The sequence below is a fragment of the Ruegeria sp. K5 genome (assembly GCF_056531805.1).
Genome location: NZ_JBQFML010000011.1, coordinates 1 through 56175, shown reverse-complemented (window position 1 = coordinate 56175; position 56175 = coordinate 1). Strand labels below are relative to the sequence as shown.

Sequence of the window (56175 nt, the reverse complement as noted above, 5' to 3'; positions counted from 1 at the left end):
GCGCAAACTTCTTATGCTTCAACCGCTTGGGCTCCAGTGCGTCCGGCCCCAACCGCCGCTTTTTGTCCTCTTCGTAATCCTCGAAGTTGCCCTCGAACCATTCCACATGGGCATCACCCTCAAACGCCAGAATATGCGTGCAAATCCGGTCGAGGAAGAAGCGGTCGTGTGAGATCACAACGGCGCAGCCTGCGAAATCGACCAGCGCGTCTTCCAGCGCGCGCAGGGTTTCGACGTCGAGGTCGTTGGTCGGTTCGTCGAGCAAAAGCACGTTGCCGCCCTCTTTCAACAGGCGGGCCATGTGGACGCGGTTGCGCTCACCACCTGACAGCAGCGAGACCTTCTTCTGCTGGTCGCCGCCCTTGAAGTTGAAGGACGAGCAATAGGCGCGGGAATTGACCTGCGCGTCACCCAGTTGGATGATCTCGGCCCCGCCGGTGATCGCCTCCCACACGGTGTCGTTGTCTTTCAGGTCGTCGCGGGACTGGTCGACATAGGACAGCTCGACCGTGTCGCCCAGCGTAATGGTGCCGCTGTCGGGCTGTTCCTGCCCGGTGAGCATCTTGAACAGGGTCGATTTACCGGCACCGTTGGGGCCGATGACGCCGACAATGCCGCCGGGGGGCAGGGCAAAGTCCAGCCCTTCGATCAGTTGCTTGTCGCCCATGTGTTTCGACAGGCCCTCGACCTCGATCACCTTGCCGCCAAGGCGCTGGCCGTTGGGGATGACGATCTGCGCGCGGGTCAGTTTTTCGCGCTCGGACTGTTCGGCCAGTTCGTTATAGGCGTTGATCCGGGCCTTGGATTTGGCCTGACGGGCCTTCTGGCCCTGACGCATCCATTCCAACTCGCGCTGCAGGGTCTTCTGCTTGGACTTGTCCTCGCGCGCTTCCTGTTCCAGCCGTTTGGCTTTTTGTTCCAGCCATGCGGAATAGTTGCCCTCGTAAGGAATACCCCGGCCACGGTCGAGTTCCAGAATCCAGCCGGTGATGTCATCCAGGAAATAGCGGTCGTGGGTGACGATCAGGATGGTGCCTTTGTAATCGATCAGGTGCTGTTGCAGCCAGGCGATGGTCTCGGCGTCCAGGTGGTTGGTCGGTTCGTCGAGCAGCAGCATGTCGGGCGCTTCCAGCAGCAGCTTGCACAGCGCCACGCGGCGTTTCTCACCCCCCGAGAGGTTGGCGATGTTGGCATCGTCCGGCGGGCAGCGCAGCGCCTCCATCGAGACGTCGATCTGGCTGTCGAGGTCCCACAGGTTTTCGGCGTCGATAGCGTCCTGCAGGGTGGTCATTTCCTCCATCAACTCGTCCGAGTAATTCTCGGCGATCTCCATGGCGATTTCGTTGAACCGGTCGACCTTGGCCTTTTTAGCGGCCACGCCCAGCATGACGTTTTCGCGGACCGACAGGCTTTCGTCCAGTTGCGGTTCCTGCGGCAGATAGCCGACCTTGGCGCCCTCGGCTGCCCATGCCTCGCCGGTAAAGTCGGTATCCAGACCGGCCATGATCTTCATCAGCGTCGATTTACCCGCGCCGTTGACGCCGACAACACCGATTTTCACGCCGGGCAGAAAACTCAGGTGGATGTTTTCAAAGCACTTCTTGCCACCGGGATAGGTCTTTGAGACACCCTGCATGTGGTAGACATATTGATAGGCGGCCATGTCGCGTCCTCTGGGTCGGGGAAATTGGGTTGGGCGGTGTGATAGCGGATGCGTTGGGTGGGGGCAATGATGCCCGTCAATGATTGTTGAGTGGCTGAAACACCTCTAGGTAATCGTTGATGAGTGCGGAGAGAAGCTCTGTGCGCGGTACGTTCCGAAGATCGTCAGGAACAAAGTCGTTCTCAAAATTAAGTTCACTCTGACCGAGTACCGGTCTGTCACCAAAGGCAGGGTCCAAGTAATAGTGCCATATCAATATTAGCATATGTCGCTGGCTATTGCGGGGCTTGCTGTGTTCATCAAGTTCTACGCGCGCCAAGCCCAACTGTTCGAGCACTTCGTTTTTTGGAAGTTTTCCAGCTCTCAATGATGTGTAGAGCTCCGGCCTTTTGATTTTGATAAGCAGCAGACCCGGCACCAACCATGCCGCGTACTTCCCACCCCAGTCAGTGTCTATTGGAGCGGCAATGGAAGCCAAAGCACACACCCTTTCCGCTTCGCGAAGTGTCAATTCGCGAGTTGCTGAACCGTGCTTGGTGTAGAGGTTTAGTAGACCGACACCTTGAGTGTTCTTGCTCTTGGTATGTTCAGCGACGAGGGCTAAATACTTTGAAAGTGTTGTTGCTGATGCCTTGCCTGTTTCTAATGGCAGTTTGAACTGAACGTGAATGAATTTCTGTAGATAGGCATTTGCGTTTGTCTGTCTTCCATACCGAGCGCGAACTGAGTTCTGTAATTCCTCTAGATTTACGCCCAAAACGAACTGGACGCCTGCCACGTCGAAAAAGTGTTTGATCGTTTCCAGAACGGAGAGTGCAAAGTCGGGTCGACAACGATCCAGTTCGTCAATCACAACGATCAGTTTTCGGTTTGGCGCTCCGCTGGCATCTGGCTCGGTCAGATCGACCAGTGCCCGTCTGAAACCCTCCATTGCCGCGCGTTTACCATTTTCTAATTTCCAGAAATCAGTCACGGCTTCATCAAGCTCACCGGCAACGGTTTTGATCGCGGCCTCCGCCAATTCGTCTGCTTTGGTTACTAGACCCGCAGTCACGACGGACGCGCCGGTACGAACAAGTGCGCGCGCGAGGGCAGGGGCGACCTGCTTGGCTGTCTTCCAAGCCTTTTGAGCCGCTTCGTCGTTCGTTTCTTCGAACCGTTCGGCAATCGCTCCGGTCAACGCAATCAAAGGATCGTCCAGAAAGTCATGTTTGAACGCGTCGAAGTAAACGGTTTGGGTCGTGTTTCCTTCTCGCTTCAGATGCTCGCCCACCCAGCACTTTAGGAAGAATGACTTGCCGGAGCCCCATGCTCCGTCCAAAGCGATCACAAGTGGGTCGTCGATGCGCTCGACCAGTTCCGACAACTTGTCGCCGGTGGGTTTGCGTGAGAGTTTGTCGTGCTCGTCAAACCCATCTTTGTATAGCTTGATCTTGGGTTCGGGGATGGTCAGGCGCATGTTTGGTTCCAATTCACAAATCAATCAGCATTACTATTAGCGGCTGCCGCAGGAACGGCCAGACTGCTAGATGAGGGGAGGTGTGAAAATCTCGGAGCCTTTGATGTCCCTGAAAGATCTCATTGCTGGTTGGGCACAGTCGGGACGTGTTGAATGGATCGGCCTTCGGTCTGAGCGGCGGTCGGAGGTGATTATTGTGGACGAGGCCATGATCTCTGCCGATGGGTTGGACGGCGACCGCAGTCGCGCAGGCAAGCGGGCGGTGACTCTAATTCAGCAGGAGCATCTGGCGGCGATAGGCTCGTATCTCGGGCAGGGGCCGGTTTCGCCCGACATTCTACGGCGCAATCTGGTGGTTTCCGGGATCAATCTGGCGGCGCTCAAAGGGCGTGAGGTGCAGGTGGGCGAGGCCATCTTGCGCTTTACCGTGATCTGTGCGCCGTGCAGCCGGATGGAGGAGGCGCTGGGCAAAGGGGGTTATTCTGCCGTGCGGGGGCATGGTGGTTGGTGTGCGGAAGTCCTCCGGCCCGGGCGCGTCAAGCTGGGTGATGCGGTGCAGCCGGTTGATTGACAACGCCCGCCAGTTCTGAACATCAGCGTGGGATGGAGCGATACGACATTCCATATGCGCGGCCCGGGCAGGTGATCGGGCTGTTCGGCGGGTCCTTTGATCCGCCGCACAAGGGCCATGTGCATGTGACGCTTGAGGCGATGAAGGCGTTTGGGCTGGATCGGGTGTGGTGGCTGGTGTCTCCGGGCAATCCGTTGAAGGAGCGCGGACCGGCCCCTCTGGCGCAGCGGGTCAAGGCCGCGCGGGGGGTCATACAGCACCCGGATGTCGAGATCACGGATATCGAGGCGCTGACAGGAACGCGGGCGACGGCGGACACTCTGGCGGCGCTATGCCGGTTATATCCGCAGGTCAAATTTGTCTGGCTGATGGGGGCCGATAATCTGGCGCAGTTTCATCGCTGGAAAGACTGGCGGCAGATCATGGACAGCGTGCCGGTGGGTGTGGTGGCGCGTCCGGGGGATCGGATCAGTGCCCGGATGTCGCCTGCGGCGCGACTCTATGCCCGCTACCGGATCGACGGGCAGGCGCGGCATTTGCTGGGGCGGGCACAGGCTCCGGCCTGGTGTTTCGTGAATGTACCGATGGTCGATGTCAGCTCGACCGAGTTGCGCAATCGCGGCGATTGGCGCAACGGAGTGTTGCCGGAATAGCCACATCACCTGCATATTATCATGCGATGGTTGTCTGATTTTAATCTCTGGGATTTTAATTGCCCCATGGTTGATCGCATTTCACGACGGTTTTTTCTGGGGGGTATCGGGGCGTCCCTGATCCCGGCGACGGGATTGGCGCAGGCCCCTTTGGTCTCGCTTCGGCCGCAGGCGCGCGGGCCGCAGCTGACCGGCGCCGAACGTCTTGTCCGGGCGGCCGGTCTGAAAGGCGACGTCGTGTTCGCGGTGGCCGATGTTGGCACCGGTGCGCAGCTTGAGGCGTTTCAGGGCGAGATGGGATTGCCGCCCGCCAGTGTGGGCAAGGCGCTGACCGCGCTTTACGCGCTGGACGTGCTTGGACCCGATCATCGCTTTGAAACAAGCCTGATCGCGGCTGGGCCAATTGAAAACGGCATATTGCAGGGGGATCTGATCCTGGCCGGCGGAGGTGATCCGTTGCTGGACACCGACAATCTGGCCTCGATGGCGGCCAATCTGCGCGAGGCGGGCATTACCGAGGTGCGCGGCGCGTTCAAGGTTTATGACGGCGCGCTGCCTTTCGTGTTCAGCATCGACCCCGGACAGCCGGATCATCTGGGCTATAGCCCGGCCATCAGCGGTATTTCACTGAATTTCAACCGGGTTCACTTTGAATGGAAACGGGACGGCACCAATTACGACGTCACAATGGACGCCCGCACCGCCAAGTATCGCCCGGATGTTGACGTGGCGTCGATGCGGGTCGAAGGGCGCAGCCTGCCGATTTACACTTATCAACCCAGTGCGCGGCAGGACCGCTGGTCCGTCGCCAAAGGAGCCTTGGGCAACGGCGGTGCCCGTTGGTTGCCGGTGCGCAAACCTGCACTTTATGCGGGGGATGTGTTCAAAACTCTAGCCCGTGCCAACGGGATCGTTCTGGACCGGGTTGAAGTCACGCGCGAGGCGCCGCAAGGCACCACCCTCATTGTCCATCAAAGCGATCGTTTGGACAGTATCCTGCGCGGAATGCTGAAATACTCGACCAATCTGACAGCCGAGATGGTGGGAATGGCAGCGACCAAGGCGCGCGGAGTGATGCCGCAGGACCTTGCGGAATCGGCGGCAGAGATGAACCGCTGGGCGCTTGAGGTCTATGGGGTCGATCAGATTGCAATGGTGGATCATTCCGGGCTGGGCGACGCATCGCGCATGGCACCGGAGGCTTTGGTTGCGGCCTTTGTTCAGGCGCGCAAGGCCGGGGCGCTGCGCCCTTTGTTGAAGCCGTTTTCCCTGACCGACAAGAATGGCACGCCCGTAAAGGATCACCCGATCAAAGTGGATGCCAAAACGGGAACGCTGAACTTCGTTTCAGGTCTGGGCGGCTTTCTGACAACGGCGGATGGATCGGAGCTGGCCTTTGCGATCTTTACTGCAGATGTCGATCACCGCGCGACGATCCCTCGTGCCCTTCGCGAACGCCCCGAGGGCGCGCGCGCCTGGAACCGGCGGTCGCGCAAATTGCAACGGGCGCTGATTGAGCGCTGGGGCGCGCTTTACGGCAGTTGAAGCCGTCAGACCACGTGACGGGCGCGTGCCCCACGCTCGATGGCGGCGGCGTGCAGGCGGTCGATGCTCAGCTCATACCGGATTTCTTCCAGCAGGCGCAGCTCGGTCTCGGCCAGTGATCCGTCGGCGGCCGCCACGTCGCAGGCCAGCGCATAGGCGGTTTCATTCAGACGCTCGGGCAGGTTGTCCCGGATCAGGCCAAACAAGGCGTCCAGACCATCCTCTTGCTCGAACAGGTCGAACACGATTTGCGAGACATGCCGGGTGCGGTCCGCGTCATACCCGGCAAAGACCGGCAGCATGTTCACCGCGCCCTGGATCTTGACCAGCTCAGCCGTGCGGATGTTTTCGTCCGATGCGGAGACCGCGACCATGATCGCCACAAGGCAATCCTGCGGGGACATGGGATGAGGGGTTTGATCGGTCATGAGCTACGTCCTGATTGAAGGCCTTCAGAGGCGCACGATAGGCACCGGTGCGCGCGGGTTCAACAGCTTGTTTGGTCGCAGATCGCGCGCCGTTAAGAATTTGAGAGGACCTGAGCGGGTTGGGTCATCCCGGTCTCGCACGTCATTGTCAGTCGAACGTGGAGACTGATGAGAAGTCCGAGGCGATGCGGATCATACCCGACAACTTGCCCTCACCGATCTTGATGCCTTCGCACTGCTGTCCGATCAAGGCGGCAGGGACCGAGGTTGCAGCTTGCAAGGCGTCCTCCAACGGGATGCCGACTTTGTTGACCATCACGCCCAGAGCTGTGGTCAGATCCAGATCAGCGCCTGCCAAAGTGCCATCCGACAAGGTGAGTATCCCGTCACGACGCAGGATCGTACGCCCGTTCAGTTGGAACTCGGTCGTGTTGGTCCCGGCCACAGCCATGGCGTCGCTGACCAGATACAGCCGACCCGGCCCGCGCTTGGCCGCCCACGCGGCGCGGATTGTCTCCAGGTGAACGTGAACGGCATCGGCGATCAACCCGGACGACGCCGCACCATTGGCCAGAACCGCGCCCACCAGCCCCGGTTCGCGATTGCCCAGCTGGCTCATGGCGTTGAACAGATGCGTCGCACAGCGCGCACCAGCCGCGAAGTAGCGCATGCAGGTGTCGAAACCGGCGTCTGTGTGCCCCAGCGAAACCAGCACTTCGGCCTCGGTCAGCGTGCTGACCTGTTGCTCGGACACCGATTCCGGGGCGATTGTGACTTTGAGACACGGCAATTGGGCGGCGGCAGACAACAAGGCATCAAGATCGTGCTGCTCCATCGGTCGGATCAGGCTGGCGTCATGCGCGCCTTTTCGGGCAACCGACAAATGCGGCCCTTCCAGATGCAAACCCGCAATGCCGGGAATACCCGCGCGAACGGCTTGGATGGCTGCATCTATGGCAGCCTGAGTTTTGTCGGCGGTATCCGTAATCAGTGTCGGTAGCAGAGAGGTGACCCCCAAACGACGATGGGTGCGAGCCATTCGGCGCAGCGTGTCCACCGAGGGATCGTCATTGAACAACAGCCCATCGCCGCCATTGACCTGCAGATCGACATAACCGGGGCTCAGAATATCGCCGCCAAGGTCAACGACACGTCCCGCGTCGAAGATGTCCGTATCCGGTCCGAACTCTGCCACGTGCCCATCGACGACCCGCAACGCGTGGTTCTGCCACAGCTTTGATCCGTCAAAAACAAGCCCATTCCGGAATGTCGCCACATCCTGTGTCATACCGTTTCCGTTACCTTGTTCAGATGCCGCGGCGTGTCGGGGTTGATCCCGCGCTGGACCGCCACGGTTTCAACCATCCCGTAGAACGATACGATGGCTGCAATCGGGTCGGTCAGCCAGTGATCGGTTCGCACATAAGGCAGACGCGTCGCCGTGTTGACCTTGTCGGACAGGGCAAACACGCGCGCGCCTTTGGCGGCCATTGCGTCCGCCGTCTGCGCAACACTGTCCTCAGCCGCGTCTGCGGCAGCGAAGGCGATCACGGGAAAGTCCTGCTCGACGATCGAGACCGGGCCGTGCAGCACCTCGGCCGAAGAATAGCTTTCGGCGTGGATCAGGCAGGTTTCCTTGAACTTCAGCGCGGCCTCGTTCGAGATCGCCCAGCTAGGCCCCCGACCCAGCGTAAACAGCGACCGGCCGTCGACGGCCTCTGCCGCAGCGGACCAGTCGCATTGGGTCGCCGCCTCCAGCCTTTCCGGAAGGGTCTTGATCGCAGCGATCAGTGCGGCGTCCTTTTTGATTTCGGCAATCAGCCACAGCCCCGCGACCAGCGATGTGACGAAGGTTTTCGTTGCCGCGACGCTCAGCTCGAGGCCTGCATGGATCGGCAGCGTGGTGTCGGCAATTCCGGCCAGTCGGGAGGCCGAGTTATTGGTGATCGCAACCGTAAATCCGCCGGTCTTGCCCAGCACTTCGGTCATGCGCGCAATGTCGGGGCTTTGCCCGGATTGCGAGATCGAGATGCACAGGGCGCCCTTGGCTTCAAGCGCGACATCGTAGATCGAACTGACGGATGGGCCGACCGATGCCATGGGGCGTTTCAGGATCAACTCGCTGGCGTATTTCAGATAAGTGCAGGCGTGATCCGAAGACCCCCGCGCCACGGACAGCAAATAGCGCGGGTCGATCTGCCGCGCCGTATCGGCGGCTTGCGTGATCGCGTCATCGCCCTGGGTCAGAAGCCTGTCGACAGCGCCGGGGATTTCCAGAATCTCGCGGCGCATCTGCGTGGTTTGATGTGGCATTCAGATCGGCCTTTCCGGTCTACAAGCGCAATTCGGCGACGAAATCGTAGGCATCGCCGCGATAGATGGAGCGGGTGAGTTCCGCGACCCGCCCGCTGTCAAGGAATGAGGTGCGTTCGATCCTCAATCCGGCATCCCCTTCGGCAACATCCAGCAACTCGGCCTCGCGCGCTTCCAGATTGATGGCCGAGATTTTCTGCACCGCGCGCGTCGGGCGGTTGCCGGATTTGGCGAGCAGATCATACAGGGACGTGGACACCTCGGTCGGATTGGGTAGCAAATCCAGAGGCAGCGCGGCGCGTTCCAGCGCCAGCGGACGCCCATCCGCCTCGCGCAGACGATAGATGCGCGAGACCTGATCGCCTGCTGCAAGGTCCAGCGCCGCCACTTCCTCAGGCGTGGCCATGAACACGCCGCGTTCCAGCCAGCGAGAGGTCGTCTCCATCCCCCGCCGGGTCATGTCTTCGGTGAACGAGGTCAGTTGCTTCAGCGACTGTTCCATCCGTGTCACCGGTTCGCGGATGAACGAGCCCGAGCCTTGCCGCTGTTCGATCAGCCCTTCGCGCACAAGTTCCCGAATGGCTTTGCGCACGGTGACGCGGGACAGGTCGGTGATTTCGGCCAGTTCGCGTTCGGGCGGCAGGGACGAGTTCGGTGGTAGGATTCCCGAGGCGATGCCTTCTTCCAGACGCCGCCTGAGCTGCACATAGCGTGGCCCGCCGGTTTCGCCGAGCCAGGTTTTCGACCGCAGGAATTCGATGGCGCTCATGCGATGACCTCCTCAGCGAAATCGCGGGCCAGTGACAGAGCGCCGTCCAGAGGCGACTTGAGCGGTTGGGTCACGCCGTCCTGCATCACGGTCGGTAAATAGGCGCGGAATTCCGGGCCGATCCCGCCGGTCAGACAGACGGGAAGTCCGGGTGCCCAGCCAATCTGTTTCAGGCTGCGTTCAATCTCACCCGCGCCGGCCTGCATGGTGGATTGGGCAAGGTGATCGCCATTTGCCGCGAGTTCGGTGACGGTTTTCGCCAATTCGCCAAACTCATGCGGGCGGGCGGTTGCGGCGAAGCGAACAAGCCCTGCAGGGGATTGGAATTGGGTCAGAAAACGTTGGGCCATGGGGGCGTCGGGAATGCGGCCATCCACGCTTTCCAACGTCAGGCGCAGGGCGTTTCGGCCGATCCATTGTGCCGAGGCTTCATCCCCAAGAACAGGGCCCCAACCGCCTGCGAATTTCGCGGTTGCACCAAACTGCGCGGCGTAAAACGACCCTGTCCCGCAATGGGCCAGAACGCCGTCTTGCCGCCCCAATGCACCGCGCAAAGCGGCGCGCCGGTCGTCTTCGATGCGCAGGTGCGACAAGGGCAGGGCCTGTCGCAACCGATCCGCGATGGCTGGCCCGGTCACGCCTGCCAGCCCGACAAAGGCCGGTGTGTTGTGGATCACGTCTTGGGGCAGGCCGGATTTGGCTGCCAGCAAGTCCAGACCTTGCACAATCGACCGGACGGTGCCGTCAAAATCGCTGGATACGTTGGCCGATCCGGTCTCGACCGAGGTCACGGTTTGCCCCTGCGCCAGCGCGATCCGGCACCGGGTGCCTCCGCCATCGATGGCGAGAATTGGGGTTTGAGATTCGGCAGCCATAGGAGACTCCATTAAGATACCTGTGCGGGTAAGTAAATACCTTTTAAATACCAAAATCGCAAAAACCGCCTGTTTTTTATCGCCAAGAAGGTCTCAAAAAGATTCTTGTGGACAAAAGGTATTATAAAGGTATTATTTCCGGAGTTGGAGGGGGGGAATCAGGTGCATTCCACACAGACAGAAGCGTTGCACGGATCGGCAAAGGGGCTGGATGCACGCCCGTTGGCCGATGTTGCGGCTGTGCTGGCGGATGCACAGATCGAGGCCGCGACGGCGGTCCGGGCTGCTGTTCCCGAAATTGCTGCCGCAGCGGCGCAGATGGCGGCGACCCTTCGTGGCGGTGGCGTCCTGCACTATGCGGCGGCGGGGTCTTCCGGGTTGATGGCGGCTGCTGATGCGCAAGAGTTGGGCGGAACCTTTTCGATTCCGCCTGCGCAGTTGCAGATACATTTTGCGGGCGGTTTGCCAACGGGCGTCGAAATGCCGGGCGAAACCGAGGATGATACCGCCGGGCTGGACCGTGACCTTGAGGCCCTGACGGCGCGTGACCTGCTGATCGGCGTTTCGGCCAGCGGCACGACGCCTTTTACCGTCGAAGCCGCCCGGATCGCCCGATCCCGAGGGGCCGCCGTTGTGGGGATCGCCAATAATGCGAGCTCTGCCTTGCTGGATCTCGCGGATCACGCGATTTGCCTGAGTACCCCGCCCGAGGTGCTGTCCGGCTCGACCCGAATGGGCGCGGGGACGGCGCAGAAAATTGCGCTGAACATGCTGTCGACGCTGATGGCGATGGAATTGGGCCATGTTCATGACGGGATGATGGTCAACCTGCGGGCCGATAACGCAAAACTGCGCGCGCGTGCCGCGTCGATGGTGGCGCGGATCGCGGGCGTTGATGTTGCTGCGGCATCCGCCGCGCTGGATCAGATCGGGGGGCAGGTCAAGCCCGCTGTTCTGGTGGCAAACGGGGTTGCCCCCGATGCGGCCCATGCGCTGCTTCATGAAACCGAAGGAAACCTGCGGGCCGCGCTGTCGCGGCTTGAATGACAATAACCTGGGAGGACTAAGATGAAACGCAATTCACTAACGCTGGCGCTGGCCACCACTGCCCTTGTGGCAACGGGGGCCTATGCCGAGGACGTCACGCTGACCATTGAAAGCTGGCGCAACGATGACCTGACACTGTGGCAGGACAAGATCATCCCGGCCTTTGAGGCCAAACATCCCGGCATCAAGGTCCAGTTCACGCCCTCTGCACCTGCCGAGTACAATGCCGTGTTGAACTCGAAGCTTGACGCGGGGTCTGCGGGTGATTTGATCACGTGCCGTCCCTTCGATGCCTCTTTGGCGCTGTATGAGGCGGGGCACCTGACTGATCTGTCTGATCTGGATGCGATGGGGAACTTCTCGGATGTGGCGAAATCGGCATGGCAGACGGATGACGGATCGGCCAGCTTCTGCGTTCCGATGGCGTCGGTGATTCATGGCTTCATCTACAACAAGGATGCCTTCGCCGAACTGGGTCTTGAGGCTCCGACCACCGAAGATGAGTTCTTTGCGGTGCTCGATGCGTTCAAGGAAGACGGCAATTACATCCCGATGGCCATGGGCACGAATGACCAGTGGGAAGCGGCCACTATGGGTTATAACAATATCGGCCCGAACTATTGGAAGGGCGAAGAAGGACGTCTGGCCCTGATCGCGGGTGAGCAAAAGCTGACTGACGCGCAATGGACTGCGCCTTACGCGACACTGGCGCGCTGGGCGGATTATCTGGGCGACGGGTATGAGGCGCAGACCTATCCGGACAGTCAGAACATCTTCACTTTGGGGCGCGCGGCGATCTATCCCGCTGGCTCGTGGGAGATTTCGGGCTTCAACGCGCAGGCCGATTTCGAAATGGGCGCGTTCAAGCCGCCGGTCCAGAATGCGGGCGACACTTGCTACATCTCGGATCACACCGATATCGGTATCGGCATGAACGCGGCCAGCGAAAATTCCGAGGCCGCGCGCACTTTCCTGGCCTGGGTTGCCAGCCCTGAATTCGCCGAGATCTTTGGCAATGCCTTGCCCGGTTTCTTCCCACTGTCCTCGACCCCGGTCGAGTTGGAAGACCCGCTTGCAAGGGAAATCGTCGGGTGGCGTGGCGAGTGTGAAAGCACGATCCGTTCGACCTATCAGATTCTGTCGCGCGGCACGCCGAACCTTGAGAATGAAACCTGGGGTGCCTCGGTTGCCGCCATCAAGGGCAGCGCCTCACCGGACGAGCTGGGCCAGCAGCTTCAGGATGGTCTGGCCAGCTGGTACGCCCCGCATCAGTAAACCCACCGCTGTTGCACACATCCCGGGCGCATCTGTCGCCCGGGTCCTTCTACCCCCGGAGATCGAACCATGAACCCCGGCCGCATTCGCTGGCATATCGTCGTATTCCTTGCGCCAGCCGTGATCGTCTACACCGCCGTGATGATCTTTCCCCTGTTCAACACCCTGCGTCTGGCGCTGTATTCGCGCATCGATCAGGAGAGGGTGTTTGTCGGGCTCGACAATTTCAGAACGCTGTTCTTCGATCCCATCTGGGCCGAGCAATTCTGGAACGCGCTGGGCAACAATTTCTGGTTCTTCCTCATTCACATGCTGGTACAGAACCCGATCGGCATCGCGTTGGCTGCGCTGCTCAGCCATCCCCGCCTGCGGTTTGCTGCGCTTTATCGGTCGGCGATCTTCATCCCCACGATTCTGTCCTTTGTAATCGTCGGCTTTGCATGGAAGCTGATCCTGTCACCCATCTGGGGCATCGCGCCATCCATGCTGGATGCGGTCGGGCTGAAATCCCTGTTTGCGCCGTGGCTGGGCAAAGAGGAATACGCCCTGACGACGCTGGCGCTGATCTCGGTCTGGCAGTTTGTCGGTATTCCGATGATGCTGATCTATGCCGCCCTGCTGACCATACCGGAAGAAATCCTTGAGGCAGGCGAGATTGACGGCATCACGGGCATGTCGGCGTTCTGGAAGATCAAGCTGCCGCTGATCCTGCCCTCGATCGGGATTATCTCAATCCTGACCTTCGTCGGGAACTTCAACGCGTTTGACCTGATCTATGCCGCGCAAGGGGCGCTGGCCGGGCCAGATTTCTCAACCGACATTCTGGGTACCTTCATGTACCGCACCTTCTTCGGCTTCCAGTTGCAACTGGGCGACCCGCATATGGGATCGGCCATCGCAGGGGCCATGTTCGCGATCATTCTGGTGGGCGTCTGTATCTACCTGTTCGGTATCCAGACCCGGATGCGGAGGTATCAGCTATGAGCAAGGCGCGCACGAACCCGCTGAACGCATTCGGGATGCATGGGGCGCTAATCCTGTACACGCTGATCGCGCTGTTCCCGGTCTTTGTTATCCTGATCAACAGTTTCAAAACCCGCAAAGCGATCTTTCGCGAGCCGCTGGCCTTGCCCGATGCCGACAGTTTCTCGCTGATTGGCTACCAGACAGTGATGAAACAGGGGGATTTCTTCCTCTACTTCCAGAATTCGATGATCGTCACGGTCGCGTCGCTGTTCTTTATCCTGCTGTTCGGCGCAATGGCGGCTTATGCGCTGAGCGAATACCGTTTCAAAGGCAACCTGCTGATGGGCCTGTATCTGGCGCTGGGCATCATGATCCCGATCCGCATCGGCACCGTTGCGATCCTTGAGATGATGGTGGCCACCGGTCTGGTCAACACGCTATGGGCGCTGATCCTCGTTTATACGGCGCAAGGGTTGCCGTTGGCGGTGTTTATCCTCAGTGAGTTCATGCGGCAGGTTTCGGACGATCTGAAAAACGCGGGCCGGGTTGATGGGCTGTCGGAATACGCGATCTTCTTCCGGCTGGTCCTGCCGTTGGTGCGCCCGGCCATGGCGACGGTTGCGGTGTTCAACATGATCCCGATCTGGAACGACCTCTGGTTCCCGCTGATCCTTGCCCCGGCCGAGGAGACCAAGACGCTGACGCTGGGCTCGCAGGTCTTCATTGGCCAGTTCGTGACCGACTGGAACGCGGTCTTGTCGGCGCTGTCCATGGCGATCCTACCGGTGTTGATCCTGTACGTAATTTTCTCGCGGCAATTGATCCGCGGTCTGACTTCGGGGGCTGTCAAATGATCCGTGTTCTTGTTGCCGGTCTTGGGAATATGGGCCTGAGCCATGCGCTGGCCCATCACCACCATCCGGAGGCCGAGATTGTTGGTCTGGTGAACCGCAGCGGGGAGGTCTCGCATCCCGATCTGGCCGGGTATCCCGCGTTTAACGATTTCGAGGCGGCTCTGGCGGACACCACTCCGGACCTTGCCGTTATCGCAACCTATACCGACACCCACGTGGACTATGCCTGCAAGGCGATGGAGGCAGGGGCGCATGTGTTTGTCGAAAAGCCTCTGGCCATGACCGTGGCCGATGCCAAGCGGGTTGTCGAAACCGCGCAGCGCACCCGGCGCAAACTGGTCGTCGGGTACATCCTGCGTCATCACCCGTCGTGGATTCGGTTGATCGAAGAGGCGCGGGGGCTGGGTGGGCCATATGTCTTCCGCCTGAACCTGAACCAGCAATCCTCGGGTGCTGAGTGGGAGACGCATAAGGCGCTGATGCAGACCACCAGCCCGATAGTGGATTGCGGCGTGCATTACGTCGACGTCATGTGCCAGATCACCGATGCCGACCCGGTGCGCGTGCATGGCATGGGCCTGCGCCTGACCGACGAGATACCGGAAGAGATGTACAATTACGGCCAGTTTCAGGTCGTCTTCGCCGATGGCTCGGTCGGATGGTACGAGGCTGGTTGGGGTCCGATGATGTCCGAGACGGCGTTTTTCGTGAAAGACATCGTGTCGCCCAACGGATCAGTCTCAATCACGGACGGCAATAAGGGCGCATCCGCAGATATCGATGGTCACACCAAGGTCGGCAGCATTCTTGTGCACAGACCAGATGGTGACACTACCGTCGAGATGCCGGATGAGCCGGGCCATCAAGAGCTCTGCGATGCCGAGCAGGCGTACATGTTGCGCGCCATCACGGACGACATCGACCTGACCCGCCACATGAACGACGCCGTGCAATCCCTGGCCGTATGCCTGGCTGCGGATGAAAGCATTCGCACCGGCCAACCCGTTTCGCTGAAGGAGGACGCCACATGACCGCGCTGACCTTGAAAGATGTGAACAAGTCCTTTGGCGAGGTTCACGTTCTGAAAGACATCAACCTCGACGTCGAAGAGGGCGAGTTCGTCGTTTTCGTCGGCCCCTCGGGCTGTGGCAAGTCCACCCTGCTGCGCGTGATTGCGGGGCTTGAGGATGCAACCTCGGGCGAGGTGCGGATCGGCGATGAGCTGGTCAATCTGACCCCACCGTCCAAACGCGGGATCGCGATGGTGTTCCAAAGCTATGCGCTCTATCCGCATCTGAACGTGCGCGGGAACATGACGCTGGCGCTGAAGCAGGAAGGCCAGTCCAAGGCGGTGATTGAAGAGCGTATCGCCAAGGCCAGCAAGATGCTGGATCTGGGCCCCTATCTGAACCGCTACCCGTCCGAGCTGTCCGGTGGGCAGCGTCAGCGCGTGGCCATTGGCCGGGCCATTGTGCGCGAACCCAAGCTGTTCCTGTTTGACGAACCGCTGTCGAACCTTGATGCGGCGCTGCGCATGAACACGCGGTTGGAGATTGCAAACCTGCACCGCCAGCTTGGCGGGTCGATGATTTACGTCACCCATGACCAGACCGAAGCGATGACCCTGGCCGACAAGATCGTGGTCCTGCGTGACGGGCGCGTCGAACAGATCGGCTCGCCGATGGAGCTGTATAATAACCCGGCCAACCAGTTCGTTGCCGGGTTCCTGGGCTCACCTTCGATGAACTTTTTCCCCGCCGGGTTGATGCAGGAAGGGGATGACCGGACCATGGGTGTGCGCCCCGAGGATCTGGTGCTGGACGACAACGGCGCGCTTCAGGCGCAGGTCAGCCATGTCGAGCATCTGGGCGGTGACACCAACGTCATTGCCAAGGTTCAGGACCACCAGATCACCGCCCGCCTGTTCGGGCAGCATCGGGTCGAAGAAGGGCAGGACATCCGCCTCGCCTTCGATCCGCAGAGCGTTTACATGTTCGACCAAAGCGGCGCGCGGTTGTCCTGAGCTTTGATCAGGTCTTGCGCCCTTGCCAGCCCAGCAGGCTGAAACAGGCGAACAGCACAGCCGCGACGCAGACGATTGAGGGGCCGGCGGGCGTGTCGAACACATAAGCCGCCCTCAGGCCGACAATCGATGAGGTCGTCCCGATAAGTGCGGCAATCACGGCCATGGACTCGGGCGATCGCGCCAGACTGCGGGCTGCGGCAGCGGGAATGATCAGCATGGCGGCGATCAGCAACACGCCGACCACCTTGATCGCAACCGCGACTGTTACCGCCAGCGACAGGGTCAGGATCAACTGCTCGCGTTTGGGATTGTAGCCGCTGGCATAGGCCAGTTCCTCGTTCAGCGTCGCGGTCAGCAGGTGGGACCAACGCCAAGAAATCAGGGCCACCACCAAAGCGGCTCCACCCCAGATGACGGCCAGATCGCTTTTGGAAACGGCCAGAAGATCTCCAAACAGATAGGCCATCAGGTCGATCCGAATGCCGGACAGAAATGAAACGGCGACCAGACCGAACGCCAGTGCCGAATGGGCCATAACGCCCAGCAAAGTGTCCATAGCATAGCCGCGCCCGGTCAGGAGTGTGACCGTTAAGGCCATTACAAGTGCTACCGCCAGCGCCCCAGGGAAAATGGACATTTGGAGCGCCAGTGACAGAGCGACGCCCAGTATGGCGGCATGGGCCGTCGCGTCGCCGAAATAGGCCATCCGACGCCACACCACGAAGCATCCCAGTGGCGCGGCCGCAAATGCCACGCCAATTGCGGCGTGCGTTGCGCGGGTCATGAAATCATCAAGCATTATTCTGCAGCTTCCTGAGAGTTCGAGCCATGATCGTGATCGTGATCATGGTCATGACGATACAGCGCCAACGCGCCCCCCGTGCCTGTCCCAAACAACGCCCGGTATTCAGGGGCCGAGGCGACCACGGCGGGCGAGCCTTCGCAGCAGACATGACCGTTCAGACAGATCACGCGGTCCGACGCGCTCATGACCACATGCAGTTCATGGCTGATCATCAGGATGGCGCATCCGGTTTCCCGGCGCACGTCTTCGATCTGGCGGTAAAAGGCGGCAGAGCCAGGTTGGTCCAGCCCTTGAGTGGCTTCATCCAGCAACAGAACTTCGGGTCGGTTGATCAGCGCACGCGCCAGCATAACCCGCTGAAACTGACCGCCGGACAGCTGCGACATCTGCCGTTTCAGCAGGTCCGAGACACCGGCGGTTTTCAAGGCCGCCGCGCAATCCTGTTTTGAAACCCGATCCGTCAGGCGCATGAACCGCTCGACCGAGATCGGCAGCGTCGGATCGATATGCAGCTTCTGCGGCACATACCCGATCCGCAGCCCTTTTTTGAGCGTGATATGCCCCGCAGCGGGTTGGGTCGCGCCGATGATAGCGCGCAGCAGGCTGGTTTTGCCCGACCCGTTCGGACCCACGATGGTCACGATCTCGCCCGGCTCGACGGCCATGTTTACGTGGCGCAATACGGTGTTTGCGCCGTAGCGGACGCTGAGATCCTTTACAGAAACCAAAGTCATGATCAGGCTTTCTCGGTGCAATCGGGGCAGATGCCTTCGGCTTCGACGACGGTGCGTTCGATCTCGAACCCGACGGCGCGCGCGGCAGCGCCTAGCGCGCCTTTGGCGGGGGCGGAATACGCCTCGGCCACGGCATCGCATTTGCGGCAGATCATGAAGGCCGGGGAATGCGAAGCCCCGGGATGCGCGCAGGCGACAAAGGCATTCAGTCGCTCGATCTTATGGGCAAACCCATGCTCGACCAGAAAGTCCAGCGCACGATAGGCCACCGGCGGTTGCGACCCGAAGCCTTCTTCACGCAAACGGTCGAGAATCGCATAGGCCCCAAGCGCCCGATGCTCTTGCAGCAACATTTCCAGAACCTTCTGGCGCACAGGTGTCAGGCGCAGCCCTTCTGCCTGGCAATGCGCCTGGGCATTGGCCAAACCGGTTGCAACGCACGAGGCGTGGTCGTGCTTGTTGAACCCAAGCAGGGTGGCTTCTTCAGCCGTGGCGGGCGGTGTCTCACTTGTCATGTTATTATATATCATGTATTTCGCTGGTAACGTTATAAAATCACATAGGGTTCCCGATGTCCAGAAAGCTCCTTCCCGTTTCGATCACAGCCGCGTTGATGGGGGGCACGGCGATTGCCGATGTGCCGAATGTGGCAGTTGATATTGCGCCGGTGCATTCGCTTGTGGCGCGGGTCATGCAAGGCGTTGGCGAGCCGGACCTGATTATCCCGGCTGGGGCTTCGCCGCACGAATACAACCTGCGCCCATCCGAAGCTGAAGCGCTGCAAGAGGCGGATCTGGTGTTTTGGCTGGGTGAGGATCTGACGCCCTGGATGGAAAGCGCGGTGGAAACACTGGCCGAAGGTGCAACTGTTACGGCGTTGCTTGACGCCGATGGCACCGTTCTGCTGGATTTCCGTGAAAGCGCGCTGTTTGAGGCGCATGATCACGGGGACCATGATGATCATGATGATCATGACCACGAAGACCACGCGGATGACGATCATGACGACCATGATCACGACGATCATGAAGATCACGCCAAAGACGAAGACCATGACCATGATCACGAAGATCATGCGGACTCGGATGGTCACGACGACCACGATCACGACGACCACGATGATCATGCCGACGCCAAGGATCATGATGACCATGACCATGAAGACCACGCGGGACATGATGACCATGACGATCACGACGGCCATCACCATGGCGCGCATGACCCGCACGCCTGGCTGTCGCCCGAAAACGCCGGAACTTGGTTGAACGTGATCGCGGCCCAACTGTCGGCGGCAGACCCTGACAATGCCGGTGCCTATTTCGCCAATGCGGCCGCCGGCCGGGAAGAGCTTGAGGCGCTTTCGACCGAGGTTGCACAGATGTTGGACCCCGTTCGCGGTGGCAGTTTTATCGTCTTCCACGATGCCTATCAGTACTTTGAGGATGCGTTTGATTTGCCCACCTCGGGGGCGATTTCGATTGGCGACGCAGCCGACCCCAGCCCCGCGCGGATTACCGAGATTCAGGGCAGGATCACGGAAGAGGGGATCGATTGCGTTCTGGCCGAGCCGCAATTCAACCCGGGGATCATTGAAACCGTTCTGGGCGGCACCGACGCAAATACCGGCGTCATCGACCCGCTGGGCTCGGACCTTGAACCCGGCGTGGACCTGTACCCTCAGGTCATCCGGAACATGGCAAAGACCCTGGCCGAGTGCCTTTAATTCCTGATCATCCCGGACAATGCCGAGAGAGTTGTCCGGGATATCCAAAGTTGGGGGTGACGCGGGTTAATTGTTCCCTTTCGTCAAAAGTGGCGTTGCCCCCAACAACCGGCTGAGGCCGGCTGATAACCCTGGTAAATCCTGCATTCCTACCACGTGAAGTTGTGCCCTTGATTGGCGCTACAGCGCGGCTGATAAGATTTTCTGTTGCCGAAACCGGTTTCGGCAACAAAAAATGTAGACATGGGAGCGAATCTTACAAATCGGCAATACGAAACGGCGGGTGAAAATCCGCAGTCTTCGCGCCGTGTAAAGATCGATGAACTTGCGGCCCGTCTGGGCTTGTCCAAAAGCACGGTTTCGCGGGCTTTGAACGGTTATCCGGACATTTCCGAAACCACCCGAAAGCGGGTCGAAACCATGGCGCGCAAGCTTGGGTATCGTCCGCTCAGCCACGCGCAGGCCATTCGGACCGGGCGTGTTCGTGCGCTGGCCATGGTGCTCAACACAGATGAGCCGGACGGTCACAACCCGTTCCTGCAAGAGTTTCTGGCAGGCGCATGCGAGGCGGCCAGCGGTTTCGGCTGGACCATGACGATTTCAACGGCGCATTCGGAGCAGGACACGCTCAAGGTGCTTGGCCGTCTGGTCGAGGAACACAAGGCAGACGGCTTTATCCTGCCGCGTACTGCCGTCACCGACGCGCGGGTTCGGTTCCTGCGCAATCTGGGCGTGCCGCATATCCTATACGGACGCACCGGCTATGGCGGGGCCAAAGTGCCGGATGATATTTCGTGGTTCGATATTTCGGGCGAATCCGCGATGCTGAAGTCGGTTCTGCGGCTGGCAAGCCATGGGCATACGCGCATCGGCTATGTCGGCAGCGATCCCAAGTTCAACTACAGCCATCTGCGCCGGGACGGGTATATCGAAGGGCTGCGCATCGCCGACTTGCCATTCGACCCCGATCTGATCCGTGAAGGCGCGCGAACACGCGAAGAGGGCGCGATCGAAGCGCGTGCCCTGATGGCGCTGGACCGCCCGCCAACTGCAATCATCTTTGCCACCGATCTTGCGGCGTTGGGCTTCTATCCCGTTGCCGCTGAGCTTGGCTTGCAGATTGGCCGGGACGTTTCGGTGACCGGATATGACGGCGTTCCGGAGTGCCAATACGCCAACCCGGCCCTGACAACCTTCAGCGTAGATTCTCGCGCCGCGGGTGAGCGTCTGGCCACCCTGCTTATCCGTCAGATCCGGGGCGAAGCGCCGGGCACCCTGCGCGAGCTGGGTGAGGCGATGCTGATCGAACGGGCCTCGGACGGTCCGCCGCTGCTGGGCTCGGACGCGCTGGCAACGAAAATCAAAGAGACGACAGAAAGTAAATTGGGAGGAAACCAATCATGAAACTCACGCCGAAAGCAGCCAAGCTGATGTTAGGCTCATCCCTGGCACTGGCACTGACCGCGCTGTCCGTGCAGGCGGATACGATCCGCTTCTGGACCACCGAAGAACAGCCCGAGCGTCTGGCCAAGCAGCAAGAGATGGCCGATCAGTTCAAGGCCGAAACGGGTACGACGGTCGAGGTCATTCCGATCACCGAAAGCGATCTGGGCACGCGCGCAACAGCCGCGTTTGCCGCCGGGGATCTGCCCGATGTGGTCTATCACCCGCTGCAATACGCGCTGCCCTGGGCCGAGGCCGGAATTCTGGACACCGAAGCCGCAACCGAAGTGATCGAAGAGCTGGGCGCAGATACGTTCGCTCCTGGCGCGTTGGGAATGGCGGCGTTTAACGATGAAACCGCATCTGTTCCGGTGGATGGATGGACCCAGATGGTGGTCTATCGCAAGGACCTGTTCGAAGGGGCCGGTTTGGATGCGCCGGACAGTTTTGCGGGCATTCAGGCCGCGCTAGAGGCTTTGCATAACCCGCCCGAGATGTATGGCTTTGTCTCGGCTACCAAGGTTGACGAGAACTTCATGAGCCAGGTGCTGGAGCATGTCTTCCTGGCCAACGGCGTCTCACCGGTTGGTCCTGACGGGTTCCAGCCGCTGGATGAGGCCAAGACTACCGAGGTTCTGGATTTCTACAAAGCGATCTCGCAAGCGTCTCCTCCGGGTGAGCTGTATTGGAAGCAGTCGCGCGAGCTGTATTTTGACGGCAAAGCCGCGATGATCATCTGGTCGCCCTTCATTCTGGACGAACTGGCTGGCCTACGTGACAGCGCGCCGCCAACCATCAACGACGACCCGACCTCGCGCGATCTGGCCAGCAAGACCGGCATCGTGACCAAACTGTCCGGCCCGTCGAACCCTGACGGTGCGGCTTGGGGTGATGTGCGGTACTTCGGCATCACCAACGACGCGGACACCGACGCGGCGATGGAGTTCGTGAAATTCGCGATGGACGAAGGCTATACCCAAACGCTTGCCATCGCGCCCGAGGGCAAATTCCCGGTCCGTCGCGGCAATGCCGACAACCCGACCGCGTTTTCCGAGGCCTGGGCGGACCTGCCCGTGGGTGTCGACCGCAAAGCGCCGCTGGGTGAGTTGTACGAACAGGCCATGATCGACGAGATCGTCGGCGGTCTGGATGTGGCCCAGCGTTGGGGCGTGGCCGAAGGCCAACTGGCGCTGGCCTCGAAAATGGTCAACAGCCAAGCGATCAACCGCGTTGTCCGTCAATATATCGACGGCGAAATTGACGCCGCAGCTGCTGTTGCAGCCATGAACGAAGAACTCGCCAAGGTCGAGTAACGCCACCTTCCAATGGCACTGCAGCGGCGTTCGCGCCGCTGCCCCCATCCCTTCGAGGTATCCCAAATGTCTTCGGCCACCCCACCGACCGGAACCGGGGCGTTAGCCAAACGCGAGGCGCGTCTGGCCTGGACGCTGCTGGCTCCGACCGTGATCAGTGTATCGCTTGTGGTGATCCTGCCTTTGCTGGCGATCATCTGGATCAGCTTCAAGCCCTTCACGCTGTCCGACCTGCGCCCACCCGCACCTGTTGTCCGCGAAAGCCTGCGCGGATCGGGCGACGATCTGCAAATCGAATACCGCCTGCGCAATTCCAGCCAAGAGATCGCCATCGAAGGCGTGACCCTCAGCGATGTGTTGCCGGACGGCGTTGCACCAATTGGCGAAGTCGCAGCACCCTGCGCCCTGAACGGGCAAGAGTTGTTCTGCGATTTCGGAACGCTGGAAGGCGGTCAGCGCGAGCGCATCCGCATCCCTGTCTCAGTCGATGGCGACCCGGACGTGTTCGAGGATCTGGTCGAAGGGTCCGAACCGGCCACCACCGGCAGCGGGCCGAGCGTTCTGACGAATTTCGATTTCAGCCTTGAAAACTTCGCCCGCGTGTTTGATGGGTCTGAATTCTGGGGCGTGCTGTGGGTCACCCTGTTCTACACGGTCTTTGGCACCATCGGCGCGTTGGTCATGGGCCTGTTCGCGGCGCTGCTGCTGAACAAGAGCTTTCGGGGGCAGGGCTTTATCCGCGGCCTGTACCTGTTCCCCTATGTGGCGCCTGTCATTGCCGTGGCCTTTACTTGGGTGACGCTGTTCGATCCCTTCTCGGGCTCGGCCAATGCGCTGCTGGTGCAGATGGGCCTGACCAGTGATCCGATCAACTTTTTCGGCGAACGCCCTCTGGCCCTGATCATGGTCACGGTGTTCGAGATATGGCGCTATTTCCCGTTGTCATTCCTGTTCATCCTCGCGCGGATGCAATCCATCGACTCCAGCATGTATGAAGCGGCGGATATGGATGGCGCTTCGCCCTTCCAGAAGTTCTGGCTGCTGAGTATACCGCAACTGCTGGGCATCCTGTCGGTGCTGTTCCTGCTGCGCTTCATTTGGACGTTCAACAAGTTCGACGACATCTTTCTGCTGACCGGCGGCAATGCGGGCACCCGCACGCTGACCGTGAATGTTTACGAGCAGGCCTTTGCCGTCTCGAACATCGGGGCGGGCGCGGCGGTGGCCGTGGTGATCCTGATGTGCCTGATCGCGTTCAGCTTTGTTTTCTTCAAATTCATCAGCCGTGAGGAGGGTTTGTGATGCGCAACGGCTTTGTCACCGGCCCCGTACTGGGCGCGCTTTGGTTGGTGGTGATTGCCACCACCATCGCGGTCACCATGTCCTTCGCAACAGGGGCGGCCTTCCGCCCACAGGTTCTGCTGAGCCTGATCTGGGGCGCGGTCGCGGGTCTGGCCTATGTCCGGTTCCCGGAACGCCATGCCCCGGCACGTCTGGGCGTGTCGGCCCTGTTGGGCCTGTCCTGCCTGACCGGCTTTGGCCCGGTTCTGATCGGATCGGACACCACCCTGCAAGCCACGCTGATCACCGTGATTTCGCTTGCGGTGGTGATGCACCTGTCGATGGCGGAAATCCTGAAAGAGCTGCCGTTCGGCGAACTCACCCGCCATGAATTCGAGGACGCGGTGATCCGGTTCTGCACCGGCTTTGGCTACATCTTTTTCACCGCCATTGTCATCATCCCATTCTACGTCATGGTGATGACCAGCCTGAAATCACAGCAGGCATTGCTGCAAAACCCGCTGGATTTCTCGGTTGATCTGTCACAGGGCTGGGCGCTGTTGCGCAGCTATACCGAGCTGTTCCGGGACTTCAACTTCGGCACCTATCTGTGGACCTCGTTCTACGTTTCGGTCCTGACGGTGTTCATCACGCTGGCCTTCAGTGTTCCGGGGGCTTACGCGGTGGCGCGGTTCCGGTTCAAAGGGCAAAAGGCGTTCTCACGCTCGATCCTGCTGATCTATATGGTGCCGATGATCGTTCTGGCGTTGCCGATCTACATCGCGTTCTCGCTGACCGGCCTGCGCAACTCGATCCTTGGCATCGTGATGATCTACCCGGTCACGACGATCCCGGTCGCGCTGTATATGCTGCAAGGCTACTTCCGGGGTCTTCCGACTGAGGTGGAAGAGGCCGGTCTGATGGATGGCCTGTCGCGTCTGGCCGTGATCTGGAAGATTACCTTGCCGCTGAGCCTGCCTGCGCTGGCATCTGTGTCGCTTTACGTCTTCATGATCGCCTGGAATGAATTCCTGCTGGCCTTCATGCTGCTGGACGATCCGTCGAAATTCACCCTGACCCGAGGGGTGACGATGCTGAACTCTTCCGAAATCCCCCGACAGCACCTGATGGCCGGTGCGGTGATTGCCACAGTCCCGATCATGGCGCTGTTCCTGGGGCTTGAACGTTTCATGACCAAGGGCCTGACTGCGGGGTCTGTCAAAGGATGACCGAAATGAACCAACATACCAACCCCGACCGCGAGGCGCGCAACATTCTGGTTGCCAATGATCGCGGCGGTTACACCATCCCCACCGAAGGGCTGTATCCCTATCAGTGGAACTGGGACAGCGCGATTGCCGCACTTGGTTTTGCCGAGTTCGACATCGACCGCGCCTGGGTCGAGCTTGAGACGTTGTTCTCGGGCCAGTGGGATGACGGCATGGTGCCGCATATCCTGTTCCACCAACAGGATGACGGCTATTTCCCGGGCCCCGATGTGTGGGGCTGCCATGGGCCGATCCCGTCCTCGGGTATCATCCAGCCGCCGATTGCCGCGACGATGGCGCGCAAAATCTGGGAACAAGACCCAGACGCGGGTGAGGCGCGCATCCGGGCGCTGTTTCCGGCCATGCTGGCCTGGCATCGCTGGATCGTGAAATGGCGTCTGGACGAGCATGACGCCGTATGCACCACCCATCCCTGGGAGGCCGGTCGCGACAATGCGCCCGACTGGGACAAGACCATGGCGCGCATGGACGCATCCGATGTTGGTGAATACCAGCGCCGCGATACAGCCCATGTGAACAGCGAGGATCGCCCGACCAAGTTCGACTATGACCGCTATATCAAACTGGTGCAGATCGGACGCGATGCCCAATGGGATCAGCAGAGATTGCTGGCGGACAACCCGTTCCGCGTGGCTGACCCGACCATGACATTCACCACATTGCGCGCCGCGCGGGATTTGCTGGCGGTCAGTGAGGCGTTGCATCTGAATGCCGATGGTTTGGCGGATGACATAGCGCGGCTTGAGGCCGGCGCGCTGTCGCTGTGGAACGAGGATCTTGCGTCCTTCGACTCGCGCGATGCCCATTCGGGCGAATGGTCGGGCACTGTGTCTAACGCGTCCTATATGTGCTGGTTCGCGGGTGTCGACTCGGATGCCATGCTGGACCGGATCAGGACGGTGCTGAACACCGTCCCGCATCCGGTGCCAAGTTACGATCCAACCATGCCCGGCTTCGACGCCCGCCGCTATTGGCGCGGGCCGACCTGGGCAATCATGAACATGATGATCGGCTTTGGCCTGAAAGACATGGGCCATACAGCCGAAGCAGACCACTTGCGCCGCAAAACGGCCGAGCTGATCTCGAGTTTTGGGTTTGCTGAATACTTCGATCCAACAACCGGCAGCCCCGCTGGTGGTAACGCATTCACCTGGACAGCCGCTGTCTGGCTGCACTGGGCAGGGAGGTCCTAATGGGTAGCATCGAACTTAAAGGCGTCGAAAAGTGGTTTGGCACCGCGCAGGTCATCAAAGGCATCGACTTGCAGATCGAAGAGGGCGAGTTCGTCGTGTTTGTCGGCCCGTCCGGCTGCGGCAAGTCCACGCTGTTACGCATGATCGGCGGGCTTGAAGATATCTCGCGCGGTGAGCTGTTGATCAACGGCAATGACGTCACGGATCATCCGCCCTCCAAGCGGGGCCTGACCATGGTGTTCCAGTCCTATGCGCTTTATCCGCATCTGACCGTGGCCGAGAATATGGGCTTTTCGCTCAAGGTCGCAGGGGTCGCCAAGGCCGAAATTCACGAGCAGGTCGGTAGGGCGGCCGAAGTTCTGAAACTGGAACCGTTTCTGGAACGGCGGCCCAAGGATCTGTCCGGTGGCCAGCGGCAGCGCGTTGCCATCGGGCGCTCGATCGTGCGGGATCCGACCGCGTTTCTGTTCGATGAACCGCTGTCGAACCTCGACGCCGCGTTGCGGGTCGAGATGCGGTACGAGATCGCGAAACTGCACCAGAACCTCAAGCGCACGATGATCTATGTGACCCACGATCAGGTCGAAGCGATGACGCTGGCAGACCGGATCGTGGTGCTGGAATACGGCAAGATCGCTCAGGTCGGTACGCCGCGCGAATTGTATGAGCGCCCGGCCAATCTGTTTGTCGCCCAGTTCATCGGCAGCCCGAAGATGAACATCATGCCCTGCACAACGCGGGACGGTGCCTATCATCTGGATAATAGCGGGTCCGGCACGTTCGACCTATCGGGCGAAGCGACCCGCGTGGGCATCCGCCCCGAACATATCGAGGTGGTCGCCCCCGGTGCAGGTCAGACGGATGGCACAATCGAGGTGGTCGAGTATCTGGGTGCCGATACGTTCCTGATCGTCGATTGCGGCTTTGAAGAGAAAGTGACGGTTCGTCTGAACGGCGATACGGATCTGACCGCAGGAACCGGGATCGGGCTGCATTTCCTGCCCGAAAAACTGCGTTTCTTCGATGCGGACGGGCAGGCTGTCGAGGGTTAGGGCAACGGTAAAAATCGGGTGCCCCGACGCGCCGATCACCCGGCGCGTCGCTGACACTGGTGTCTTGCGGCGGTTGCGCATGGTGTCGCAAAGTGCAAGTTGCGCCTGTCTCCGATAAGGATATTTGTATCATGGCCCACCCGCCGATCCTTTGGTCTTTTCGCCGCTGCCCCTACGCAATCCGGGCGCGCCTTGCGATCCTCAGCGCCGGTGTGCAGGTCGAATTGCGGGAAATCCTGTTGCGGGACAAACCCGAGGCCTTTCTGGACACATCACCATCGGCCACGGTTCCGGCCCTACGGATGAAAGACGGGGTGCTGGATGAAAGCCTTGAGGTTATGCTCTGGGCATTGAACCAGAATGACCCGGCCCGTCTATTGGACATGCCACAGGCAGGTTGGGATTTGATCGAAACCAATGACGGCCCGTTCAAAACGGCTTTGGATCACACGAAATACGCAACGCGGTATCCGGATCTGGACCCCGCGACCGAACGTGGGAAAGCGTCAGCGCATCTCCTAAAGCTTGATGCGCAACTCACCGGACAGCGCTGGCTGTTTGGCGAGCGTCCAACGCTGGCCGATCTGGCCATTTTGCCCTTCGTGCGCCAATTCGCTTTCATCGACAAGCCGTGGTTCGACGCGCAGCCCTGGCCGAATTTGATCGGTTGGCTGAAGCGGTTTCTGGAGAGCACATCTTTCGAACAGGTTATGACAAAATACCCGACATGGTCAGAAGGGGACGCACCTGTTTGGTTTGGCTTATCGACCCAGCCGATGCACGGGTCGCGGGAAGCCAGCGTCTGACACGCGCCGACTGACGCCGGGGCGCTATGGCTGCTGTGCGTTACGATCCAAGGCGGAATTTGGTCGGCGTCATGCCGGTCTGGCCGCGAAAGAAACGCGTGAAGTGGGACTTGTCTGAATAACCAAGCATGAGACCGATCTCGGCAATTGTCCTCTTGTTTTCTCTAAGATGCTCTTTGGCCACATCGACACGCAGCCGTTTGACCTCGCGGGTCAAGGTTGTCCTTTGGTGCCTAAGGGCTTTCAGTAACCGCTCGGGCTGTATGCCCAACAGCCCGGCCACCACCTCTGGCCCCAGATTGGTTTCGTCCAGTTTGTCGCGCAGGACGGATCGCAAAGCAGCCACCACAGTTACTTCCTCGTGCCGCCGGGGTGAAAACTCAGCGGTGGTGGCATCTTGTGAGACATGGTGCAAAAACAACCATTCCACAGGAAAGCTGATCTGCATTCCGGGATCGGTTCCAAGACCAACCTCAATCCCCTTGTAGCCAATGGGCAGGCCATTGATGTATCTGCTTTCCCATCGCACTCGGGACGGATCCCATGACGATCCGACGACGGTCTGCAAGAGGCGCACATAGATGGCGGCGCCGAAGCCGGTCACCTGAACAGGTGGGACCGTTGGTTCCTGTTGCCTCTGGATCCGATAGATCGCCTTGTCCGCGTCAATGACAAGGCTGTGCCTTACAGAATTGGACTCGCGCGGGACAAGCCCCACGAAACGGGCGAAAAACTCGAATAGGGTATGTGTCGATTGCAGGGCCTGAGCGAACGGAGGCCACGCCTGCAGGTCGAACGTTTCCCCCACGTTCAACCCAAGATACCGATCCCCGGCCAAGTCCGCGAAGGCATTTATCAGACCATAGACAAGCTCTGAATGGACATAGACAGATGGGTCAGACAGCAGCTCAGCCTTCAATCCGACCTGATCCAGGGCGGGTTGCGGATTGATTTTGCGGTCAGTGAGATATTGCAAAAACGGAGCCGCCAAAGCGAGGCGGATAAAGCCTTCGCTATGTTCCGAAATCGTGGAGTTGAAAGGCAAGCTTGTCACCCTTTGTCGGTTTGCTCAGTGGCCACTTTTACAGTCACATTCGAACATCCTAACTCGAAACTGGCAACCGGACCAAGAATTTCCGGGCTACAGTTAGGAATTGGTGAATATGAAAGGGAGACCCTATGCCCGGCTTACAATTGCCCCTTCGCACAACGGTGATCTTTGCGGCGGCCCTGACACTGTCGGCGCCCGCACAGGCTCAGGACCAAGCGGAACCTCAAACGCTGTTTACCAACGTCCACGTCTTTGACGGTGTCAACGAACAGCGTATCGAGAATGCCAGTGTTCTGGTCGAAGGCAATCTGATCACGTCGGTTTCAACGGATGCTATCGATGCCCCTGATGCCATCGTGATCGACGGCGGCGGGCGCACGCTGACACCGGGCTTTATCGAGAACCACGCGCACCTGATGCTCATGGGGCCATCGATTGCTGAGATGGAAACCAACTCGACCTGGGAGGATTTCGCCATCCACGGGACCCGGATGGCCGAAATGTACCTGATGCAGGGCTTCACGACCGTTCGCGATGCCGGGGGAGCTGGTGGCGGGCTGCGGCGCGCAATAGACGCCGGCCAGATCGTCGGCCCCCGCTTTTATCCTTCCGGGGCATTTCTCGGAACACGTGGTGGTCACGCCGATTTCGCATCCTTCACATCTCCGCCGGGCGGGGTGACCAACTTTGGCACTCTGAATATGGCCCAACAGGTCAACGGTGTTGACGAAATTTACATGTATGGCCGCAACAACTTGCGCATGGGTGCCACGCAACTGAAGTTCATGCAATCAGGTGGGGTGATTTCGGCATTCGATCCATGGCAGTTGCTCGCCGGTTCGAAGGAAGAGATCGAGGCTGCTGTTCAGGTTGCCAACGAGTACGGCACCTATGTCATGGCACATTCCTACCGCAAAGAAGCGATCATCAATGCCCTGAATGCAGGGGTTAGAACCATTGAACACGGATTTCACTTTGACTGCGAAATTTCTGCTTTGATGAAAGAAAAAGGAGCGTACATCACGACGAACATCACGGCATTTGATCCGGGCCTTCTTGACGTTCCGTCCGTGAAAAACAACCCTAACAGTTTGAGGAAAGCCAAATCGGCCTCGGCGACCTTCGAAGCCTATATTCCCAGCATGAAGGAATGCCCGGCGCCGCGCGGATTCCAAACCGATTGCGTGGGCTCAGTTGAAGCGTGCAACATCCAGATCGCCTACGAGAAACATTTGAACAACCATTTCTTCGGCCCCTATGCGTCGATGGTAACCCTGACTTCGGTAGGTGGCGAGATCGCGGCACTTAGCGGTGATTTCATGAACCCCTATCCGGAAGGAAAACTGGGCGTGATCGAGGAAGGCGCCTATGCCGACATCCTGCTGATAGACGGCAACCCGCTTGAGGATTTCTCGGTCGTTGGCACCGGCGACCAGTGGTTCGGCGCAGACCCGAGGCCCGAAAGCCCTGAAACGATCCGTCTGATTATGAAAGACGGCGTGATCTACAAAAACACTTTGGATTGATCGGTAGATAGACGTTGGAGAGTTTCATGCGCCAATGGCTTCAAGTTTTTGCGATCGCAACGCTAGGAATGGGGTGTCATTCCGCCATGGCGGCATCCGGCACTTCGCTGGACTGGTCTGATCTGCCGGATCCATCAACACAGATCTTTGACGACCCGTATCGCGATCTTGCCCCCGAACAGTTCGACGATGTCCTTTTCGTCGTGCGCCTGCGCGGCAGATTGCAACAGAAGGCTGGCAGCGTTGAGGAAAGACAGAAATGGCAAGAGCTGCTGACTGAAACCGAGGGCGCATTGTCGGCAGACGGAATTGATGTCGACTGGCTGCTCGATCAGCGAGAGGTTGTGTCAGAACGCCGAAGAAAGGCTGGCACACAAGGAAATCCGCAATTCGATGGCCAGACAATCACACTTGCCGGCTTTGCCATTCCAGCCCCGACCGATCCTGACGGGCGATCTGTGGTGTATCTGGTTCCGGAACGTGGGATGTGCAGTCACATGCCCCCGCCGCCGCCGAACCAGATGATCCGCGTGCGGTTGAACGGCGATTGGACGCCCAGCTATTTTCATGAACCGGTGAGACTTACAGGAACGCTGACGATTAACCCTTCGGTTCAAAACATGATGGTCGTGGATGGCTTGATGCCCATGAGCGCGACTTTCCAGTTGGAGACGGATACAGTCGAAACGCTGGAGACTGAGGCAGACAGGCTGGAATGGAAACAGCGTGCCGCCGATCGCATTCGCGCGGCGGGTAATCGCAAAACGGGTGGGGCGCGCGCATCGGAATGATCAGAAGCCTGCTTGCCTTATTTTGTTTTGCTTTTGCTGGTTCAGCTATGGCGCAGGGATTATCCGGACCCTCTTCCGTCGAAGCTGATCTTGAGCCCGGAGATGGTCTGACCGACCCGCAGTATCGCTCGGATTTTCCGCGTAACATCGCTGCTGGCTGGTTCCAGTGGAAGGACAGGCTGGCTGAGGACGGGTTTCGGTTCAACATTGATTACCTGGCGTTGGGCCAAACAACGAATGCCGATCCGGGGACCGGTGAAGCGGCCAGTGGAATTGCGCGTATCTATGGCAGTTGGCAGGCGACTAAACGGGGTTCGCTGACGTTCAAGATCGAAGACCGGCACAGTTACACGGATGTTTCCCCGCAGTTTCTTGGCTTGGATGGCGGCGCACGCGCGATTACGGGAACAGCATTCAACGACAACGGTTTGCTGTTGACCAACCTGTTCTGGACCCAAAGGGCCAGAGATGGCTCTTGGACATTGCAAATCGGGCAAATCGACGTGACGGACTTTGTGGATATCTACGGGCTGGTCAGCCCTTATAGTGGGTTCCAGAACCTGTCCTTCAACACCAACCCGACCATTAACACGCCCAATCAAGGTCTTGGCGTTGCCGGTGGGATAAAGCTCAGCAAAAACGTCTATGCCGTCGCCAGTGTCTCTGACGCAAACGCCGACCCGTCTGATCCAAATTTTGATGTGTTCAGCGATGGCAAACTCTTCAAATCACTCGAACTTGGCTACACCTCTGGCTTTGATCGCATCTATTTCGACAATATCCACCTGACCCTCTGGCATGCGGATGCCGCCGACGATGGCAGCCGTCCGGAAGACTATGGTGCCGCGTTTTCCGCGGCCTGGTTTGTCGACAACAGATGGATGCCATTCTTTCGGGCCGGGGCCTCAAAAGGGACGGCCGCGCTTTATGACCGGTCCGTCTCGGCCGGTTTGGGCTATTACGGTCGCAATACCGATTTGGCCGGGCTTGGCCTGAATTGGGCCGAGGCAAGAGGCATAGACGGCACACAGTTCACGCTTGAGGCATTCTATCGCTTTTCAATCTCACCCGGGCTGCAGATCACACCGTCGCTGCAGTTCATTTCCAACCCGCTCGATAACCCCGATCAGGACAGCATCACGCTGTTAGGTCTACGAACCCGGATCGTTTTCTGATGCCGGTATCACGCAGCATCTGTCTTGGATTTCTGTCTGGAGGTACCGCAATGAAGACCCTGTTGACCGCAAGCATAGTCGCTTTTGCTTTTGGTGGCGCATTGCACGCAAGCGAAGAAAGCAAGACATGGGACGCATCAGATGAAGCGAAGCAATTTGTGCAGGACACAATCGTGCTTGGCATGTTGGCCAGCCCTTACGGGACCGGTTGGACCGAGTATGAGCAGCTGCACACTTACTTCACACGGGCCCGGGAAAACGGCATCACGGGGCATGAGATGACGCTCGCTGCGGCGGATATGTCCTTTGAGACTTTTCTTGAACAGCATTACCATTTCCGCGCGGCGATGGCGCAGCAACCGGAAAACTACCTGATCGTGAACGAAACCCGCGATATTGAAGCCGCCCATATTCAAGGAAAGACGGCGGTCATCTGGAACAGCCAAACGGCCACGATTCTGGACGGCGATCTAAAGAAGATGGCCCTGCTCAAGGATATGGGGATCAAGAGTATGATCCTGGCCTACAATGACATCTTCCGAACCGGATCAGGGCAATTGGCGGCCTACAACGGGCGCGACATCGGGCTGACCCCTTGGGGGAAGTCTGTCATCGATGAAATGGTGCGGTTCGGTATCCTGCTGGACCTCAGCCATACCGGTTCCAAAACGGCCAATGACGCCATGGATTACATGGATGAGACCTACCCCGGTGTACCCTATGTTTACACGCATTCAGTCCCTGCCGGTCTTTATGCGAACGAACCCAATGCCACGCCGCGCGGGTGTTATCGGGCCATTCCCGATGATGAGGCGCTGCGCGCGGCCAAATCGGGGGGATATGTTTCTCCGACATTCACCGAATGGATGATGGACGGTGTCTGGCCCGAGGATATCTCTCCCAAACAAGCCGCTGATATGATCGACTACTACGTTCAACTTGTGGGCGTCGACCATGTCGGGATCGCAACGGATGACATGTTCTCGCTCGAACTGGTCGTGGAGTTCGCGACTGCAAACGCGAGCATGTACGATGACGGAGGGTACATGATCGATGCCTTCAACAAAGGGGCGACCGGCAACGGCGAACTTGCCAAAATTCTGGCCGCGATTACCGATGATCTTTGGGCGCGTGGCTATTCCAACGAAGACCTTGCAAAGATCTATGGCGGCAACAAGATGCGGGTCTACGCGCAAGTCTGGGAAGGCAAACCGCCCGAGCAGTTTCTGAAGGAATACCCCGAGCGTTTGCGCCTCAGGCAAGAGCTTCGTGATGGGTTCTATTCGCGATAGAAACGCAAGCGTGTGCATGAAGCTGGTCGACTAGGCGTGGCCAATTTCATTTTGGGCAAGTTGGCCCGGCTCTCAGCCTTTCAACGCATCGACAGCCGTTTTCAGCCGCGTGTTCGCCCACAGGTTAGCTGCCGCCGCGGAACGGATATCAGAGTTGAACAAACCCATCGGACCCATCACCGCGGGCCGGAACCCGCGCGCAGAAACCGGCGAGGTGACTGTCAGGCAATCCACTGGTGCAGTGCTGGGATGGGGATGGTGGGTGATGAGAGACTCGAACTCCCGACATCTTCGGTGTAAACGAAGCGCTCTACCAACTGTTACACAGACGCTCCGCTGTCTGAGCTAATCACCCGTGACGGATTGTGCGTGTTTTCCCAAAGCATCAACTGCGGTTTTCTCAGGTGAACCCTCGTGGTTCGAGTACGACACTTACTGTAACGGAATCAGAGGTCAAGTCGTTACATGTACGAGAAGGAGAGTTTGATAGGCTTACAAGTTGCTATCGAATTGCTCTGACAGCCACCAAAACAAAGTCAGACAAACAAACTACTAGAGGCGAATTTAGCGATTGCTTCCAACGAGGACGCCAGTGTAGCCCCAAGTTTCGTCTTACCAAGAGTAGGCAACTCGTCGGTTCCGGGAGGCTAAAAAGATATCTAGGGCGAGGCAGAATTTCGCTGCTTGCAATCCAACCACACAAAAACCGTAAAAGCTGGCAGTCGTTTTTTGGTTGCTTGCCACTGCAGCACTATCACGGCATGGTTGCAGAAAATTTGAATACGGTACCTTCAATGAACAGTATTTCGTTTGACGTGTTGATAGACGACACACTCATGAACGTCACAACTACGTCCCAACTGAAAGATGTAGTAAATAAACATGTACTGAGTTTGGTGAATAATTTTGAGGATGGAAAATGGAGATATCCTAAATTTCAAAGTTACCTTTGGGACAACATTGCTCAGACAGCGCTCTCAGAGAATGAACGATCTGCTCTGATAGACAAAAGCCATTCTAGCCTCATTGCCTCAGCAAAGAACTTGCGGCTCACAGACAAAGACAATATCGGCCAAGGAAGCGAGATTGCGGAAGTTTTCTTGTATGGTCTGATGAGGCATCGTTTCGGCGCTCTGCCGGTAGTCCCCAAGATATTCTACAAACAAAATGTTCAAGACAACGCCAAGGGAGCCGACAGCGTTCATATTGTAGTAAATGAGGACGACTTCACGCTGTGGTTTGGAGAAGCAAAATTCTACAACTCGATAGCGGACGCTCGACTAGACTCTATTGTAACGTCGGTTCTGAATTCGCTTTCAACTGACAAACTGAAAAAAGAAAACGCGATTATTACAAATATCTCTGACCTCGATAGCCTTCCTCTTTCATTGACCTTACGCAACAAAATCAAGGCCGCTCTAAACAACCGTGAATCGATTGATCAGCTTAAACCGAAAATTCACATTCCTATTCTTATTTTACATGAATGTTCCATAACGTCCAAAGCAACGGACATGGATGATGACTACAAGAATGAGATTACCGAACACCACAAAAACCGAGCCGACGCGTATTTCAAGAAGCAAATTCTTAAATCAAATCAAGTTTATAAATACAGTGATTTGAACTTTCACATCATCCTTTTCCCAGTCCCGAGCAAGAAGACGATCGTTGACGCATTCGTAAAAGCCGTAGCCTTTTACAAGGAGCAGGGCTAATGGACGAGTTTGAGGTTTGTCACAAAATAAATGAACTTCTTTCGCAAAAGAATGAAGTAGCCGCTAGAAACCTATTGATACGTTTGCTGGCTGACCTGAACCGCGAAGGAAAGCCTTATGCACCGGTCGTAAACCATATGATCCGTGCCACGGGTCTATACCCTTACTTGCAAGTAAAAAACGCGACATGGGATCAAAAGTTCGTCCATCAAGCGTTTGAAGTCGACGTCGGTCGACAATTGGCTACGCTGCATCGAGAACAGTCAAATGTCCTCGCAAAGCTGCTAGACGGCGAAGACATAGCGGTAAGTGCACCGACGAGCTTTGGAAAGAGCTTCATAATCGATGCCTTCATCGCGGCAAAGCAGCCAAATACAGTAGTAATTATTGTCCCTACTATTGCTCTAATGGACGAAACACGGAGACGGTTGTTCAAAAAGTTCTCTGAAAACTACACGATAATTACGGCTCCGGATACTCAACTTGGGTCAAAGAACATTTTGATTTTCCCTCAGGAGCGTGCGTTTGGATACCTGTCGACTCTTTCTGAGATTGATTTGCTGGTAGTTGATGAATTCTACAAAGCTAGTCGAATACATGATCGGGACCGGGCACCTTCTCTGATCAAGGCGATCCTCAAATTATCAAAGAAAGCGAAGCAGAGATATTACCTTGCTCCTAACATCAAAACTCTAAGTGACAATGCCTTCACCAGAAACATGGAGTTCTTAGAAATCCTCGACTTCAACACCGTCTACTTGGAAATAAACGAGCTGTATAAGGAGTTTGGTGACGACGAGGAGCGGAAGGGTGAAAAGTTAGTTGAGATAATTTCTCAAGGTGCTCAGAAGTCATTGATTTACGCTGGCACATACTCAGAAATCGAAAAAGTTTCAAAACTTGTCATTGATAAGATGCCGACTGTCGATCGAATCTATACTACGCATTTTGCAAGGTGGCTTCGGGAGAACTACCAATCTGACTGGGCGCTAGCGGACCTTGTCGATCGCGCCATAGGGGTCCACAACGGGAGCATGCACAGGTGCCTAAGCCAACTCCAAGTAAAGCTCTTCGAGTACGAAGACGGGTTTGACAGCATTGTGTCGACTTCCTCAATTATCGAGGGTGTAAATACCTCTGCACAAAACGTTGTAATCTGGCGCAGCAAGCTAGGAGGAAGTAATCTAAAAGACTTCAGTTACAAAAACATCATTGGTCGCGGTGGCCGTATGTTTAAGTACTTCGTTGGAAACATTTTTTTGCTGGATGCCCCACCTGAGACAGAGGATACCCAGTTAGAAATCGAATTCCCAGAACAAATTCTTGGGACTTTGGACGAAGAACACGACGCTGATCAACTCACCGAACCCCAAGTCGACCGAATTATTGAATTCAGAGACCAGATGTCAGCAATAGTGGGAGCGGAAAACTTTTCAGCGATTAGGCGTCAAAACCTTCTTCAAGACAGTGACGCAGAGTTCTTGCTTCGACTGGCTACCGATATGAAGGAAAACAAGGAGGAATGGCGTGGCTTCGGTTACCTTAACTCAAGCCGACCAGAAGACTGGGAGAGGATGTTGTATAAGGTCCTGAGGTTGAAACCCGGAAATTGGGATGCCCAGTTTGGCAAATTGGTGACTACAACGAAAGTGATCTCACAGAACTGGGATCGGGATTTGTCTGAGATAATCGGTTCTTTAAGACAAAGCGGGATTCAGATTGATGAGTTCTTCAAGCTTGAGCGTACCATCACCTTTAAGCTCTCGGCTCTACTCAGCGACACAAATGAACTACACAAAATGATTGTCGATCCAGAAGTCGACGTTTCGTCGTTCATTGGAAGAATGAGCCGCGCTTTCCTACCCAATGCCGTATATCATCTTGAAGAATATGGATTGCCAAGAATGATTTCGAAGAAGATTGATGTCGCTGGTGTAGTCAATTTCCAGGACCCAAACATGGACCTTGGTAGCGCATTGGAACGGTTCAAAAGTATCGGCTTAGAAGAGGCCTTAGGCATAAAGCTACTGGGTCCATTCGATCGCTATGTCGTTAGGTTTTTCTTTGATGGCATAACTCTTGACGAAAGAGTTGGTACTCTTGGCACGAACTAGATGCCGAAATAAGGCGTGGCATTGGTGCTGATTCAAACACAGCTCTCAAATCCCCATAGCCCTAATGCCGGGTCACGAGCTTGAATTCATTCGGGCTGGTGGGTGGGTCTAATACCGGCTTAATAAATAGTCCATTCAATGCTTCAATTTTCAAACAATATCTGTGGGCAGCAAAGACTGATTTTAAGTTCGTTGCTCAAGATTGAGCCCAGAGCCAATATGGTAGTAGGTAGGGCATCAGGTGTTTCTAGCTGCCTGCGATGCTTCATAGTGGAGGTCAACCAAGTGACATTGCCGTCTATATCCAAGTAAAACCAGCCGACGGTTATTGATACCAGAATCCAAAAACCATAAGCTGGTTGCTTTAACACCTATTTCAGCACTGGCATTCCACATCCGCTGACAGGCGGGTCTCATTGACGATCCGATAGACCGATCTTTGGGAAATACTCAAGCGCTGGGCGATCTCGTGTTTCTTATACCCCTGCCCGAGCAGCTGCAGTACTTCAGATGTCTTCATACGTGCCGTTGGCTTCCTCCCTTTGTATTTACCCTCAGCTTTAGCTTTGGCGATCCCCTCTCTCTGCCTCTCCAGCATCATCTCTCGTTCGAACTGAGCGATGGACCCGAGCACATTCAACATGAGCTTGCCTGTAGCTGTGGACGTATCAAGGGACATATCGAGTACCCTCAGTGCGACGCCTCTCTTTGTGAGCTCATCCACGATCTCGCCTAAATGCCTGACTGAACGAGCAAGGCGGTCAAGCTTGGTGACAATGAGGACATCTCCTTCTCTGCAGTAGCTGAGAGCTTCACTGAGCGCCACTCTACGGGCAACAGAGGAGACTTGTTCTGAGTAAATTTTCTCGCATCCAACTTCTGAGAGTGTCGTCTGCTGGGCTTCAAGTCCGGCTTGTTGTTCCAGTGTAGAGGTTCTTGTATATCCAATGATCATGTTGGTGGTTCCTTTAGGTTCTAAGATGTTGAGTCAATTCCCTGCCAAAAGCAGAAACCAACTTCATTGCCACCATTTCCGCCACCCTCAGCAGATGGACACAGAACCTTGGCCTATTGGCAGCATTTTTGTCTGGAAACAAAGGGGTGGGGGGTTTCAGAAACCGACTTCAAAAAGGAGGGGGTTTATTGTTCTTATTATTGCCTCTGATAAACAGCACCTCGGTGGTCTCGAAGGATGCCAGAACCTATCAACTCCAAGACTTGAATTAGTCATGAGCAATGTTCAGACTTGCTGCCTGATGACCGATAGGTTTTCAAACTCGGTGAACTGATACATGAAACAGGATAAGACAATGAAAGATGTCGAGTACGTTCGAGAAGTACTGTCTCAAGACTACGATTCAGAACTCCCGAGTGAAATTCCTTATCCTTTACTTGATACCGTCATCGAAGCAGAAGAATTTGATTACCTTTCTGGTATGGTCGAAGGAGAGAGACCAAACGGTAGTCAAAGCAGAGAGGGTAAAGACTACCTATGGTTCAATCATGGTGAGAAGTCGATTTTGACCCACCGTTTTATCGCGGCATTAACAATAGGGAAGTGGGTTCCTCGAGCCTTCCACGTGGACCACATTAACCATGATCCCTCTGACAACAGACCGCAGAATTTGCGCATTGTGACGCCTCGTGACAACGCTGGAAATAGACGCAAGGTGCTTCTGTCAGAACTTGCAGACCTTGATGCTTTGGCTGCGGAGTTAGCGGAACGCAAAGAACAGGTAACCGAACAAACACAACCTGTGCCCGAGATTGAGGTCGCTGAAGAAATTAGAGAACCAGTTGTACCGCCTCCGAGGGTCATCCGTGATGAACCGAGAGACAGTTATGAAACACATCCTCAAAGTTGGATGGGATCGCCTAAATACACTGGCGAGACAAAGCCAGCAAAGTACGCTGGTCCATATGGCGGTGCGTGGTACAAGACGTCGCTAGGCTCCTGGCATCTGCTTTTTGAGACGCCAGCTGAACTCAAAGAGGACAGTAATTAGTTTGTTTGGCTTCGGCTAGATCAGTCTCTCTACATCGAATAGGTCAACACTAACTTCATTCTCAATACGGTGTGCTTTACACCTAGAGCTCTTCAAAATGTGTAACCTTATGATTACGCATGGTGGCCTATGCTGAATTTTTAGAAGTAGTTATAGGTAGCAGCTTCTATCAAGTAATCCTCAACATTCTCTAAGTGATGCTGAGGAAATCGATTTAGGTAGATGCTCCTAAGCAGTAAATCCTCGGCATACTCAGGTTTAACGGCATTAAGTGTGATTTAAGTAGCTGCTCCAATAACGTACTCTCAACCGTCACTATGCCAAACGCTAGGTGTCACTCGTTGACCAACTAGGTAACGTTTTTGAAGAAGTCCTGAGAGCTCTCTGAGTGTAACCTCATACTACTAAAGTATGCGGAGGGCGGATTAGCTTCAAATTGACAATCATCGAATTGGCCCGAGTCGACCGATTCGGTAACGATATTGTTGATCCGCTCAAAGTCCTCTTTTGTGGGTATGCGACATTGCAATCGGTCGGCCTTGAGGGACAATCTTGCAGACCGTTCAGGGTCGGTCACAGAGCAATCCTCAGCTTCCACACGGAGCATTTCGATGTATTGCTCTTGAGAATCCAAAGGTTTGTTCATACGTTTCTCAAGAAATTGCCTACGCTTTGGTGTCATGGGGGCTGGCTGCGATCTATTGTGGTCGATCTCTGCCAATTCCAGTTCCTCACCATCAAGGACACGTCTAAGATAGGTCTTAATGGAGACCCCAAACTGCTGCTGAGTATATGCATTTGCAGCTTTGGCAAAATTCATTCGACCATCAAGCCGTGGCTCTGCTTTAAGCAGTGATGGGTCACGCAGAATGTTTCTGAGCCCAGAATCAACATCAACGAATGAGAGGATGTGCTTCATAAGTCCATATCGTTCGATCGGTGGCGCAGAATAGATCATCTCTGCAAGGTCTTTGGCGCGAACGTAGTGTCGTTCATTCCGGCGAGCATTCTCGGATTTGCGACCACCCCTTGAGGTGTTGTGCGTGGCTGCCTTTTGGCAAACTCTAGAGCAGAATTTTTGGTTAGACCTCTTTGGTTCAAAATTATGGTTGCACTGCGGGCATGACTTCAGCTCCACCAAAGTGGTTGTTAACGTGGTCATTAAGTTGTCCTGTGATTAGGTTGGCGCTGGGCGCAAACGGACCTATCGCTACGCTGCTGCTAAGGTATTGCTGCTAAAAAACAAAAAATCCGTTGTGCTTCCTTAACGGTACAGTTGAAGACCTCTTACCTTGGACTGATCCAAAGGAGCCTCATCAATAATGATCTCGTACCCGTCCAGCAGACCCATCTGAGCAACGTCAGCAAGGTTATTGAACATGGCGTGAGTGGTGACGACGTTGTGCCCCGAAGTATTGTCCTCAGTTGCAGATACTGTCGTTCCCAAGAGGATGTAAAAAAGGCCGCAAGTGTTTTCACTGCGACCCAAAGTTTCATTATTCTATTCAGATGCTGCAAACGCTCAAACACAGATAGAGATTTGTCTCCAAGCCCAATAGGAGCTGTCGATAGATCAAAATCGGTTACGCTTCCTTGACGGTACACTTAAATGCATCTTGCATTGGATCAGTCCAAGGGAACCGCTCCGATGAGACTCCCTCCAAGCTCCTTGTGTAGGACCTCGAATGTACTCCTTATGACTCCGTGTAAATCCGCTCTTTTCGCATAAACGCTTATGCCGATGTCGTCTTTGTTGGAGTGACCCACGATGAGATTTCTTGCTTCTCGGGAGACGCCAGCATTCACGAGAGAAGAAACAGCAGTTCTCCTGAACGAGTGCATATCCCAAGTGGAATTATCTCCATCAAGGTTCTTTCGGGCTTTCTCCAATGCCTTCCCTAAGTAATGACTGGGGTATCTGTCGTAACCACCCAGTGCGATGCGAGGAAATAACCTACCGATATTATCTGGGCAACTTGGCTCCACAACGGTTGCCCTGTTGGTTGCTTCCCTCAATAGCTGACAATCCTCAGCACCAATGATCATTACATCTCTTATTCCGGCTTCTGTCTTGCTCTGAGGGATGCTGATTTTGATATGATCCCCTTTGTCCTCAATGTCCTTCAAGTACCTCGAGCAGATTTCATTGAGTCTGCATCCAGTAACCCATAGCAGTCTTACTGTGACATACATCTCGAACTGGTACTTGAGACCACTGTTGCCAGAGATGTATTGCAGCAGCTTTTGAGCTTCATCTCTAGTGACAGGCCTCAGTTTTTTAACACGTGGGTCCTTCTTCCTTCTTTGACCTGCCACACGCCTCAGGAGAGAGCCAAAGGGGTTCCGCATATCGGGATCAACCAAACCCCAATGATCCAGTACACGCCAATAAGAAGCCAAGCAAGATTGGCACGATTGAAGAGAGCGACCTGAGAGTGCTTGCCCAGTTCGCTTGGAGGGAGTGGCCTTAAGGTGCTCAATGAATCCCAGGGCCAGAGAGCGGTTAATGTCCGTGACCTGTATGTTTCCAGAGTACGCCTCAAATGTCCGAAGGTGTTGGCGATACCTAACCTTTGTGCTGCTATTTATCCCGTCCGATTCAGCTAACCACCTGTCGGCGGTATCTCTCACAGTATTCTCACGTTTCGGAATGTTTGGGCGAATTGCTTGAGACGGTGTTTGTCCTTCGGTGATCGCTTTAAGGATTTGCTCAAGGACTTTTGGGCGGCGCTTCAAGGCTTCTGCTAGGTCCTGAGTCCCCAATCCTCTGACAATCTCTCGTTTGCCAACAGTGTTTTGGTATTCTGTCGGTACAGCCACCCTGAGAGCGTACCCTTTGCCTCTAAGGAACAATCCTCTGGGTAGTCCAGCACGGTTTTGAAGTTGCGATTCCCGTACATTCATCCTCAATTGGTCTCCAAGTTCTCGTTACAAGAGCCTGAGTAAACCATTGAAAATAAACGGAATGGTGGGTGATGAGAGACTCGAACTCCCGACATCTTCGGTGTAAACGAAGCGCTCTACCAACTGAGCTAATCACCCGTGACGGTGCATGTAGCCAAGCCTGCGGGCGGGCGCAAGAGGGTGGGGTGGAATTTCTTGAATAGATTTGTTTCACCGGGAACGGTGGGAGGACCGCACGCCCAATGCCTGGGCCTTTGGCCAAAAACGTTGTCCGATCGAAGTTTTTTCTACCTTATCCAAAGTGCGTCAGGAAACGCGCTTGCGTGGTCCATGCAGCCTCCGATATTCCCAAACAGGATGGTAACTTTCCAGTCGGGAGTTTTAATGGCCCTTTCAATGGCCCGCCGAACAGTTTTTGCCTCTATGGTTCTGATCGCAGTTCTGCTGGCTCCGATACGGGCTGGGGCAGAGGGGATATTGGTATTCGCTGCAGCCAGCCTGAAAACCGCGCTGGATGAGATTGCGTTGGACTACACGCAGCAGACGGGCGTGGATGTGATCGTGTCATATGCGGCCTCGTCGGTCTTGGCGCGCCAGATTCAATTGGGTGCGCCGGCAGATGTGTTTATTTCCGCAAACCGGGATTGGATGGACGCGCTGCAAGGGGGCGGATGGATCGACCCTAAATCGCGGGTGGATCTGTTGGCAAATGGGCTGGTTCTGATTGGACCGGCGGACCGGGCGTCGGATGGACAGCTTGCCCCCGGATATGATCTCTCGGGTCAACTGGCGGGCGGTTATCTGGCTATGGCTTTGGTGGACGCGGTGCCTGCGGGCATTTACGGCAAAGAGGCGTTGCGGACTCTTGGCTTGTGGGATGCGGTGCAGGGGCAGGTGGCGCAATCGGACAATGTCCGCGCGGCGCTGGCTTTGGTTGCAACCGGCGCAGCCCCGCTGGGGGTTGTCTACCGATCTGATGCTATCGCTGAAACGCGTGTCGGCGTTGTGGGCACGATACCGTCCGAGGCGCATCAGCCGATTGTCTACCCTGCTGCTTTGACCGGTGCTGCCAACAAAGACGCCGCAGGGTTTCTGGATTATTTACAGACCAAGGACGCTGAGGTCGTGTTTCTGAACCAGGGCTTTGCCCTGCCGGGCGAGTGACGCAGATGGAGTGGTTGGGTCCGGCAGAGTTGGAGGCGTTGAAGCTGTCATTGCGCGTGTCTTTCTGGGCGACGCTGGCAACTTTGCCCTTCGGCATATTTGTGGCCTACGCGCTGGCGCGCTGGCGGTTTCCGGGTCGTCAGGTCCTGAACGGGTTGGTGCATTTGCCGCTGATCCTGCCGCCTGTCGTCACTGGATACCTGTTGTTGCTGACCTTCGGCATTCAAGGCCCGATGGGCCGGTTTCTGGCCGAGTTTGGAATTGTCGTCGCGTTTCGCTGGACCGGGGCGGCTTTGGCCGCAGGGATCATGGCCTTTCCACTGATGGTCCGCGCCATTCGCCTGTCGATCGAAGCTGTGGACCCACGGCTGGAACAGGCCGGGTCAACGCTTGGGGCCTCGCGTCTGATGGTATTCGCGACTGTAACTCTGCCGATGATCCTGCCGGGGATCATCGCGGGCTCGATCCTCGCGTTCGCCAAAGCGATGGGAGAGTTCGGGGCAACCATCACCTTTGTGTCCAACATTCCGGGGCAGACCCAGACCTTGCCCTCGGCCGTATACGCCTTCCTGCAGGTTCCGGGCGGTGAGGCCGCTGCGACCAGATTGGTGATCATTTCGATCATCATCGCCATGTCTGCGCTGCTGCTCTCGGAATATGTAGGGCGGCGCGCCGCTGCCCGGGTGGCCGGGACATGAGCCTTTCTGTTCGCCTGCAACACAGCCTGCCGGGGATCGATCTGGATCTGACCTTTGACGCGCCGCCGGGGGTGACGGTTCTGTTCGGACGCTCCGGGTCGGGCAAAACCACGGTGGTCAACGCCGTCGCCGGGTTGCTGCGGCCACAGGCCGGTCGGGTCGCCGTGGATGATTGGGTTTTGTTCGACACCGATCACCAGAACTGGCTGCCCCCGCACAAACGGCGTCTGGGCTATATCTTTCAAGAGGGGCGCCTGTTCCCGCACCTGACCGTGCGCCAGAACCTTGCCTATGGCCGCTGGTTTGCGCCGCGCAAGGCAAAGCGGGAAAACCCCGACAAGGTCATCGAGATGCTGGGGATCGGTCATCTGCTGGATCGCCGTCCGGCCATGCTGTCAGGCGGTGAGAAACAGCGCGTTGCCATCGGTCGGGCCTTGCTGGCCAGCCCGCGCCTGATCCTTGCTGATGAGCCTTTGGCCGCGTTGGATGACGCGCGAAAGGCCGAGATCCTTCCCTATTTCGAACGCCTGCGCGACGAAGTGTCGGTCCCGATCCTTTATGTTACCCATTCAGCGGCCGAGGTCGCACGTCTTGCGACGTCGGTGGTCGCGCTGCAGGACGGCAAGGTGGCGCGTCACGGTCCGGCGTCCGAGGTTCTGTCCGACCCGTCCGTCGCCCCTGCCGGTATTCGCGCCGTGGGGGCCGTGCTGCAGGTGCGGGTGCGGGAACATCATTCTGACGGTTTGACCGAGTTGGATGCCGGGGGCGAGCGGTTGTTCCTGCCGCGCATCGCGCATCAGGTCGGGGAAACCCTGCGCATTCGTATCCCCGCGCAAGAGGTTATTCTGTCCAGCAACCCGCCCGAGGGTCTGTCGGCCCTGAATGTGCTGAGCGGGCAGGTGGATTCGATCCGTGCGGGCGACGGGCCGGGTGCGATTGTGTCGGTAAAAACGCCAGCGGGCATTGTTCTGGCGCGGGTCACGCGACGCTCGGTCTCGGCGTTGGGTCTGCAGCCCGGCGTGGCGTGCCATACGGTGATCAAAACCGTTGCGCTGGCACCGCAGGATGTTGGCGGGCGGATCGTGCAGGACAAATGACAGGGGTTCCTCTGGCCGCTTTACTCGTGCTGCACGGCATCTATGTTATTGACAGAGAACAGAGTTCATTCAGGGTGTTTTGCCTATGAGACTTTTAACAGCTCTTTTGGTCACAGGCGGGATGGTTATGCCCGGTTTGGCGCAAGCTGTCGGATTTGGCCTGAGCGTTCAGCCCCAGTACCGGACCGAGATCACTCAGGTCGGTGAGGGAACCTACAGCGTCAAAGCCATCGGTTCGTCCGCCCCGGTGAACTATTGGTGCGGCATTGGGGATTTTGCGATCCGTTCGCTGGGCGTGCCGAACAACCAGCGGATTTACATCTCGAAAGCCTATGAGCCGGGTGTGCGGACGGTTGAGTTCTCGCTGACCCCGCCGCCGGGTGCGGATACGAACCCCGGATACTCGATCACCGTCAAACGCGTGGGTGAGAATATGTCGGCTTCCTCGGCGCAGAACTACTGCTATGACAACTTCATAGATTTCGGGTTCTGAGCTTTAGATCCATTTCGCCAGCGGCGGCAGGCTCATTAGCACGGCATCCGGGTCGTGCCCGGTTTCCAGTCCGAATTTCGTGCCTCGGTCATAGACCAGATTGTATTCGGCGTAGAGGCCGCGATGCACCAGCTGCGTCTCTTTATCGGCGTCCGAGAATAACTGCACCCGGCGCTTTTCAACCAGCGGCAGGAAGGCGGGCAGGAAGGCTTTGCCGATGTCCTGCGTCAGGGCGAAATCGGCCTGCCAGTCGCCGGTACAATAATCATCCATAAAGATACCGCCAACGCCGCGGGCACGTTTGCGATGGGGGATGTAGAAATATTCGTCGGCCCAGTCTTTCAGTCGCGGGTAATGGCCGGGGCCGTGCGGGTCCAGATGCGCCTTTTGCGTCGCGTGGAAATGGGCCGTGTCCTCATCATATTCGATGCAGGGGTTCAGGTCTGATCCACCGCCGAACCACCAGGCGTGCGGGGTCCAGAACATGCGCGTGTTCATATGCACCGCCGGGACATGGGGGTTCTGCATATGCGCCACCAGACTGATGCCCGACGCCCAGAACCTTGGGTCTTCGGTCATTCCGGGGATCCCCTTGCGCGCCGCCATTGCCTGCTGCGCGCGTTCGCCCAGCGTGCCATAGACGGTCGAGACATTGACCCCGACCTTTTCAAAGACACGCCCACCGCGCATCACCGACATCAGACCGCCGCCTGCGTCCGAGCCATCGTCGGAGTGGCGGGTGGTTTCCTTGACCTCGAACCGACCCGGTCGGGCGTCCGAGAACGGGCCTGTGTCGTGGCTGTCTTCCAGCGCTTCAAAGGCGGCAACAATGTCATCGCGCAGTTGACGAAACCAGGCAGAGGCAGTGGTTTTTTCTGTATCGAACATTGGGTCTTAGTGCGCTGGCGCGGCAACAGGATCCAGCAGGGTCCGGCCGCCGTCGATTGTCAGGATTTGCCCGGTTATGAAGCCGGCTGCGTCGGATGCGAGAAACTGGGCCGTTTCCGTCAACTCGGTGGGCGCCGCAATGCGGGCCAGCGGGGTATGTTTTTCAATGTCATCCCGAAAGTCGCGGTTTTCCTTGAGCGTGGACTGCAAGGATGCACTCATGACCGATCCCAGCGCGATGGAATTCACGCGTATCCGGTTCGGAGCCAGTGCAACGGCCAGCGAGCGTGTCATCTGATCCAGCGCAGCCGTAGACACTGAATAGGCCATCAGATCGGGATGGGTTCGGCGGGCGGCAATCGAGGACAGGTTGATGATCGATCCGGCCGGGTTTTCGTCTTCGTCCCCGGCCTGTTTGATCATGCGCTTGGCCACCAACTGGCTGAGACGCAACGCGGGCATCAGGTTCTGGTTCAGCAGCGAGCGGACCGAGTCGTCATCGGGGTCCAGCGGATCGGACGGGATCACCTGCCGCGCGCCGTTGATCAGAATGTCCACCTGATCGAACGCGTCCAGCGTGGCCGACAGAAGGTTGGCGATGGTCAGTTTCTCGCGCAAATCGCCTGCAAAATAGCGGATATTGCTGTCATCTGCCTGCTCGCCCAGTTCCTCGACCAGACGCTTTTCGTCCATATCGGCGAACATCACGTTGGCCCCTGCATCGGCAAAGTGGCGTCCGATGGCCAGCCCGATCCCATTGGCCCCGCCTGTGACGATTGCTGTCTTGCCAGCTATGGAAAAGGACATCCGAATCCTCCTGAGTTGGGGGGCAGGTTAACGGGCCTCAGCGTCGAGGGCGAGAGGCATGAAAGACCTTGAACCGATTGTCACCGGCAACCTCTTCCACATGCGCGAAAGTCTCGGCCAGCGTGGCCTCGTAGGGCAGGTGGCGATTGGCGACCATCCACAGATCGCCATTGCGGGTCAGGTTGCGGGCGGCAGCGGTGATAAACCCCTGACCCAACGTGGGATCAGCGCTGCGCGAGGTGTGAAAGGGCGGGTTCATGATGACGGTATCGCAAGGCTCGCTGGCCTTCCACGTCACGGCATCCGCCCAGTGAAACACGGCCCGGTCGTTGGTCACATTGGCGCGGGCACAGTCGAGCGCCGTGTGATCCGCCTCGACCAGATGCAAGGATGTGATGCGGTCGCGCTTCAGCAATTCGGCTGACAGGTACCCCCAACCGGCCCCCAGATCGGCAAAGCGTGGCCCCAGCTTCGCGGGCAGGGTTTGCAACAGAAGCGCCGAGGCCGGATCAATGCCATCCGCCGAGAATACGCCGGGCGCGGTCCGATACCCTTCGACCACCTGCGCGTTCGGCGCGGCCCAATCGGCAAAAGCCTGAGGCTCGGACCGGAACCAGAATATCTTGCCATGTGCCTTGGACAGCGGCCCATCGACAGGCACACGCTTGCGTACATCTTTCAGGATACTGTCCACGCCATCGGTCTTGGCCCCGTCAACAACAACCAGGCCGCCGGCGCGGGTGCAGGCCTGATGGATCAGCGCGCGGGCCAGAGCTTTGGCGCGGGGCAAGAAAACAATTGCGTCGTTGCAGGGTGCGCCCGCTTCGGGCACTGCGGCGAAACCCAGCGACGCAAAGTGATCGTGAAATGGTTTGAACGGCTGCACGACCTGCGTATCACGCGGCAGGTCGGACAGATCCTGTTCGGGCGTCGGGCCGATCACTGTCAGCGGGTGCGACAGCGTCAAACCGCTTTGCAGGGCGAGATCGAGGCGAGGGGACATCTTCGAATGCGTCGAACAGCAGCGCGGGGCTTACTCTTCGCGCTCCATTGTACATTGCAGCGGGTGCTGATGGCGGCGGGCAAAATCCATCACCTGACCCACCTTGGTTTCGGCAATCTCGTGGCTGAACACGCCGACGACGGCGACGCCCTTCTTGTGCACGGTCAGCATGATCTCGAACGCCTGCGCATGGGTCATGCCAAAGAAACGCTCAAGCACGTGAACCACAAACTCCATCGGTGTGTAGTCGTCATTCAGCAGCAACACCTTATAGAGCGGAGGACGCTTGGTCTTTGGCCGCGTCTGAACCAGAACGGACGAGTCGGCATCGTCATCCGATTTGTCAGACATCATCCAGGGGTTTTCCAGCATCGCGCGCTTCTGTCCGATTCAGGCATTGGGTTTATCTGAGCGCTTATATAACGTCGATGGGCGCAGAGAAAAGAGGAAGAGAGCGTATTCTGAATGGTGGAAAAACTGACCACAATCGGGTTCGACGCGGATGACACCCTTTGGCATAACGAACGGTTCTTTCAACTGACGCAGGCGCATTTCGCCAGCTTGCTGAAAGACCACGCCGACCGCGATCACCTGATGGAGCGTCTTCTGGCCGCCGAGAAACGCAATATCCGTCACTATGGTTACGGCATCAAAGGCTTTGTCCTGTCGATGATCGAAACGGCGATTGAGGTGACCGAAGATCGTGTGCCTGCATCCGTGATCCGTCAGTTGATCGAAGCCGGGCAAGAGATGTTGGCCTATCCGATCGAGTTGCTTCCCCATGCCCGCGAAGCCGTTGAGGCGGTCACCAACGAGTACCGCGTTGTTTTGATCACCAAGGGCGATCTGATCGATCAGGAGCGTAAACTGGCCCAATCGGGGTTGGGTGACTTGTTCGACGCGGTCGAAATTGTCTCGGAAAAGACAGCCGACACATACCGGTCGATCTTCACCTCACATGGCGATGGCCCGGCGTCGGCGATGATGGTCGGCAACTCGATGCGGTCAGATGTTGTGGCCCCGATTCAGGCTGGTTCTTGGGGCGTTTACGTGCCGCATGGTCTGGTGTGGGAGGTCGAGCATGCCGACGCCCCCGTCGATGATCCGCGATTCCGCGAGCTGCGGGATTTGGGCGATCTCAGCGATCTGATCCAGGAACTCGGGTGATGTTGCCATTCGGCCTCAGTTCCGAAAAATCCGCTTTGGGATACGCCCCGTTCCCGCCAACTTCGCCGATGTAGTAGGGCCAGGGTCGCGTCGCGCCTAGATATAGCTGCGGGTGCGGGCCATAACGAAACTGCGAAAACCGCAGCTTTCGGTTTATTTCACACCGTCCCTGTGTTAGCCTTTCTGACAAGCAGAATAAATTTTAGCTGACCGGGAAAACCCGGCGGCGCGAGGCAGACAGAGGCAAAGATCGTGCAGATTCGGCGGACAGTTCCGGCCCGAATGGGCTTATTTCTCATCGCATTGTTGATGGTGCTTTCTTTTGCGCCGCTTAAATCTTTTGCCGCACCCTACGCCGCCATGGTGATCGATGCCCGCACGGGCGAGGTTCTTCATTCCCGCAATGCGGACACCCGGCTACATCCGGCATCGCTGACAAAGATGATGACGCTGTATATCGCGTTCGAGGCGGTGCGGAACGGCGAGATCACATTGGATACCCCGGTTCGTATCACGCGGGCTGCGGCGGCAGAGCCACCTTCGAAACTGGGCCTGCGCTCGGGCCAGACCATCGCCTTCCGGTACCTGATCCGCGCGGCGGCTGTGAAATCGGCCAACGACGCAGCAACCGCCATCGGCATCGCGCTCAGCGGGTCCGAGGCCGCCTTTGCGCGTCGCATGACCCGCACGGCCAAGGCCATGGGCATGAGCCGCACGACCTTCAAGAACGCACACGGGTTGACCGAGTCGGGGCATTTGTCCACCGCGCGCGACATGACCACGCTGGGGCGGCATCTGCTGTATGATTATCCGCAGTACTACAACCTGTTCTCGCGCCAATCGACCCATGCCGGGATCAAGACGGTTCCCAATACGAACCGCCGCCTGCTGGCTGCATACCGGGGCGCGGACGGGATCAAGACAGGCTACACCCGTGCTGCGGGCTTCAACCTTGTCGCCTCGGCCAAGCGTAAGGATGAGCGTATCATCGCAACCGTGTTTGGCGGCAAATCCAGCGCCTCGCGCAACGCCAAGGTGGCCGAACTGCTGGATATGGGCTTCCGCCGTGCGCCGTCACGCGCACCGATCCGCAAACCTGCGCGGCCCTCTTACGCGGGCAATACGGGGCTTGGCGGCTCGACTCAGGTGGCCAGCATCAGCGGCGCGCCCAAAGCCAGCCTGCGCCCGGTTCTGCGTCCAAGCGCGGCCACGCAAGTTGCCAGCGCAATCGCCGAGACGGCAGATCAGGATCGTGACCGTATCCAAAGCGGCATCGCTGCGGCAATTGCCGAGGCTGATATTGCACCCACCGCTCCTCCGGTCGAAAGCTCGGACACACGCCCTGCATTGCGGCCCGACAACCTGGTTCTGGCATCGACACAACCTGCGGAACAGCCCGAACCCGAGCAGGAGGTCGTCACCCGCCTGTCCACATCCGGCGGGCATCTGTGGGGCGTCAATGTCGGTCGCTACACCACGCGATATGAGGCCGAGAAGATCTTGCTGAAAACAGCGCTGTCGGAAATGACCACGCTGGAGGGCACGCTGCGCAAGGTTAACCAAAGCTCGAAAGGGTTCGAAGCAACGTTCCAGGGCATGACCCGCGAACAGGCCGATCTGGCCTGCCGCCGGTTGCAGGCGCGCAATGTTACCTGTTTCATGATCGGGCCGTCATAAGACCCGGCATATTCTCTCCTGATGGGTCTGGGCTGCGAGGTTTCGCAGCCCTTTTTTCATCCGGGCATGTCAGTCGAACACATGGCCATGTTCATACTGCTCGTCCTGCCCGGCGGCTGCCGTTAGTGCGGCCACGTTGTCCTTGGTAAAGAACCCGTCATAGTGGTGGCAGCGTTCGATATATTCGGTGATCAGCAGCGTGTTCTTCGAGTGTTTCGAAAAGATCTGTTTCAGGTTCGGATCGTCTTTGCATTCGCCTACCACATGCGCCAGGAACGGCACGCCCTTGTCTTTCAGGGTATTAACGACGAAATCGACATTCTTCTCACCCGCGCCATGATCGCCGTCTTGTATCTCGACCGCCATGTGGTGCAGGCGGCGCCCGAAATTGCGCACGAAATCCTCGGTCGGCATCGGCAGTTTGGCGAAGGAATTCACAAAGGACGGCGTGTTGTTGGCGGTGAACACCTTGGCCGGGGATTTCTTGTCGTCATCCACATTGGCGTTGCGGTTCACATTGGTGGACGAGTTCATGTCGAAGATGTTGTACGCGCCCCAGAAGTAATAAGGCACCATGGTCAGAAATTCGAGGATCGCGTCCTCACGCTCACCCGCCAGAACCCGCGTGGCAAGGTGGTCGATCCCCAGCATCAGCGGCCCAATCTTGCTGTCCTCGGCAAACGCGGCCGCCTCATCCAGTTTCGCCTTCTCGGCATCGCTGAGCAAAACGCGATCCCCGAGGCCCAGACTGTCTGGATCATTGAAATCCAGCGTCGAGTAACCGACCCGATTGCAGGTGAAATCGGACGGGGTGGTAAACCGAAACCCGTCCAGCGTGTAAAAGGGGTTCTCGGTGTCGCCCGCATACTCGAACCGAATGTTCTGATCTTCCAGCGTCTTGGTAAGCGCGCCTAGATCGCTGGCGGCAAAGACCTCGCCCACATACCGGGTTTGGGGCGTATTGCGGGCCAGCGGATACATGCGGTTGATACGCGGGATGAAGTCTTCAAATGTTTCGCTCAGCGGTGCCATCACCATCAGTGCCGGGTAATCGGCATGTGAATGCAGGACCGAGAACTTGTGTGTCCTCCCCAAATAGCTGGCCGAGTGGCGATAGGGCGTCATCACATACAATTCGACCAAGGTATCGAACAGAGCGGCGGTTTCGACCTGTATGACAATCGCCCGCATGGGGCCAACCTGATCCGCGATCCCCGAACTTGTCCGCCGTTCATAGACCATCGGCAGGTATTCGTGAAAGAAGTCCGAGTTCTTCTTGTCGCCTCGGGGTTCATAAGACATCAGATCGAAAGACATTGGCGCCTCCTTGCGGAAATCTGGCTGCAAGCGTGTTGCTGCAATAACGGTATTCAGAACATGCACTTGCAGGCATGCTAGGCGCTGAACCCCGTTCGGGCAACAGCCAGACCCTGGACCGCCTGGATTACGGCCAGATGGCTATCTGGTGAACTTTGTCACCTCGACCCCGCCCGCAATCAGGTTTTCCCGGACCGAGCGGGCGATCTGCACTGCCGTCGGCCCGTCGCCATGCAGGCAAATCGTATCGATTGAGGTCTCAAGCCGTTTGCCGGATTCAGTGATGATCGCGCCCTCGCGAACCATGTTCAGGATGCGCGGCCCGGCGATATCGGCATCATGGATCACCGCGCCGGGCAAGCTGCGGTCGACCAGAGTGCCGTCGTCGTTATAGGCACGGTCGGCAAAGATCTCGCCCACCCATTTGCAGCCAAGCTCGCGCACGGCCTCTTCCTGTTTTGTCACCGCCAGCACCATGATGATGATTTCCGGATCGACATCCAGCGCCCCCTGATAGCAGGCCCGCGCCATGTCGATATCGACCGAGCACATATTGGCCAACGCCCCATGCAGTTTCAGGTGCCGGACCTTGGTGCCAACAGCAGCCGCCATCCCCATCGCCGCGCCCAATTGATACCGCACCAGATTGCGCAGGCTGTCATGGGGCACTTTCATATTGCGCCGGCCAAAGCCCTGAAGATCAGGAAAGCCGGGATGTGCGCCGATGCCCACATCGTTCTCGGCGGCTAAGGCCATCGTCTTGGCCATCACGTCCCAGTCGCCCGCATGAAACCCGCAGGCGATATTGGCAGAGGTGATGATCTTCAACAGGCTTTCGTCATCACCCATCTTCCATGGGCCAAAGCTTTCGCCCATATCAGCATTCAGATCCACGCGCGGCATCTAACGGTCTCCTTGGTCGGTGGCAGAGATCACTCCGCCGATCAATTGGTAGGACAACAGGTCCGGAATGTCATGCGGGTCGCGCACCAGCGGTTCAACGCGCCCCGGCAGGTGGGCAAGATCCGCCCGAAAGGCCGCATCCAGTTCTATCGCCTGATCCATCGTCACGAATTCGAACCGGATCGTGCCACCTGCGGGGGTTTGCGCGGCGCGCGGCATATCGCAGGGCAGAATGGTTGCAATCCGGGGGTAACCGCCGGTCGTCTGGCATTCGGGCAGCAGGATGAACGGGTTGCCGGTTCCGGTCATCTGGATGTCGCCGGGGGTGATGACCTCGGACAGGATGTTCAACTGCCCCTTCGCGGCGAACCCCTCACCGTCGCTCTCCATCTGCACGCCCATCCGGTTGGCGCGGGCACCCCGCCGGAACTGGGTTTGCGTGAAACGGCCCAGCGTCGTGTCATCAAACAGTGGGGTTTGAAAGCTGGCCACAACGCGCAATGTGCCGCCGTTGAACCGGTCGCTGGGGGGCAGCTTGCGTCCGGCCTCGCCTGCATCCGGCCCCGCGGGAAGCGTATCGCCCGCCTCGACCGCGCGCCCGATTTTAGCCGTCAGATGGGTCGCGCGTGAGCCAAGAAACACCTCGGTATCGATGCCACCACCCACATGCAGGTAGCCATAGTTGCCCCGCAGGGTCGCACCAATCGTCAGGCGTTGCCCGGGTTCCAGATGATGAGATGCGTTCCAGACTACAGGCGCGCCATCGATACTGGCCTGCATAGGCGCGCCGGTCAGCGCGACCCGCGCGGGCTGAGTGGCTTCGAACTCGCCCCCCATGCCTGCCATTTCCAACGCGGCCAAGTCCGGGCTTTGCCGCAACAAGGCCGCGCCTTCATGCAGCGCCAGAATGTCGGCCGCCCCGGACCGGGACAGCCCCTGATCCAGATACCCCTTGCGCCCCTGATCCTGAATGGTGCCTGCGGGGCCGATACGTCTAACAATCAGGCTCATGACGCAATCTCGTGACACGTTGCGCCGCCAAGGCCGTCTTCGTTGTTCGAGCGAATGTTCTGCAACTCGTCACGCGAAACGGGATCAAACTGCAATTCGTCGCCGGGCCTCAGAGTGAAGGTCTCCTCCATCTCGGGCCGGAAACACCGGAACGCAGTTTGACCGATATGCCGCCATCCGGTCGGGGTGGGGCCGGAAAACAGAACAAACTGCGAAATCGCAAGGACCAGAGCCCCCTCAGGCACCATCGGGTTCAACTCTTGCAGGCGCGGTATGTCGAACTCGGGCCCAAGGGGGCCGAGGTAAGGCTGGCCCGGCGCAAAGCCAATCGTCAGAACTCGCACGCGGGACTGGCTGAGGCGGCGAATGGCCTCGGCGGTGCTCAATCCGGCGGCGGCTGCCGCTTCATCCAGTTGCGGGGCAAGATCGGTACCGTACACAGTCGGAACCCGCCACAACCTGCGCCCCGTCGGCAAGGGCGTCGCATACCAATCCTGCTGTTCCAAAAGCTGATGGAGGCTGGCTGTGATTTCACCGTAGGTCAGCTGCTGCGGATCATACCGCACATAAGCCGACCCAAGAGACGCCGAGGTCTCAACAATCCCGCTCAGGCCCAAGGCATCAAGCGCGGCCCGAAACGCCAGCGCGGCCCGGTTTGCGGTATCCGACATAGTGTCTGCAAACGTCACCAGGGCTCCGTCAAAGCCGACATTGCGTATAGCAGGAAAAGTGGGGGTGAGGGTCATGTCCGTCCCGCATCATCGTCATTGCTTGTTCCCTGGGAACCAGAGCGCATCGCGCAGAGATGCGCAAGGTCGGGTGCGGTGTCAGGGTGGCTTTTCAATGCCATCCAAATCTTTCCTGCGCACTTCATGCCGTTGGGCGCGGGAAACTATCCCGATTCATCGATTCATGCGGTGTTGAGCAAGGCCGATTCACCACACCGAGTCGCGTAGCCTAGTAGTCGGTGGCCATCGATGCCCTATATATAGTGGTGGACTGTGTAGGCCTTGGTTCGGAACAGCGACTGCGAGGCCCCACAAGTACCCCGCAGGTGCAGAGATTGGTGTTTGGTGGGTTGCCAAACAATTGAAAAGTATATATTTTCCCTGAGTATGCAAAAAAATGCGCCAGAATGCATTTTTCTGCTTGCGGCTATGAAAGGTTATGCTTAGAACGCCCTTCACCGGCGCTGCTGAGGCGCTCGGGACGCGGCGGGAGCGGCGGAGACGCATCGGAGAGACGGTGGGCATTCGGAGGTTTTTGATTGGGCGGTAGCGCTGAGTGATT

52 protein-coding genes, 2 tRNA genes and 1 pseudogene (1 of these 55 only partly in view) are annotated in these 56175 nt (G+C 57.7%); 30 read left to right on the top strand and 25 right to left on the bottom strand.

Translation table 11 applies throughout. The features are described from left to right. Together ettA and ACR0MO_RS19520 are read right to left on the bottom strand one after the other, a co-directional pair. A protein-coding gene (ettA, locus tag ACR0MO_RS19525) for an energy-dependent translational throttle protein EttA (RefSeq protein WP_170327107.1) crosses the window boundary here: on the bottom strand, positions 1–1663 show its 5' portion. Its footprint begins 5 nt before the window's first position; only the first 1663 of its 1668 coding nucleotides appear in the window; it begins with the start codon at positions 1661–1663; the stop codon falls past the left edge of the window. A 76-nt stretch (positions 1664–1739) separates the two neighbouring features. Next, positions 1740–3122, bottom strand: a complete 1383-nt coding sequence (locus ACR0MO_RS19520; RefSeq protein WP_170623939.1) for a P-loop NTPase fold protein — start codon at positions 3120–3122, stop codon at positions 1740–1742. A gap of 103 nt (positions 3123–3225) precedes the next feature. Here ACR0MO_RS19520 and ACR0MO_RS19515 point away from each other — a divergent pair, with 103 nt between their 5' ends. From ACR0MO_RS19515 to dacB, 3 genes are all read left to right on the top strand, one after another. Continuing rightward, the gene (locus ACR0MO_RS19515; RefSeq protein ID WP_170455505.1) at positions 3226–3693 is read left to right on the top strand and encodes an MOSC domain-containing protein; all 468 of its coding nucleotides are present in this window, start codon (positions 3226–3228) and stop codon (positions 3691–3693) included. Between the two features lie 32 nt (positions 3694–3725). Then, positions 3726–4346, top strand: coding sequence for a nicotinate-nucleotide adenylyltransferase (locus ACR0MO_RS19510; RefSeq protein ID WP_170455504.1), 621 nt, complete (start codon positions 3726–3728; stop codon positions 4344–4346). Positions 4347–4412: 66 nt separating this feature from the next. After that, the gene (gene dacB / locus ACR0MO_RS19505) at positions 4413–5891 is read left to right on the top strand and encodes a D-alanyl-D-alanine carboxypeptidase/D-alanyl-D-alanine endopeptidase (protein WP_480781289.1); all 1479 of its coding nucleotides are present in this window, start codon (positions 4413–4415) and stop codon (positions 5889–5891) included. A gap of 5 nt (positions 5892–5896) precedes the next feature. On the opposite strand, the gene ACR0MO_RS19500 is transcribed toward dacB, so the two are convergent. From ACR0MO_RS19500 to ACR0MO_RS19480, 5 genes are all read right to left on the bottom strand, one after another. After that, positions 5897–6319, bottom strand: coding sequence for a tellurite resistance TerB family protein (locus ACR0MO_RS19500; protein WP_170455499.1), 423 nt, complete (start codon positions 6317–6319; stop codon positions 5897–5899). A 148-nt stretch (positions 6320–6467) separates the two neighbouring features. Next, the gene (nagA, locus tag ACR0MO_RS19495) at positions 6468–7607 is read right to left on the bottom strand and encodes an N-acetylglucosamine-6-phosphate deacetylase (RefSeq protein WP_480892971.1); all 1140 of its coding nucleotides are present in this window, start codon (positions 7605–7607) and stop codon (positions 6468–6470) included. Beyond that, positions 7604–8632 (bottom strand): SIS domain-containing protein, encoded by a 1029-nt coding sequence (locus tag ACR0MO_RS19490; protein ID WP_480892969.1) that lies wholly within the window; start codon positions 8630–8632, stop codon positions 7604–7606. Before ACR0MO_RS19490 ends, nagA begins: the two co-directional genes overlap by 4 nt. A gap of 19 nt (positions 8633–8651) precedes the next feature. After that, positions 8652–9401 (bottom strand): GntR family transcriptional regulator, encoded by a 750-nt coding sequence (locus ACR0MO_RS19485; RefSeq protein ID WP_480892967.1) that lies wholly within the window; start codon positions 9399–9401, stop codon positions 8652–8654. Beyond that, positions 9398–10276 carry a glucosamine kinase nucleotide-binding domain-containing protein gene (locus ACR0MO_RS19480; protein WP_480892965.1) on the bottom strand — a complete coding sequence of 293 codons (879 nt, stop codon included), beginning with the start codon at positions 10274–10276 and terminating at the stop codon, positions 9398–9400. The genes ACR0MO_RS19485 and ACR0MO_RS19480 overlap by 4 nt, the downstream gene beginning before the upstream one ends. 162 nt (positions 10277–10438) lie before the next feature. On the opposite strand from ACR0MO_RS19480, the gene ACR0MO_RS19475 reads away from it, so the two are divergent. The 6 genes from ACR0MO_RS19475 to ACR0MO_RS19450 all read left to right on the top strand — a co-directional run bounded on the left by ACR0MO_RS19475 (position 10439) and on the right by ACR0MO_RS19450 (position 16441). After that, positions 10439–11323, top strand: coding sequence for an N-acetylmuramic acid 6-phosphate etherase (locus tag ACR0MO_RS19475; RefSeq protein ID WP_170522390.1), 885 nt, complete (start codon positions 10439–10441; stop codon positions 11321–11323). Positions 11324–11344: 21 nt separating this feature from the next. Next, the gene (locus tag ACR0MO_RS19470; RefSeq protein ID WP_170522392.1) at positions 11345–12598 is read left to right on the top strand and encodes an ABC transporter substrate-binding protein; all 1254 of its coding nucleotides are present in this window, start codon (positions 11345–11347) and stop codon (positions 12596–12598) included. 69 nt (positions 12599–12667) lie between these two features. Next, positions 12668–13582, top strand: a complete 915-nt coding sequence (locus tag ACR0MO_RS19465) for a carbohydrate ABC transporter permease (protein ID WP_170522394.1) — start codon at positions 12668–12670, stop codon at positions 13580–13582. Further along, positions 13579–14418, top strand: coding sequence for a carbohydrate ABC transporter permease (locus ACR0MO_RS19460; protein WP_480892962.1), 840 nt, complete (start codon positions 13579–13581; stop codon positions 14416–14418). The genes ACR0MO_RS19465 and ACR0MO_RS19460 overlap by 4 nt, the downstream gene beginning before the upstream one ends. Further along, positions 14415–15449 carry a Gfo/Idh/MocA family protein gene (locus ACR0MO_RS19455; RefSeq protein ID WP_170455482.1) on the top strand — a complete coding sequence of 345 codons (1035 nt, stop codon included), beginning with the start codon at positions 14415–14417 and terminating at the stop codon, positions 15447–15449. Before ACR0MO_RS19460 ends, ACR0MO_RS19455 begins: the two co-directional genes overlap by 4 nt. Next, the gene (locus ACR0MO_RS19450) at positions 15446–16441 is read left to right on the top strand and encodes an ABC transporter ATP-binding protein (protein ID WP_480892960.1); all 996 of its coding nucleotides are present in this window, start codon (positions 15446–15448) and stop codon (positions 16439–16441) included. The genes ACR0MO_RS19455 and ACR0MO_RS19450 overlap by 4 nt, the downstream gene beginning before the upstream one ends. A gap of 7 nt (positions 16442–16448) precedes the next feature. Here the strand turns inward: ACR0MO_RS19450 and ACR0MO_RS19445 are convergent, their stop codons facing one another. The 3 genes from ACR0MO_RS19445 to ACR0MO_RS19435 are packed head-to-tail and all read right to left on the bottom strand — an operon-like array spanning position 16449 to position 18498. Next, the gene (locus ACR0MO_RS19445; RefSeq protein ID WP_170522400.1) at positions 16449–17243 is read right to left on the bottom strand and encodes a metal ABC transporter permease; all 795 of its coding nucleotides are present in this window, start codon (positions 17241–17243) and stop codon (positions 16449–16451) included. Further along, positions 17243–17983 carry a metal ABC transporter ATP-binding protein gene (locus ACR0MO_RS19440; protein ID WP_170522402.1) on the bottom strand — a complete coding sequence of 247 codons (741 nt, stop codon included), beginning with the start codon at positions 17981–17983 and terminating at the stop codon, positions 17243–17245. Before ACR0MO_RS19440 ends, ACR0MO_RS19445 begins: the two co-directional genes overlap by 1 nt. A 2-nt stretch (positions 17984–17985) precedes the next feature. Then, positions 17986–18498 (bottom strand): transcriptional repressor, encoded by a 513-nt coding sequence (locus ACR0MO_RS19435; RefSeq protein ID WP_170455473.1) that lies wholly within the window; start codon positions 18496–18498, stop codon positions 17986–17988. A gap of 56 nt (positions 18499–18554) precedes the next feature. Between ACR0MO_RS19435 and ACR0MO_RS19430 the strand changes: the two genes are divergently transcribed. The 8 genes from ACR0MO_RS19430 to ACR0MO_RS19395 all read left to right on the top strand — a co-directional run bounded on the left by ACR0MO_RS19430 (position 18555) and on the right by ACR0MO_RS19395 (position 28083). Beyond that, entirely contained in the window at positions 18555–19706 is a 1152-nt protein-coding gene (locus ACR0MO_RS19430; protein WP_480892957.1) for a zinc ABC transporter substrate-binding protein, read from the top strand. Between the two features lie 243 nt (positions 19707–19949). Beyond that, complete coding sequence (locus ACR0MO_RS19425) at positions 19950–21110, top strand: LacI family DNA-binding transcriptional regulator (protein ID WP_480627291.1); 1161 nt, start codon at positions 19950–19952, stop codon at positions 21108–21110. Then, positions 21107–22462 (top strand): extracellular solute-binding protein, encoded by a 1356-nt coding sequence (locus tag ACR0MO_RS19420; protein ID WP_170455467.1) that lies wholly within the window; start codon positions 21107–21109, stop codon positions 22460–22462. The genes ACR0MO_RS19425 and ACR0MO_RS19420 overlap by 4 nt, the downstream gene beginning before the upstream one ends. Before the next feature lie 66 nt (positions 22463–22528). Beyond that, complete coding sequence (locus tag ACR0MO_RS19415; RefSeq protein WP_480892955.1) at positions 22529–23764, top strand: carbohydrate ABC transporter permease; 1236 nt, start codon at positions 22529–22531, stop codon at positions 23762–23764. Next, complete coding sequence (locus ACR0MO_RS19410) at positions 23764–24972, top strand: carbohydrate ABC transporter permease (RefSeq protein ID WP_170455463.1); 1209 nt, start codon at positions 23764–23766, stop codon at positions 24970–24972. Before ACR0MO_RS19415 ends, ACR0MO_RS19410 begins: the two co-directional genes overlap by 1 nt. Positions 24973–24977: 5 nt before the next feature. After that, complete coding sequence (locus tag ACR0MO_RS19405; RefSeq protein WP_480586468.1) at positions 24978–26225, top strand: MGH1-like glycoside hydrolase domain-containing protein; 1248 nt, start codon at positions 24978–24980, stop codon at positions 26223–26225. Next, complete coding sequence (locus ACR0MO_RS19400) at positions 26225–27277, top strand: sn-glycerol-3-phosphate ABC transporter ATP-binding protein UgpC (protein ID WP_170522414.1); 1053 nt, start codon at positions 26225–26227, stop codon at positions 27275–27277. Before ACR0MO_RS19405 ends, ACR0MO_RS19400 begins: the two co-directional genes overlap by 1 nt. Before the next feature lie 131 nt (positions 27278–27408). Continuing rightward, positions 27409–28083: a glutathione S-transferase gene (locus ACR0MO_RS19395; RefSeq protein ID WP_170455457.1), complete on the top strand. Its 675-nt coding sequence runs from the start codon at positions 27409–27411 to the stop codon at positions 28081–28083. 40 nt (positions 28084–28123) lie between these two features. On the opposite strand, the gene ACR0MO_RS19390 is transcribed toward ACR0MO_RS19395, so the two are convergent. Then, on the bottom strand, positions 28124–29128 hold the full coding sequence (locus ACR0MO_RS19390) for a helix-turn-helix domain-containing protein (RefSeq protein ID WP_480892952.1): 1005 nt from the start codon (positions 29126–29128) through the stop codon (positions 28124–28126). A 362-nt stretch (positions 29129–29490) separates the two neighbouring features. On the opposite strand from ACR0MO_RS19390, the gene ACR0MO_RS19385 reads away from it, so the two are divergent. Genes ACR0MO_RS19385 through ACR0MO_RS19370 form a run of 4 tightly spaced genes read left to right on the top strand, consistent with a single transcriptional unit; the run spans position 29491 to position 33918 of the window. Then, a complete protein-coding gene (locus ACR0MO_RS19385; protein WP_480586459.1) occupies positions 29491–30660 on the top strand; it encodes an amidohydrolase family protein in 1170 nt (389 codons plus the stop codon). 26 nt (positions 30661–30686) lie between these two features. Then, positions 30687–31451: a DUF3299 domain-containing protein gene (locus tag ACR0MO_RS19380; protein WP_480892950.1), complete on the top strand. Its 765-nt coding sequence runs from the start codon at positions 30687–30689 to the stop codon at positions 31449–31451. Positions 31452–31498: 47 nt separating this feature from the next. Continuing rightward, positions 31499–32626, top strand: coding sequence for a carbohydrate porin (locus ACR0MO_RS19375; protein WP_480892948.1), 1128 nt, complete (start codon positions 31499–31501; stop codon positions 32624–32626). A gap of 50 nt (positions 32627–32676) precedes the next feature. Beyond that, positions 32677–33918 carry a membrane dipeptidase gene (locus tag ACR0MO_RS19370; RefSeq protein WP_170455447.1) on the top strand — a complete coding sequence of 414 codons (1242 nt, stop codon included), beginning with the start codon at positions 32677–32679 and terminating at the stop codon, positions 33916–33918. 256 nt (positions 33919–34174) lie between these two features. Here ACR0MO_RS19370 and ACR0MO_RS19365 read toward each other — a convergent pair. Next, positions 34175–34273 (bottom strand) — tRNA-Val (locus ACR0MO_RS19365). 481 nt (positions 34274–34754) lie between these two features. Here ACR0MO_RS19365 and ACR0MO_RS19360 point away from each other — a divergent pair. Next, a complete protein-coding gene (locus ACR0MO_RS19360) occupies positions 34755–35636 on the top strand; it encodes a HamA C-terminal domain-containing protein (RefSeq protein WP_480892946.1) in 882 nt (293 codons plus the stop codon). Then, complete coding sequence (locus ACR0MO_RS19355) at positions 35636–37750, top strand: DEAD/DEAH box helicase (RefSeq protein ID WP_480892944.1); 2115 nt, start codon at positions 35636–35638, stop codon at positions 37748–37750. The genes ACR0MO_RS19360 and ACR0MO_RS19355 overlap by 1 nt, the downstream gene beginning before the upstream one ends. 376 nt (positions 37751–38126) lie before the next feature. Here the strand turns inward: ACR0MO_RS19355 and ACR0MO_RS19350 are convergent, their stop codons facing one another. Beyond that, a complete protein-coding gene (locus tag ACR0MO_RS19350; protein ID WP_480892942.1) occupies positions 38127–38705 on the bottom strand; it encodes a recombinase family protein in 579 nt (192 codons plus the stop codon). Between the two features lie 355 nt (positions 38706–39060). Between ACR0MO_RS19350 and ACR0MO_RS19345 the strand changes: the two genes are divergently transcribed. Beyond that, the gene (locus ACR0MO_RS19345; RefSeq protein ID WP_170360327.1) at positions 39061–39756 is read left to right on the top strand and encodes an HNH endonuclease signature motif containing protein; all 696 of its coding nucleotides are present in this window, start codon (positions 39061–39063) and stop codon (positions 39754–39756) included. A 349-nt stretch (positions 39757–40105) separates the two neighbouring features. Here ACR0MO_RS19345 and ACR0MO_RS19340 read toward each other — a convergent pair whose 3' ends face one another. From ACR0MO_RS19340 to ACR0MO_RS19325, 4 genes and pseudogenes are all read right to left on the bottom strand, one after another. Then, positions 40106–40918: a hypothetical protein gene (locus ACR0MO_RS19340; RefSeq protein WP_170360329.1), complete on the bottom strand. Its 813-nt coding sequence runs from the start codon at positions 40916–40918 to the stop codon at positions 40106–40108. 464 nt (positions 40919–41382) lie between these two features. After that, positions 41383–42120: a tyrosine-type recombinase/integrase gene (locus ACR0MO_RS19335; RefSeq protein WP_170360331.1), complete on the bottom strand. Its 738-nt coding sequence runs from the start codon at positions 42118–42120 to the stop codon at positions 41383–41385. 354 nt (positions 42121–42474) lie between these two features. After that, positions 42475–42660: pseudogene (locus ACR0MO_RS19330) on the bottom strand (DUF6538 domain-containing protein); the annotation flags it as partial. A gap of 62 nt (positions 42661–42722) precedes the next feature. Then, positions 42723–42798 (bottom strand) — tRNA-Val (locus ACR0MO_RS19325). A gap of 246 nt (positions 42799–43044) precedes the next feature. Here ACR0MO_RS19325 and modA point away from each other — a divergent pair. From modA to ACR0MO_RS19305, 4 genes are all read left to right on the top strand, one after another. After that, complete coding sequence (gene modA / locus ACR0MO_RS19320; RefSeq protein ID WP_170455445.1) at positions 43045–43824, top strand: molybdate ABC transporter substrate-binding protein; 780 nt, start codon at positions 43045–43047, stop codon at positions 43822–43824. Positions 43825–43829: 5 nt separating this feature from the next. Continuing rightward, positions 43830–44522: a molybdate ABC transporter permease subunit gene (modB, locus tag ACR0MO_RS19315; protein ID WP_170455694.1), complete on the top strand. Its 693-nt coding sequence runs from the start codon at positions 43830–43832 to the stop codon at positions 44520–44522. Next, entirely contained in the window at positions 44519–45619 is a 1101-nt protein-coding gene (modC, locus tag ACR0MO_RS19310; RefSeq protein WP_480892939.1) for a molybdenum ABC transporter ATP-binding protein, read from the top strand. Before modB ends, modC begins: the two co-directional genes overlap by 4 nt. An 85-nt stretch (positions 45620–45704) precedes the next feature. Then, on the top strand, positions 45705–46112 hold the full coding sequence (locus ACR0MO_RS19305) for a hypothetical protein (protein ID WP_170633117.1): 408 nt from the start codon (positions 45705–45707) through the stop codon (positions 46110–46112). Between the two features lie 3 nt (positions 46113–46115). On the opposite strand, the gene hemF is transcribed toward ACR0MO_RS19305, so the two are convergent. From hemF to clpS, 4 genes are read right to left on the bottom strand one after another with little or no spacing between them, the layout of a single operon-like run. After that, positions 46116–47000, bottom strand: a complete 885-nt coding sequence (gene hemF, locus ACR0MO_RS19300) for an oxygen-dependent coproporphyrinogen oxidase (RefSeq protein WP_480892937.1) — start codon at positions 46998–47000, stop codon at positions 46116–46118. A 6-nt stretch (positions 47001–47006) separates the two neighbouring features. Continuing rightward, positions 47007–47807 carry an SDR family oxidoreductase gene (locus ACR0MO_RS19295; RefSeq protein ID WP_170455437.1) on the bottom strand — a complete coding sequence of 267 codons (801 nt, stop codon included), beginning with the start codon at positions 47805–47807 and terminating at the stop codon, positions 47007–47009. Between the two features lie 37 nt (positions 47808–47844). Further along, positions 47845–48810 (bottom strand): class I SAM-dependent methyltransferase, encoded by a 966-nt coding sequence (locus ACR0MO_RS19290; protein ID WP_480892935.1) that lies wholly within the window; start codon positions 48808–48810, stop codon positions 47845–47847. A gap of 30 nt (positions 48811–48840) precedes the next feature. Further along, positions 48841–49182: an ATP-dependent Clp protease adapter ClpS gene (gene clpS, locus ACR0MO_RS19285; protein ID WP_170455433.1), complete on the bottom strand. Its 342-nt coding sequence runs from the start codon at positions 49180–49182 to the stop codon at positions 48841–48843. A gap of 93 nt (positions 49183–49275) precedes the next feature. Here clpS and ACR0MO_RS19280 point away from each other — a divergent pair, with 93 nt between their 5' ends. Beyond that, the gene (locus ACR0MO_RS19280) at positions 49276–49977 is read left to right on the top strand and encodes an HAD family hydrolase (RefSeq protein ID WP_170455431.1); all 702 of its coding nucleotides are present in this window, start codon (positions 49276–49278) and stop codon (positions 49975–49977) included. 282 nt (positions 49978–50259) lie between these two features. Beyond that, positions 50260–51654: a D-alanyl-D-alanine carboxypeptidase family protein gene (locus ACR0MO_RS19275; RefSeq protein WP_480892932.1), complete on the top strand. Its 1395-nt coding sequence runs from the start codon at positions 50260–50262 to the stop codon at positions 51652–51654. Between the two features lie 69 nt (positions 51655–51723). On the opposite strand, the gene ACR0MO_RS19270 is transcribed toward ACR0MO_RS19275, so the two are convergent. The 4 genes from ACR0MO_RS19270 to ACR0MO_RS19255 all read right to left on the bottom strand — a co-directional run bounded on the left by ACR0MO_RS19270 (position 51724) and on the right by ACR0MO_RS19255 (position 55631). After that, complete coding sequence (locus ACR0MO_RS19270) at positions 51724–52971, bottom strand: hypothetical protein (protein WP_480892930.1); 1248 nt, start codon at positions 52969–52971, stop codon at positions 51724–51726. Positions 52972–53112: 141 nt separating this feature from the next. Further along, the gene (locus tag ACR0MO_RS19265) at positions 53113–53874 is read right to left on the bottom strand and encodes a 5-oxoprolinase subunit PxpA (RefSeq protein WP_170522470.1); all 762 of its coding nucleotides are present in this window, start codon (positions 53872–53874) and stop codon (positions 53113–53115) included. Continuing rightward, positions 53875–54885, bottom strand: a complete 1011-nt coding sequence (locus tag ACR0MO_RS19260; protein ID WP_170522474.1) for a 5-oxoprolinase subunit C family protein — start codon at positions 54883–54885, stop codon at positions 53875–53877. Continuing rightward, entirely contained in the window at positions 54882–55631 is a 750-nt protein-coding gene (locus tag ACR0MO_RS19255) for a 5-oxoprolinase subunit B family protein (protein WP_480892928.1), read from the bottom strand. The genes ACR0MO_RS19260 and ACR0MO_RS19255 overlap by 4 nt, the downstream gene beginning before the upstream one ends. Positions 55632–56175: the final 544 nt, after the last annotated feature.

What these genes read in the sequence shown, in the direction of transcription:
- ACR0MO_RS19520 (WP_170623939.1), bottom strand. Translation starts at nt 3,122, where the DNA reads ATGCGCCTGACCATCCCCGAACCCAAGATCAAGCTATACAAAGATGGG.
- ACR0MO_RS19515 (WP_170455505.1), top strand. Translation starts at nt 3,226, where the DNA reads ATGTCCCTGAAAGATCTCATTGCTGGTTGGGCACAGTCGGGACGTGTT.
- ACR0MO_RS19510 (WP_170455504.1), top strand. Translation starts at nt 3,726, where the DNA reads ATGGAGCGATACGACATTCCATATGCGCGGCCCGGGCAGGTGATCGGG.
- dacB (WP_480781289.1), top strand. Translation starts at nt 4,413, where the DNA reads ATGGTTGATCGCATTTCACGACGGTTTTTTCTGGGGGGTATCGGGGCG.
- ACR0MO_RS19500 (WP_170455499.1), bottom strand. Translation starts at nt 6,319, where the DNA reads ATGACCGATCAAACCCCTCATCCCATGTCCCCGCAGGATTGCCTTGTG.
- nagA (WP_480892971.1), bottom strand. Translation starts at nt 7,607, where the DNA reads ATGACACAGGATGTGGCGACATTCCGGAATGGGCTTGTTTTTGACGGA.
- ACR0MO_RS19490 (WP_480892969.1), bottom strand. Translation starts at nt 8,632, where the DNA reads ATGCCACATCAAACCACGCAGATGCGCCGCGAGATTCTGGAAATCCCC.
- ACR0MO_RS19485 (WP_480892967.1), bottom strand. Translation starts at nt 9,401, where the DNA reads ATGAGCGCCATCGAATTCCTGCGGTCGAAAACCTGGCTCGGCGAAACC.
- ACR0MO_RS19480 (WP_480892965.1), bottom strand. Translation starts at nt 10,276, where the DNA reads ATGGCTGCCGAATCTCAAACCCCAATTCTCGCCATCGATGGCGGAGGC.
- ACR0MO_RS19470 (WP_170522392.1), top strand. Translation starts at nt 11,345, where the DNA reads ATGAAACGCAATTCACTAACGCTGGCGCTGGCCACCACTGCCCTTGTG.
- ACR0MO_RS19465 (WP_170522394.1), top strand. Translation starts at nt 12,668, where the DNA reads ATGAACCCCGGCCGCATTCGCTGGCATATCGTCGTATTCCTTGCGCCA.
- ACR0MO_RS19460 (WP_480892962.1), top strand. Translation starts at nt 13,579, where the DNA reads ATGAGCAAGGCGCGCACGAACCCGCTGAACGCATTCGGGATGCATGGG.
- ACR0MO_RS19455 (WP_170455482.1), top strand. Translation starts at nt 14,415, where the DNA reads ATGATCCGTGTTCTTGTTGCCGGTCTTGGGAATATGGGCCTGAGCCAT.
- ACR0MO_RS19450 (WP_480892960.1), top strand. Translation starts at nt 15,446, where the DNA reads ATGACCGCGCTGACCTTGAAAGATGTGAACAAGTCCTTTGGCGAGGTT.
- ACR0MO_RS19445 (WP_170522400.1), bottom strand. Translation starts at nt 17,243, where the DNA reads ATGCTTGATGATTTCATGACCCGCGCAACGCACGCCGCAATTGGCGTG.
- ACR0MO_RS19440 (WP_170522402.1), bottom strand. Translation starts at nt 17,983, where the DNA reads ATGACTTTGGTTTCTGTAAAGGATCTCAGCGTCCGCTACGGCGCAAAC.
- ACR0MO_RS19435 (WP_170455473.1), bottom strand. Translation starts at nt 18,498, where the DNA reads ATGACAAGTGAGACACCGCCCGCCACGGCTGAAGAAGCCACCCTGCTT.
- ACR0MO_RS19430 (WP_480892957.1), top strand. Translation starts at nt 18,555, where the DNA reads ATGTCCAGAAAGCTCCTTCCCGTTTCGATCACAGCCGCGTTGATGGGG.
- ACR0MO_RS19425 (WP_480627291.1), top strand. Translation starts at nt 19,950, where the DNA reads ATGGGAGCGAATCTTACAAATCGGCAATACGAAACGGCGGGTGAAAAT.
- ACR0MO_RS19420 (WP_170455467.1), top strand. Translation starts at nt 21,107, where the DNA reads ATGAAACTCACGCCGAAAGCAGCCAAGCTGATGTTAGGCTCATCCCTG.
- ACR0MO_RS19415 (WP_480892955.1), top strand. Translation starts at nt 22,529, where the DNA reads ATGTCTTCGGCCACCCCACCGACCGGAACCGGGGCGTTAGCCAAACGC.
- ACR0MO_RS19410 (WP_170455463.1), top strand. Translation starts at nt 23,764, where the DNA reads ATGCGCAACGGCTTTGTCACCGGCCCCGTACTGGGCGCGCTTTGGTTG.
- ACR0MO_RS19405 (WP_480586468.1), top strand. Translation starts at nt 24,978, where the DNA reads ATGAACCAACATACCAACCCCGACCGCGAGGCGCGCAACATTCTGGTT.
- ACR0MO_RS19400 (WP_170522414.1), top strand. Translation starts at nt 26,225, where the DNA reads ATGGGTAGCATCGAACTTAAAGGCGTCGAAAAGTGGTTTGGCACCGCG.
- ACR0MO_RS19395 (WP_170455457.1), top strand. Translation starts at nt 27,409, where the DNA reads ATGGCCCACCCGCCGATCCTTTGGTCTTTTCGCCGCTGCCCCTACGCA.
- ACR0MO_RS19380 (WP_480892950.1), top strand. Translation starts at nt 30,687, where the DNA reads ATGCGCCAATGGCTTCAAGTTTTTGCGATCGCAACGCTAGGAATGGGG.
- ACR0MO_RS19375 (WP_480892948.1), top strand. Translation starts at nt 31,499, where the DNA reads ATGGCGCAGGGATTATCCGGACCCTCTTCCGTCGAAGCTGATCTTGAG.
- ACR0MO_RS19370 (WP_170455447.1), top strand. Translation starts at nt 32,677, where the DNA reads ATGAAGACCCTGTTGACCGCAAGCATAGTCGCTTTTGCTTTTGGTGGC.
- ACR0MO_RS19360 (WP_480892946.1), top strand. Translation starts at nt 34,755, where the DNA reads ATGAACGTCACAACTACGTCCCAACTGAAAGATGTAGTAAATAAACAT.
- ACR0MO_RS19355 (WP_480892944.1), top strand. Translation starts at nt 35,636, where the DNA reads ATGGACGAGTTTGAGGTTTGTCACAAAATAAATGAACTTCTTTCGCAA.
- ACR0MO_RS19350 (WP_480892942.1), bottom strand. Translation starts at nt 38,705, where the DNA reads ATGATCATTGGATATACAAGAACCTCTACACTGGAACAACAAGCCGGA.
- ACR0MO_RS19345 (WP_170360327.1), top strand. Translation starts at nt 39,061, where the DNA reads ATGAAAGATGTCGAGTACGTTCGAGAAGTACTGTCTCAAGACTACGAT.
- ACR0MO_RS19340 (WP_170360329.1), bottom strand. Translation starts at nt 40,918, where the DNA reads ATGACCACGTTAACAACCACTTTGGTGGAGCTGAAGTCATGCCCGCAG.
- modA (WP_170455445.1), top strand. Translation starts at nt 43,045, where the DNA reads ATGGCCCTTTCAATGGCCCGCCGAACAGTTTTTGCCTCTATGGTTCTG.
- modB (WP_170455694.1), top strand. Translation starts at nt 43,830, where the DNA reads ATGGAGTGGTTGGGTCCGGCAGAGTTGGAGGCGTTGAAGCTGTCATTG.
- modC (WP_480892939.1), top strand. Translation starts at nt 44,519, where the DNA reads ATGAGCCTTTCTGTTCGCCTGCAACACAGCCTGCCGGGGATCGATCTG.
- ACR0MO_RS19305 (WP_170633117.1), top strand. Translation starts at nt 45,705, where the DNA reads ATGAGACTTTTAACAGCTCTTTTGGTCACAGGCGGGATGGTTATGCCC.
- hemF (WP_480892937.1), bottom strand. Translation starts at nt 47,000, where the DNA reads ATGTTCGATACAGAAAAAACCACTGCCTCTGCCTGGTTTCGTCAACTG.
- ACR0MO_RS19295 (WP_170455437.1), bottom strand. Translation starts at nt 47,807, where the DNA reads ATGTCCTTTTCCATAGCTGGCAAGACAGCAATCGTCACAGGCGGGGCC.
- ACR0MO_RS19290 (WP_480892935.1), bottom strand. Translation starts at nt 48,810, where the DNA reads ATGTCCCCTCGCCTCGATCTCGCCCTGCAAAGCGGTTTGACGCTGTCG.
- clpS (WP_170455433.1), bottom strand. Translation starts at nt 49,182, where the DNA reads ATGCTGGAAAACCCCTGGATGATGTCTGACAAATCGGATGACGATGCC.
- ACR0MO_RS19280 (WP_170455431.1), top strand. Translation starts at nt 49,276, where the DNA reads ATGGTGGAAAAACTGACCACAATCGGGTTCGACGCGGATGACACCCTT.
- ACR0MO_RS19275 (WP_480892932.1), top strand. Translation starts at nt 50,260, where the DNA reads ATGGGCTTATTTCTCATCGCATTGTTGATGGTGCTTTCTTTTGCGCCG.
- ACR0MO_RS19270 (WP_480892930.1), bottom strand. Translation starts at nt 52,971, where the DNA reads ATGTCTTTCGATCTGATGTCTTATGAACCCCGAGGCGACAAGAAGAAC.
- ACR0MO_RS19265 (WP_170522470.1), bottom strand. Translation starts at nt 53,874, where the DNA reads ATGCCGCGCGTGGATCTGAATGCTGATATGGGCGAAAGCTTTGGCCCA.
- ACR0MO_RS19260 (WP_170522474.1), bottom strand. Translation starts at nt 54,885, where the DNA reads ATGAGCCTGATTGTTAGACGTATCGGCCCCGCAGGCACCATTCAGGAT.
- ACR0MO_RS19255 (WP_480892928.1), bottom strand. Translation starts at nt 55,631, where the DNA reads ATGACCCTCACCCCCACTTTTCCTGCTATACGCAATGTCGGCTTTGAC.